The organism is Tateyamaria sp. ANG-S1, from assembly GCF_000814025.1.
Taxonomy (GTDB): Bacteria; Pseudomonadota; Alphaproteobacteria; order Rhodobacterales; family Rhodobacteraceae; genus Tateyamaria.
Genome location: NZ_JWLL01000006.1, coordinates 448133 through 505066 on the forward strand (window position 1 = coordinate 448133; position 56934 = coordinate 505066).

Annotated in this window: 50 protein-coding genes and 1 tRNA gene (2 of these 51 only partly in view); 23 read left to right on the forward strand and 28 right to left on the reverse strand. The window is 61.7% G+C overall.

Annotated elements, in window-relative coordinates; translation table 11 throughout:
- On the reverse strand, positions 1 to 249 hold the 5' portion of the coding sequence (locus RA29_RS13470; RefSeq protein WP_039686744.1) for a hypothetical protein. The gene continues 216 nt to the left of window position 1, outside the view; only the first 249 of its 465 coding nucleotides appear in the window; its start codon is at positions 247 to 249; its stop codon lies off the left edge, out of view.
- Positions 250 to 411: 162 nt separating this feature from the next.
- On the opposite strand from RA29_RS13470, the gene RA29_RS13475 reads away from it, so the two are divergent.
- The 5 genes from RA29_RS13475 to hflX all read left to right on the forward strand — a co-directional run bounded on the left by RA29_RS13475 (position 412) and on the right by hflX (position 5832).
- Positions 412 to 852 (forward strand): hypothetical protein, encoded by a 441-nt coding sequence (locus RA29_RS13475; RefSeq protein ID WP_039686746.1) that lies wholly within the window; start codon positions 412 to 414, stop codon positions 850 to 852.
- Positions 853 to 1268: 416 nt separating this feature from the next.
- On the forward strand, positions 1269 to 2645 hold the full coding sequence (trkA, locus tag RA29_RS13480) for a Trk system potassium transporter TrkA (protein ID WP_039687790.1): 1377 nt from the start codon (positions 1269 to 1271) through the stop codon (positions 2643 to 2645).
- Positions 2645 to 4192, forward strand: a complete 1548-nt coding sequence (locus tag RA29_RS13485) for a potassium transporter TrkG (RefSeq protein WP_039686748.1) — start codon at positions 2645 to 2647, stop codon at positions 4190 to 4192. The genes trkA and RA29_RS13485 overlap by 1 nt, the downstream gene beginning before the upstream one ends.
- Positions 4193 to 4321: 129 nt before the next feature.
- Positions 4322 to 4561, forward strand: coding sequence for an RNA chaperone Hfq (gene hfq, locus RA29_RS13490; RefSeq protein ID WP_007119530.1), 240 nt, complete (start codon positions 4322 to 4324; stop codon positions 4559 to 4561).
- Positions 4561 to 5832, forward strand: a complete 1272-nt coding sequence (hflX, locus tag RA29_RS13495) for a GTPase HflX (RefSeq protein ID WP_039686753.1) — start codon at positions 4561 to 4563, stop codon at positions 5830 to 5832. Before hfq ends, hflX begins: the two co-directional genes overlap by 1 nt.
- Before the next feature lie 55 nt (positions 5833 to 5887).
- Here hflX and RA29_RS13500 read toward each other — a convergent pair whose 3' ends face one another.
- Complete coding sequence (locus tag RA29_RS13500) at positions 5888 to 6430, reverse strand: rRNA large subunit pseudouridine synthase E (protein WP_039686755.1); 543 nt, start codon at positions 6428 to 6430, stop codon at positions 5888 to 5890.
- Positions 6427 to 8892, reverse strand: coding sequence for a penicillin acylase family protein (locus RA29_RS13505; protein ID WP_039686757.1), 2466 nt, complete (start codon positions 8890 to 8892; stop codon positions 6427 to 6429). The genes RA29_RS13500 and RA29_RS13505 overlap by 4 nt, the downstream gene beginning before the upstream one ends.
- 108 nt (positions 8893 to 9000) lie before the next feature.
- On the opposite strand from RA29_RS13505, the gene RA29_RS13510 reads away from it, so the two are divergent.
- Complete coding sequence (locus RA29_RS13510; RefSeq protein ID WP_039686759.1) at positions 9001 to 9873, forward strand: NAD(P)-dependent oxidoreductase; 873 nt, start codon at positions 9001 to 9003, stop codon at positions 9871 to 9873.
- Positions 9874 to 10115: 242 nt separating this feature from the next.
- On the opposite strand, the gene RA29_RS13515 is transcribed toward RA29_RS13510, so the two are convergent.
- The 3 genes from RA29_RS13515 to RA29_RS13525 all read right to left on the reverse strand — a co-directional run bounded on the left by RA29_RS13515 (position 10116) and on the right by RA29_RS13525 (position 12234).
- The gene (locus RA29_RS13515; protein ID WP_039686761.1) at positions 10116 to 10682 is read right to left on the reverse strand and encodes a YSC84-related protein; all 567 of its coding nucleotides are present in this window, start codon (positions 10680 to 10682) and stop codon (positions 10116 to 10118) included.
- A 242-nt stretch (positions 10683 to 10924) separates the two neighbouring features.
- Positions 10925 to 11935, reverse strand: coding sequence for a porphobilinogen synthase (hemB, locus tag RA29_RS13520; protein WP_039686762.1), 1011 nt, complete (start codon positions 11933 to 11935; stop codon positions 10925 to 10927).
- 50 nt (positions 11936 to 11985) lie between these two features.
- Positions 11986 to 12234 carry a hypothetical protein gene (locus RA29_RS13525; RefSeq protein ID WP_039686764.1) on the reverse strand — a complete coding sequence of 83 codons (249 nt, stop codon included), beginning with the start codon at positions 12232 to 12234 and terminating at the stop codon, positions 11986 to 11988.
- Positions 12235 to 12365: 131 nt separating this feature from the next.
- On the opposite strand from RA29_RS13525, the gene RA29_RS13530 reads away from it, so the two are divergent.
- The 3 genes from RA29_RS13530 (at position 12366) to RA29_RS23240 (ending at position 16685) form a co-directional block, all read left to right on the forward strand.
- On the forward strand, positions 12366 to 12893 hold the full coding sequence (locus RA29_RS13530; protein ID WP_039687791.1) for a hypothetical protein: 528 nt from the start codon (positions 12366 to 12368) through the stop codon (positions 12891 to 12893).
- A 57-nt stretch (positions 12894 to 12950) separates the two neighbouring features.
- A complete protein-coding gene (mfd, locus tag RA29_RS13535) occupies positions 12951 to 16403 on the forward strand; it encodes a transcription-repair coupling factor (RefSeq protein WP_039686766.1) in 3453 nt (1150 codons plus the stop codon).
- 117 nt (positions 16404 to 16520) lie between these two features.
- Entirely contained in the window at positions 16521 to 16685 is a 165-nt protein-coding gene (locus tag RA29_RS23240) for a hypothetical protein (RefSeq protein ID WP_193743531.1), read from the forward strand.
- Here RA29_RS23240 and RA29_RS13540 read toward each other — a convergent pair whose 3' ends face one another.
- The 3 genes from RA29_RS13540 to RA29_RS13550 all read right to left on the reverse strand — a co-directional run bounded on the left by RA29_RS13540 (position 16686) and on the right by RA29_RS13550 (position 20194).
- On the reverse strand, positions 16686 to 17900 hold the full coding sequence (locus tag RA29_RS13540) for a multidrug effflux MFS transporter (protein WP_039686768.1): 1215 nt from the start codon (positions 17898 to 17900) through the stop codon (positions 16686 to 16688).
- Positions 17901 to 18026: 126 nt separating this feature from the next.
- Entirely contained in the window at positions 18027 to 18671 is a 645-nt protein-coding gene (locus tag RA29_RS13545; protein WP_039686769.1) for a DsbA family oxidoreductase, read from the reverse strand.
- The gene (locus tag RA29_RS13550; protein WP_039686771.1) at positions 18671 to 20194 is read right to left on the reverse strand and encodes a class I adenylate-forming enzyme family protein; all 1524 of its coding nucleotides are present in this window, start codon (positions 20192 to 20194) and stop codon (positions 18671 to 18673) included. The genes RA29_RS13545 and RA29_RS13550 overlap by 1 nt, the downstream gene beginning before the upstream one ends.
- A gap of 44 nt (positions 20195 to 20238) precedes the next feature.
- Here RA29_RS13550 and RA29_RS13555 point away from each other — a divergent pair, with 44 nt between their 5' ends.
- Positions 20239 to 20862 (forward strand): XRE family transcriptional regulator, encoded by a 624-nt coding sequence (locus RA29_RS13555; protein WP_039686773.1) that lies wholly within the window; start codon positions 20239 to 20241, stop codon positions 20860 to 20862.
- A gap of 11 nt (positions 20863 to 20873) precedes the next feature.
- On the opposite strand, the gene RA29_RS13560 is transcribed toward RA29_RS13555, so the two are convergent.
- The 3 genes from RA29_RS13560 to RA29_RS13570 all read right to left on the reverse strand — a co-directional run bounded on the left by RA29_RS13560 (position 20874) and on the right by RA29_RS13570 (position 23595).
- Positions 20874 to 21092, reverse strand: coding sequence for a hypothetical protein (locus RA29_RS13560; protein ID WP_039686775.1), 219 nt, complete (start codon positions 21090 to 21092; stop codon positions 20874 to 20876).
- Positions 21093 to 21204: 112 nt separating this feature from the next.
- On the reverse strand, positions 21205 to 21861 hold the full coding sequence (locus RA29_RS13565; RefSeq protein ID WP_039686777.1) for an MIP/aquaporin family protein: 657 nt from the start codon (positions 21859 to 21861) through the stop codon (positions 21205 to 21207).
- 18 nt (positions 21862 to 21879) lie between these two features.
- Positions 21880 to 23595, reverse strand: coding sequence for an extracellular solute-binding protein (locus tag RA29_RS13570; RefSeq protein WP_039687792.1), 1716 nt, complete (start codon positions 23593 to 23595; stop codon positions 21880 to 21882).
- 400 nt (positions 23596 to 23995) lie between these two features.
- Here RA29_RS13570 and RA29_RS13575 point away from each other — a divergent pair, with 400 nt between their 5' ends.
- On the forward strand, positions 23996 to 24781 hold the full coding sequence (locus RA29_RS13575; protein WP_039686778.1) for a 3-hydroxybutyrate dehydrogenase: 786 nt from the start codon (positions 23996 to 23998) through the stop codon (positions 24779 to 24781).
- Between the two features lie 73 nt (positions 24782 to 24854).
- Entirely contained in the window at positions 24855 to 25886 is a 1032-nt protein-coding gene (locus RA29_RS13580; RefSeq protein WP_039686780.1) for a patatin-like phospholipase family protein, read from the forward strand.
- A 54-nt stretch (positions 25887 to 25940) separates the two neighbouring features.
- Here RA29_RS13580 and RA29_RS13585 read toward each other — a convergent pair whose 3' ends face one another.
- The 4 genes from RA29_RS13585 to RA29_RS13600 form a co-directional block, all read right to left on the reverse strand.
- Positions 25941 to 26687: a DUF502 domain-containing protein gene (locus RA29_RS13585; protein WP_039686782.1), complete on the reverse strand. Its 747-nt coding sequence runs from the start codon at positions 26685 to 26687 to the stop codon at positions 25941 to 25943.
- 72 nt (positions 26688 to 26759) lie between these two features.
- Complete coding sequence (locus tag RA29_RS13590) at positions 26760 to 27680, reverse strand: pseudouridine-5'-phosphate glycosidase (RefSeq protein WP_039686784.1); 921 nt, start codon at positions 27678 to 27680, stop codon at positions 26760 to 26762.
- Positions 27677 to 28570 carry a PfkB family carbohydrate kinase gene (locus tag RA29_RS13595; protein ID WP_039686786.1) on the reverse strand — a complete coding sequence of 298 codons (894 nt, stop codon included), beginning with the start codon at positions 28568 to 28570 and terminating at the stop codon, positions 27677 to 27679. Before RA29_RS13595 ends, RA29_RS13590 begins: the two co-directional genes overlap by 4 nt.
- A gap of 44 nt (positions 28571 to 28614) precedes the next feature.
- The gene (locus RA29_RS13600) at positions 28615 to 29418 is read right to left on the reverse strand and encodes a DUF4198 domain-containing protein (protein WP_039686788.1); all 804 of its coding nucleotides are present in this window, start codon (positions 29416 to 29418) and stop codon (positions 28615 to 28617) included.
- Here RA29_RS13600 and RA29_RS13605 point away from each other — a divergent pair.
- Positions 29417 to 30610 (forward strand): HupE/UreJ family protein, encoded by a 1194-nt coding sequence (locus tag RA29_RS13605; protein WP_039686790.1) that lies wholly within the window; start codon positions 29417 to 29419, stop codon positions 30608 to 30610. The genes RA29_RS13600 and RA29_RS13605 overlap by 2 nt on opposite strands.
- Here RA29_RS13605 and RA29_RS13610 read toward each other — a convergent pair.
- Positions 30607 to 31221, reverse strand: coding sequence for a thiamine phosphate synthase (locus RA29_RS13610; RefSeq protein WP_039686792.1), 615 nt, complete (start codon positions 31219 to 31221; stop codon positions 30607 to 30609). The two genes, RA29_RS13605 and RA29_RS13610, sit on opposite strands and share 4 nt — an antisense overlap.
- A gap of 138 nt (positions 31222 to 31359) precedes the next feature.
- Here RA29_RS13610 and RA29_RS13615 point away from each other — a divergent pair, with 138 nt between their 5' ends.
- The 3 genes from RA29_RS13615 to RA29_RS13625 are packed head-to-tail and all read left to right on the forward strand — an operon-like array spanning position 31360 to position 34768.
- Entirely contained in the window at positions 31360 to 32088 is a 729-nt protein-coding gene (locus RA29_RS13615) for an RNA methyltransferase (protein WP_039686794.1), read from the forward strand.
- A gap of 59 nt (positions 32089 to 32147) precedes the next feature.
- Positions 32148 to 33293 carry a heme A synthase gene (ctaA, locus tag RA29_RS13620; RefSeq protein ID WP_039686795.1) on the forward strand — a complete coding sequence of 382 codons (1146 nt, stop codon included), beginning with the start codon at positions 32148 to 32150 and terminating at the stop codon, positions 33291 to 33293.
- Complete coding sequence (locus RA29_RS13625; RefSeq protein ID WP_039686797.1) at positions 33293 to 34768, forward strand: carboxypeptidase M32; 1476 nt, start codon at positions 33293 to 33295, stop codon at positions 34766 to 34768. The genes ctaA and RA29_RS13625 overlap by 1 nt, the downstream gene beginning before the upstream one ends.
- 63 nt (positions 34769 to 34831) lie before the next feature.
- Here the strand turns inward: RA29_RS13625 and gyrA are convergent, their stop codons facing one another.
- The gene (gene gyrA, locus RA29_RS13630; RefSeq protein WP_082029538.1) at positions 34832 to 37525 is read right to left on the reverse strand and encodes a DNA gyrase subunit A; all 2694 of its coding nucleotides are present in this window, start codon (positions 37523 to 37525) and stop codon (positions 34832 to 34834) included.
- A 230-nt stretch (positions 37526 to 37755) separates the two neighbouring features.
- Here gyrA and RA29_RS13635 point away from each other — a divergent pair, with 230 nt between their 5' ends.
- Positions 37756 to 38025 carry an usg protein gene (locus RA29_RS13635; protein ID WP_039686801.1) on the forward strand — a complete coding sequence of 90 codons (270 nt, stop codon included), beginning with the start codon at positions 37756 to 37758 and terminating at the stop codon, positions 38023 to 38025.
- Positions 38026 to 38333: 308 nt separating this feature from the next.
- On the opposite strand, the gene RA29_RS13640 is transcribed toward RA29_RS13635, so the two are convergent.
- The 4 genes from RA29_RS13640 to RA29_RS13655 all read right to left on the reverse strand — a co-directional run bounded on the left by RA29_RS13640 (position 38334) and on the right by RA29_RS13655 (position 41223).
- Positions 38334 to 38732: a hypothetical protein gene (locus RA29_RS13640; RefSeq protein ID WP_039686802.1), complete on the reverse strand. Its 399-nt coding sequence runs from the start codon at positions 38730 to 38732 to the stop codon at positions 38334 to 38336.
- An 8-nt stretch (positions 38733 to 38740) separates the two neighbouring features.
- Positions 38741 to 39307: a tetratricopeptide repeat protein gene (locus tag RA29_RS13645; protein WP_052249657.1), complete on the reverse strand. Its 567-nt coding sequence runs from the start codon at positions 39305 to 39307 to the stop codon at positions 38741 to 38743.
- Between the two features lie 101 nt (positions 39308 to 39408).
- Positions 39409 to 40179, reverse strand: coding sequence for a winged helix-turn-helix domain-containing protein (locus tag RA29_RS21980; RefSeq protein ID WP_052249658.1), 771 nt, complete (start codon positions 40177 to 40179; stop codon positions 39409 to 39411).
- 102 nt (positions 40180 to 40281) lie between these two features.
- Positions 40282 to 41223, reverse strand: a complete 942-nt coding sequence (locus tag RA29_RS13655) for a radical SAM protein (protein WP_039686804.1) — start codon at positions 41221 to 41223, stop codon at positions 40282 to 40284.
- A 210-nt stretch (positions 41224 to 41433) separates the two neighbouring features.
- Here RA29_RS13655 and zwf point away from each other — a divergent pair, with 210 nt between their 5' ends.
- The 5 genes from zwf to RA29_RS13680 all read left to right on the forward strand — a co-directional run bounded on the left by zwf (position 41434) and on the right by RA29_RS13680 (position 48685).
- Positions 41434 to 42885, forward strand: coding sequence for a glucose-6-phosphate dehydrogenase (gene zwf, locus RA29_RS13660; RefSeq protein WP_039686806.1), 1452 nt, complete (start codon positions 41434 to 41436; stop codon positions 42883 to 42885).
- Positions 42882 to 43550, forward strand: a complete 669-nt coding sequence (gene pgl / locus RA29_RS13665) for a 6-phosphogluconolactonase (RefSeq protein ID WP_039686808.1) — start codon at positions 42882 to 42884, stop codon at positions 43548 to 43550. Before zwf ends, pgl begins: the two co-directional genes overlap by 4 nt.
- A 4-nt stretch (positions 43551 to 43554) precedes the next feature.
- Positions 43555 to 45132 (forward strand): glucose-6-phosphate isomerase, encoded by a 1578-nt coding sequence (pgi, locus tag RA29_RS13670; RefSeq protein WP_039686810.1) that lies wholly within the window; start codon positions 43555 to 43557, stop codon positions 45130 to 45132.
- A gap of 258 nt (positions 45133 to 45390) precedes the next feature.
- Positions 45391 to 46875: a peroxidase family protein gene (locus tag RA29_RS13675; protein ID WP_039686812.1), complete on the forward strand. Its 1485-nt coding sequence runs from the start codon at positions 45391 to 45393 to the stop codon at positions 46873 to 46875.
- Positions 46876 to 47065: 190 nt separating this feature from the next.
- A complete protein-coding gene (locus RA29_RS13680; protein WP_039686814.1) occupies positions 47066 to 48685 on the forward strand; it encodes a long-chain fatty acid--CoA ligase in 1620 nt (539 codons plus the stop codon).
- Here the strand turns inward: RA29_RS13680 and RA29_RS23770 are convergent, their stop codons facing one another.
- From RA29_RS23770 to speB, 6 genes are all read right to left on the reverse strand, one after another.
- Positions 48686 to 48817, reverse strand: coding sequence for a hypothetical protein (locus RA29_RS23770; protein ID WP_275041507.1), 132 nt, complete (start codon positions 48815 to 48817; stop codon positions 48686 to 48688).
- A 192-nt stretch (positions 48818 to 49009) separates the two neighbouring features.
- Entirely contained in the window at positions 49010 to 51145 is a 2136-nt protein-coding gene (locus RA29_RS13690; RefSeq protein WP_039686818.1) for a hypothetical protein, read from the reverse strand.
- A gap of 283 nt (positions 51146 to 51428) precedes the next feature.
- Positions 51429 to 51502: transfer RNA gene (locus RA29_RS13695), tRNA-Gly, on the reverse strand.
- Between the two features lie 36 nt (positions 51503 to 51538).
- Positions 51539 to 52375: a class I SAM-dependent methyltransferase gene (locus RA29_RS13700; protein WP_039686820.1), complete on the reverse strand. Its 837-nt coding sequence runs from the start codon at positions 52373 to 52375 to the stop codon at positions 51539 to 51541.
- Positions 52372 to 54408, reverse strand: a complete 2037-nt coding sequence (locus tag RA29_RS13705; RefSeq protein WP_052249702.1) for an ASKHA domain-containing protein — start codon at positions 54406 to 54408, stop codon at positions 52372 to 52374. The genes RA29_RS13700 and RA29_RS13705 overlap by 4 nt, the downstream gene beginning before the upstream one ends.
- A 166-nt stretch (positions 54409 to 54574) precedes the next feature.
- Entirely contained in the window at positions 54575 to 55531 is a 957-nt protein-coding gene (gene speB, locus RA29_RS13710; protein WP_039687795.1) for an agmatinase, read from the reverse strand.
- A 114-nt stretch (positions 55532 to 55645) separates the two neighbouring features.
- Here speB and guaB point away from each other — a divergent pair, with 114 nt between their 5' ends.
- Positions 55646 to 56934: the 5' portion of an IMP dehydrogenase gene (gene guaB / locus RA29_RS13715; protein WP_039686824.1), read on the forward strand. It continues 160 nt past the right edge of the window; 1289 of the gene's 1449 nt are visible here — the first part of the coding sequence; the start codon lies at positions 55646 to 55648; its stop codon lies off the right edge, out of view.

The following is a 56934-nucleotide window of genomic DNA, read 5'->3' on the forward strand; positions in this document are numbered from 1 at the left end:
CTCGCCCGGCACCCAGTAGCCGCCGTGGGTGAAGCAGTGGCCATGTGCGTTGCAGACCCGGCGCGGCACGTAGCGCGGCGCACCCTGACGCACCCGGTTTGCCACGGGCGCATCCCGCAGGGCGCGGACGTCGCAATTGGTGTCATCCCGTTCGAACTGCGCAAAGCTGACGCCCTCGGCATAATAGGTCGAGAGCGGCAGGCAGCCGGACAGGGCCACCGGCAGGGCAAGGAGCAAGAGCGCACGCATCGCCGTGACAGTGCCGTAGCTTGGCCGTTTTGGCAATCGGGGTTTGGGGTGCGGATGGGGTGTTGTGCGGGGTCGTGAGCGGAGGTTCGCGTAAGAGGGGATGAGTGGTGGGAGGCCAAAACGAAGATTGAACTTGTCTCCTTGTGAGACCAATCTGACTGCATGTTCAGACCTAAGCGCAACCTTAAGAGCCACCCGGAAAAGCGTTGGCAACAGCGTGACCGCGTGTTCTTCGGGTTTGGTGCCTGTCACATTCTGGCCGGAGTATTTCTGGAAGAGATGTCAGTGGAGGGGTTCTATGGAGAGTGGATTGAGCCTGGTGATGGTTTCCGCGGCACCCACGTCTATGCGACCAATGGTGTGCTCGCATTTGATTTTCATGGCTATTCTTATCGCGACAATCTGCTCTCACGATATTGGAAATGGCATCAAGAGCAATTCTATGGGTGGACAGCGACTGTGATAGCGGTGGACTTCTGCCTGCTTGATACGTCCGAATTGAACAAGCGGCAGCACCGGGGTCCCGATCAATACTTCGGTGACCCGATCCCCAGAGCAAGAAAATTCATAAATTCGCACAGGATGCCATGTGAGCGCATCTAGAACTGCCACCGACGACAGGTTTGCCAGCAAACCCGCCGCCAAGCCGGTCCAATACAAGCCCGTGGGCTGGTGTAACGCCGGACGTTCGGCAGCGCTTTATGGCAGCCAAGCACATCTCACAGAAATTCGGTTTACTACAGTATCCAAAACACCAGCCCGTCGGGACGGGCCCCATGTTGGACCGGCGCCTTCGGCTTGATTCCGGTCCGGTCAGCGCTCTGAACACACGGCTGTTGTGTTCGCATACTTACTTCCAGATCAATCCTATGTCGCCGTCCGGTTTCATGTCGTCCGGATGCGGCGCCCACATCACGCTGCGGCGTGGATGCCGGGCCAAGCGTTGACCGCTTGCCCCCTGTCTGTCATGCAAAGGGGCCGAGTGTGCTGCGATGCGGCGCGTCATCACGGGGACATGGATGAAGGTCATCATCTGCGGGGCAGGCCAGGTGGGTTGGCAGATTGCCCGCCACCTTTCGGGCGAGCGCAATGACGTGACGGTGGTCGACAATGACCCCGATCTGGTGCGGCGCGCGACCGATACCTTGGATGTTCAGGGGGTTGCGGGCTTTGCCAGCTACCCCGATGTGCTCGACCGTGCAGGTGCGCGGGATGCCGACATGGTCATTGCTGCGACCTATTCAGACGAGGTGAATATGGTCACCTGTCAGGTGGCCCACTCCGTTTTTGGCGTGAACCGCAAGATCGCGCGGCTGCGCAGCCAGTCTTATCTGACGGCGATCTATTCTGACCTTTATCGCCGGGATCACATGCCTATTGATGTGGTGATCTCGCCCGAGAAGGAGGTGGCGGCGGCCGCTTTGCAGCGGTTGAGTGCGCCTGCGTCCTTTGACACCGAGATGTTCATGGACGGGCAGGCGCAGCTTTTGGGCATTTCGCTGGATGCGGATTGCCCGGTGCTCAATACCCCGTTGCGCCAGTTGACCGACCTGTTTTCGACCTTGCGCGTGGTTGTCGTTGGCGTGCGTCGTGAGGGGACGCTGTTTGCGCCTGAAGCCTCGGACCAGCTGTTTGAGGGCGATGATGCGTATGTCTTTGCCCATGTGGATGACGTGCCCCGCACCATGGAGGTGTTTGGCAAGACCATGCGCAAGCAGGAGCGTGTGGTCTTGGTCGGTGGGGGCAATGTTGGTCTGACCGTGGCCCGCGCGCTGGAGCAGCGTGCCAGCCGGGTGCGCGCCAAGGTAATCGAACGCAACCGCCGTTGTGCTGAGCTTGCCGCTGAGGGGTTGGAGCGCACGATTGTTTTGAACGGCGATGGCCTCGATGTGAACCTGTTGGCTGAGGCGGGGGTGAGCCGCGCCGACGCGATGCTGGCCGTGACCGATGACGACAAGACCAACATGCTGGCGGCCGTGCGGGCCAAGGCCGAGGGGTGTCCCTATGCGATTGCGCTGATCAACGATCCGACGCTGGTGCCGATGATGGGGCCGCTGGGGATTGACGCCTATATCAATCCGCGTGCGACGACCGTGAGTTCGATTTTGCGCCATATCCGGCATGGGCGTGTGCGCTCCGTCTATTCCATTGGGGATGCGGATGCGGAGGTGATCGAGGCGGAGGTGCTGTCGACCTCGCCGCTTGCGGGCAAGAAGATCAACGAGATTGATTTTCCCGAAGGTGTTCTGGTGGGGGCCATCCGCAAGGGGACGGACGTGATCCGTCCCGTGGGCAACACCCGTATCGATGAGGGCGATGTCGTTGCCATCTTTGCCCTGGCCACCGATGTGCCCGAGGTGGAGCGCCTGATGCAGGTGTCCATCGACTTTTTCTGATGCCGGACCGGGCGCATCCCCGTCAGCCGTTTTGGGCGTCTGTTCTGCAGCTTCCGTTGTTTCTGCTGCTGGTGGGCGTTTTTTCGGCGGCGATGCTTGTGCCTGCCATCTATGGCGGCGTCGTGCGCGATCTGGATGCGGCGCGTGCGTTTCTTTATGCGGGCCTGCTGGGGGTGGTGATCTTTGCCCTGATCGGGCTGGCCCATGCGGGCCGTGATCCGAACCTTGGCACGCTTGGGCCGCTGCTATCGCTCTTCAGCGCGTTTACCGTTCTGCCCGTCATCCTGGCGGTGCCGTTCTATGAGGGTCTGGGCACCACCAGTTTTCTGAACGCCTATGTGGAGATGGTGAGCGCCATCACCACCACCGGTGCCACGATGTTTGATGATCCGGCGCGGTTGAACGGCACGCTGCATCTGTGGCGGTCCATGGTGGGCTGGCTGGGGGGCTTGCTGATGTGGATCGCGGCCTCGGCCATCCTCGCACCCCTGAACCTGGGTGGGTTCGAGGTGACGGCCCGGGCAGAGCCCGGTCGCAGCTCAAGCCGGGACATCGGCATGTCGTCGGCAGAGGTGCGCGTGCGCGTGCGGAAGGTGTCGGCGGTTCTGATCCCGATCTATATGGGGCTGACGCTGCTGTTGTGGGTTCTTTTGACGGTCGGGGGCGATGCAAGCCTTGTTGCGGTGTGCCATGCGATGGCGATCATGGCGACGTCGGGCATATCGCCTGTGGGCGGTTTGACCGGTGCCGGGTCGGGCATTGCGGGTGAGGCGGTCATGCTGCTGTTCATGCTTTTCGCGCTGTCGCGGCTGACGTTCTCCACCGACACGACGACGGCCGAGTCGGGCGGGTTGTGGCAAGACCCGGAATTTCGCATTGGCGCAATTGTGGTGGTCGCCGTGCCCGTCTTTCTGTTTCTGCGCCATTTCCTGGGCGCTTATGACGTGGCCGCGGAAAGCGATCTGATGGGGGCTGCGCGGGCGCTTTGGGGCAGTGCCTTTACCGTCCTGTCATTCTTGACGACGACGGGGTTTGCGTCGGCCCATTGGGTGGATGCGCAGGCCTGGTCGGGGCTGCAGACGCCGGGACTGCTGCTGATGGGGCTCGCCCTGATCGGAGGGGGGGTGGCCACAACGGCGGGCGGGGTCAAGCTGCTGCGGGTTTTTGCGCTTTACCGCAATGGCGTGCGCGAGATGGAGCGGCTGGTGCATCCGTCGTCCGTGAGTAGTGCGGGGCCGCGGGCGCGGCGGTTGCAGAAGGACGGGGCCTTTATCGCGTGGATATTCTTCATGCTGTTTGCGCTGAGCCTGGCGGTGATCACGGTGCTGCTGGCCTTGACGGGGTTGTCTTTTGACACAGCGCTTGTCCTTGCAGTGTCGGGCCTGTCCACCACCGGGCCGCTGCTGGATGTGGCCAAGGACGCGCCAATTACGCTGACCGAGTTGAACACTGGGGCCAAGGCCATCTTTGCGGCTGCCATGGTGCTGGGGCGGCTTGAGACGCTGGCCATCATTGCCCTTTTCACCCCTGATTTGTGGCGCGGGTAGGCGAGGCTTTGCGGTAGGTCCGTAACGGACTGATTTTTGGGGTGGAATCTTTCTAAACCGCGCGACATACTCCGTCCGGAGGGACGGTCTGATCCGCAGGCCTAAGCAAGAAAAAAAGGGTTAACCGACATGGCTTCGGACCGACAGAATTTACAAGATGCATTCCTAAACCACGTGCGCAAGACCAAGGTGCCCGTGACGATTTTCCTGATCAACGGCGTGAAACTGCAGGGGGTTATCACGTGGTTTGACAACTTCTGCGTGCTGCTGCGCCGCGATGGGCAGAGCCAATTGGTCTACAAGCACGCGATCTCGACCATCATGCCGAGCCAGCCGATCAGCCTGTATGAGGGCGAAGACGCCTCTTGATGGGTGAGATGCCGGAGTTCACCCGCGCTTGGGTGCTCCATCCTGATATCAAATCTGACCCGGACCGGCGCGAGGCGAGCTTTGCGCTGGCCGAAGCCGTGTCGCTGGCCCATGCCTTGCCCGAGTTGGAGGTTGTGGGCAGTGAGATCGTGCCGTTGCCGCGCCCGCAGGCGGGCCTGCTGTTTGGGTCCGGCAAGATTGAAGAGTTGGCCGAGCGCTTGCACGATGCCGAGGTTGAGCTGGTTCTGATCGATGGACCTGTCACGCCCGTGCAGCAGCGCAATCTGGAAAAAGCCTGGAAGGTCAAATTGCTGGACCGGACCGGGCTGATCCTTGAGATTTTCAGCGACCGGGCGGCAACCCGCGAAGGCGTGTTGCAGGTCGAGATGGCAGCACTCAGCTACCAGCGGACGCGATTGGTGCGCGCCTGGACCCACCTGGAACGACAGCGCGGTGGTTTGGGATTTGTCGGCGGTCCCGGTGAGACGCAGATCGAGGCGGACAGGCGCGCCATCGACACGCAGCTTGTGCGCTTGCGCCGGCAGTTGGACAAGGTGGTCAAGACACGGACGTTGCACCGCGCGGCACGGGCCAAGGTGCCCTATCCCATCGTGGCGCTTGTGGGCTACACGAACGCGGGCAAGTCGACGTTGTTCAATCGGTTGACCGGTGCGGATGTGATGGCCAAAGACATGCTCTTTGCCACGCTCGACCCGACCATGCGCCGGGTGGAATTGGAGAACGGGCCAGAGGTGATCCTGTCGGACACGGTTGGTTTTATCTCGGCCCTGCCGACGGAGTTGGTGGCGGCGTTCCGGGCGACTCTGGAAGAGGTGCTGGCGGCTGACGTCATCCTGCATGTGCGCGACATTTCGCACCCCGAGACGGAGGCGCAAGCCGAGGACGTCCGCACCATCCTGAGCGATCTGGGCGTGGGCGAGGGCCGCGAGATGGTCGAGGTCTGGAACAAGATTGACCTGCTGCCCGAAGAGGAGGCCGATGCGGCCCGCGCGCGGGCAGAGCGGGATGAAGGTGTGTTCGCGATGTCGGCCATCACGGGCGAGGGGATTGACGCGCTGCTGGCCGATGTGGCCGCGACCTTGCAGGGCAGCGTGAGCGAGGAGACGCTGCTGTTGCCCTATGCCGAGGGGCGCAAGCGGGCGTGGCTGTTTGAACAGGACGTCGTGCAGGCCGAGCGGCAGGGTGAGGACGGGTTCGAGTTCGATGTGCGCTGGACGGCGATCCAGAAGGCGCGGTTCGACGGCCTCTGAACGGCGTCGGAAATTTACAAAATTTCCGGTCCGTTTTCTTTGAAAGAAAACGGTGTCACGTCGAACGCCAGTCTCCCGGCTGCAAATTGTCCAGTGTCCAGTGTCCGATCTGGACCCGGATCAGGCGCAGGGTTGGGAAGCCCACATGTGCTGTCATGCGCCGGACCTGTCGGTTGCGTCCTTCGGTGAGCGTCAGTTCCAGCCAGCTGTCGGGGACGGATTTGCGGACCCGGATGGGTGGGTCGCGGTCCCAGATGTCGGGGGGTGCGATGGCCCGTGCCTTGGCCGGTTTGGTGGGCCCGTCCTTTAGCGTGATGCCGGTGCGGAGGTGTGTGAGGGCGTCTTCTGTGATCGTGCCTTCGACCTGTGCGAGGTAGGTTTTGGGCGCTTTGTACTTTGGGTGCGCGATCTTGGCCTGGAGCCGGCCGTCGCTGGTCAGGACCATCAGCCCTTCGCTGTCGCGGTCGAGGCGGCCTGCGGCGTAGACGCCGGGTATGTCGATGTAGTTTGAGAGCGTCGGGCGCGGGGAGCCTTCGGTCCCCTTGTCCGTGAACTGCGAGAGCACGCCGTAGGGTTTGTTGAAGAGGATCGTCGTCACTGGAGCGGTTCGAGCCGTGTGATCCCGACTGCGGCGGCCCGTGCGAGCCCTTCGTCGAGCGACATGGGGATGTATTCCCCGCGTCGCCAGAGTTGCGCCAGATCGTCGTAGTGTCGCGATAGGAAGTGCCCCGATTGTCCGGTTGAGATGACGAAGACCGAGGAGTTGGGGTCGGCGAAGTCATAGACGCCGCGGTAGCCTGCGCCGTGGACATTGTGGAACGGGTCGGGGCCGGTGCCGCGGGTGAGGCCGCGCAGAAGGGTATTGTCGCCGCCGGATGTGCTTTGCCGGATGTTGACGAAGTAGCGCAGGATCGGCACGTCGCCCAGCACCTGGTGGTCGTGGGTGGCCTGGTGTGCGTCGCCCCAGCGGAGGCTTTCCAGTTGGCTGCCCCATGTTTCGTTGATGTCGAGGAGCGCGTCATCGAGGGCGAGCCGGGCCATGTCGGCGCAGGTTTCGACCGGGGCCGATTGGCGGACGTCGCACCAGATCGCGGCGCCGTCGACATTGCGGAACACACGTTCGATGAAGAGCGGTTCGGGGTGGGTGAGCGTGTCGGCCATGGGACCCAGTTCATCCCGGATGAGCCGGTCCTGCAGCTTGCGCAGCCAGGCGGCGTAGATCAGCGGTTCGGGCCAGTGCTCGTTCATCTCGCCGTTCCATTCGGCGAGTAGGGCGAGGGCGCGTTGGCGTTGCCGCTCCGGCGTGCCTGCGGGGGCGGCTTCGCCGGTGAACCACAGCTCAGCCCCGATCAGGGGCAGGAGCGAGCGGGCGGTGAAGCTGACCGTGTCGAGTTGCGCCTCGATGAAGCTGTCGCGTGTGTGGACCTCTCGTGCCTGCATCAGCCTGCGCCAGCGTTGCACCCGTTGTGTATCGCCCCAGGTGAAGCTGATGTGGTTGGGGAAGGGGCGGTCCACCGTCTTGTTGTTGGTGTTGCCGAGGATGCCGCCCACCGGTGACACAAAGCCGGGGTTTGAGGTGTAGGGCATGCGGCCCTGCCAGCGGTTTTCGGGCCGCCAGCCCAGCGACGGCATGCGCCCCTGGCTTTGATGTGCGGCGTTGCGGTTGGGCACTGCGCCGATGGTTTTCATGGCAATCGAACTGCGGTCCACCAGGGTGATGTTCTGGGCCGGGGCGATGTAGCGTTCGCCTGCGGTGATCGCCTCGGCCACGTTTTGGGCTTTCATGATCCCGAGGGCCGCGCTGAGCGAGGTGTCGTTGGGGCTGAGCACGGTCCAGCTGAGTGCGGCGACGTGGCCGGGCGGTGTGACCGTGCCGAGATTGCGGACGCTGCCCGGCAGGACGGGGCCATTGTCCGTCCAGCGCAGGGTGAGCGTGACCGGGTCCTGATCCGCGATTTCGAGGATGGAATCGCGGGTCTCAAAATCTTTCCAGCCCGTTGGCGTGCGGTACTGGCCGATATTTTCGGGGTTCAGTTCCTCGATGAACACGTCCTGATCATCGACATAGGCCGTCGTCAGCCCCCAGCCGAGCAGGTCGGAGCGGCCTGTCAGCACCACTGGCATGCCGGGGATCGTGCCGCCGATGACGCCGCCGGTTTGCAGTTCGAGCCGGGCGAGATACCAGATGGCGGGGGCGGAAAAGCCCAGATGCGGGTCATTGGCCAGAAGCGTGCCGCCCGAGGCCGAGCGGGCGGCGGCCGCGGCCCAGGCGTTGGAGGCCCCGGCAAACCCGCGGGGGCGGAAGGGCGAGAGCGGGTGCGGTTCGGGCTCAACAGCGGCAAAGTCAGTCTCAACGCCCGGTACCAGAGATGCGTATTCGGGCAGGCTGGCGATGCCTTCGCCCGGTACATCCGGTAGGATGTCCGCGAGCCGTGCGGGATCGTCGAGTGCGAGCGACATGCGGGCGCGCAGCACCTCTTCGCTCAGATGGCCGGAGAGTTGCAGGCCCATGAGTTTGGCCACCGCGATGCTGTCAGCAGGGCGCCAGGGCGCGAGGGGCGTGTTGAAGAGGAACATTTCAGGCGCGCCGCGCCCCAGCGCCTCGGCGTTGATCTGGTCGAGGCGGGCGTTCACCCCGGAGGCGTAAGCCTCGAGCGCGGCGCGTGTTTCTGCATCTTGCGCGTCGACCGATTGAACCGACAGGCGGTAGATGTCGAGGCGGCGGATAAAGCTGTCGGTGTCCACCGTGGTGGTGCCGAACAGCTCGCTCAGGCGGCCTTGGGCGGTGCGCCGCAGCATCATCATTTGCCAAAGCCGGTCTTGGGCGTGGGCAAAGCCGAGGCCGTGGAACACATCGGTGTCCGTTTGCCCAAAGATGTGGGGGACGTTGGCATTGTCGCGCACGATCTCGACCGGGGCGGAGATGGCGGGCACGCGCACGCGGGCGTCATAGTTGGGCAGCGAGCGGGAGGCGAGGTAATAGACCATGCCGACCGCCAGAACCGCGAGCACGATCAGTGCTGCCGTCAGCCGTACCAGCCATTGAAAGACCACTGCCATGCCGTGTCGCCCTTATCGTCGCGCGTTGACCCTTGGGCCACGACTGTTAGGTAGGCGGGGACGGAAGCGCAAGCCAGAGGCGGCGCAAAACACGAGGAGCGATCACGGATGGCAAAGCTGGCATTTCTGGGGATGGGTGTGATGGGCGCGCCCATGGCGGGGCATCTGGTGAAGGCGGGCCACGAGGTAACGGTGTACAACCGCACAGCGGCCAAGGCGCAGGACTGGGTCAATGACCATGGTGGGGCGATGGTCCGCACGCCGCGTGCGGCCGCCGAAGGTGCCGATTTCGTGATGGCCTGCGTGGGCAATGACGATGATTTGAGGTCCGTCTGTCTGGGTGAGAATGGCGCTTTTGCCGGGATGGCCAGCGGCACTGTCTTTGTCGATCACACCACGGTGTCGGCCAAGGTCACGGCCGAGCTTTATGCGGCGGCGGATGCGGCACAGATTAGCTTTGTCGATGCGCCGATTTCAGGCGGGCAGGCGGGGGCCGAGAACGGCCAGTTGTCGATCATGTGTGGTGGGGATCAGGGCGCGTATGCCCGCGCCGAGCCGATCATGCAGGCCTATGCCAAGCTGTGCCGTCGCATTGGCGAGAGCGGTGCGGGGCAGATGACCAAGATGTGCAACCAGATTGCCATTGCGGGTGTTGTTCAGGGCTTGGCCGAGGCGCTGCATTTTGCCGAGAAGGCGGGGCTGGACGGGCGTGCGGTGGTCGAGGTGATCAGCCAGGGTGCGGCCGGGTCGTGGCAGATGTCGAACCGGTATGAGACGATGCTGGATGATCATTTCGATCACGGCTTTGCCACGGACTGGATGCGCAAGGATCTGGGGATTTGTCTGGATACTGCTGATGAGAATGGCGCCAGCCTGCCGGTGACGGCGCTGGTCGATCAGTTTTACAAGGATGTGCAGAAGATGGGCGGCGGGCGCTGGGATACGTCGAGCCTGTTCAAGCGGTTGCGGACGATTGGGTAGGGTTTTGTCGGTGGGCGGCTCTGTTTGCTGCGCAAAGGCGCCCGCCCACCGACCCGTTTGGGGCTGCGCCTAGATGCTTTAGGTGTGGCTGGCAGCTTTTGCGGGAAATGGCTGTCTTTCTGCGGCGCCCCTAAATGCGCAGCCGTTCTCGTGCTGCGCCCAGGTGCTCCACGGTGTGGCTGGCAGCTTTTTCTTTGAAAAAGCTACCCTTGCCACTTAGTGCGTCTGCCTGCGCAGCCGCACTAGGGGATGATGCGGGTGTACTTCGTCCCTTCGAGCGTTGCGCCGATGCGCAAGCCCGCGCGGGCGAAAACCGCTGCCAAGACTGGCGACAGGGCCGTTGTGGTGTCCGCGGCAACGCTGTCGCCTTCGCCCGACACGACATATTCCAGGTCTGCCCCTGCGGCCCAACCGGGGCCGCGGCGGAACTCGCTCAGCGCCTCTTCGGTCATGAAGAACAGGACGTGCGCTGATTGCTGGGCTCCGATTTGCAGCCCGCCGGAGCCCTTGACCACCGAATAGTAGTCAACCGTGACGTTGTTGACCCGAAGGGCACCGCGCCCGTAGGAGCCGCCGAAGACGAACCCGGCTTCGGTCACCAGCGGCATGATGAGCATGCCATTTGCCTTTTCGGCGAGTTGCACCGTGTTGGGGTAGCTGCGAAACATCTCGTCCAGCGTGGCGTCGACGCGCGCGTCGATCACGGACCCGCCGCTGCTGCCCACGCCATTCCCACATGCCGCCAGCAGCCCCGTGCCAGCAAGCGCCCCTGCGGCGAAGGCACGCCGCGAGATTCCGTTCGATTTCATTTTGAACCGCCTGTGTTGCTCTTGTTTGTGCCCGGTTTCTCCGGACCTCGTGCGCAGATATACGCCGATTGGGGCGATCTGTCACTATGGAGGATGGGCTGCGCGGGTTTCTGCCTTGGTATTTGGGGGCTTTGCCCCCGGCTGCGCCTCCCCCGGGATTTTTTTGAAACAGGGAATTCGCAGGCTTCCCGGAAACGCCGTGGGGCGGCGTTTCGCCTGCGAATGGGCGGAGCCCTCGGCGTTTAGGCGGACGTGTCCCCGTTCAGCAACCTCGCCGCCGCTGGCGCAAAGTATGTCAGGATCCCGTCACACCCCGCCCGTTTGAACGCCATCAGGCTTTCCATCATCACCCGGTCGTGGTCGACCCAGCCGTTGGCGCTGGCCGCTTCGATCATCGCGTATTCACCCGACACCTGGTAGGCGAAGGTGGGGGCGCCGAAGCTGTCTTTCACCCGGCGGCAGATGTCGAGATAGGGCAGGCCGGGTTTGACCATGACCATGTCGGCGCCTTCGGTCAGGTCCCGTTCGATCAGTCGCAGCGCTTCGTCTGAGTTGGCGGGGTCCATCTGGTAGGTTTTCTTGTCGCCCGTCAGTGCGCCCGATGCGCCCACCGCGTCGCGGAAGGGGCCGTAGAAGGCTGAGGCGTATTTCGCGGCGTAGCTGAGGATCATGACGTTCTGGTGGCCTGCGCTTTCCAGTGCTTGCCGGATCGCACCGATGCGGCCGTCCATCATGTCGGAGGGGCCGATGATGTCGGCGCCTGCCTCGGCCTGGCTGAGCGCCATTTTGACCAATGCCTCGACCGAGCGGTCATTCACGATCTCGCCATTTTCGACAAAGCCGTCGTGGCCGTTGATGTTGTAGGTGTCGAGGGCGACGTCGGTCATGATCGCGATCTCGGGCACGGCCTGTTTGATGGCGCGGATGGCACGGTTGGCGTGGTTTTCGGGGTCCCAGGCGCCCGCGCAGTCTTCGGTCCGGTCCTCAAGCCCTGTATAGGGGAAGATGCAGATGGCGGGGATGCCCAGATCGGCGGCTTCGCGCGCGGCCTCGACCACCTTGTCGACCGAGCGGCGGACGACGCCGGGCATGGAGGGGATGGGCTCTTCGATCCCTTCGCCGCTGCGGACGAAGACGGGCCAGATGAAGTCATCGACTGTCAGCGTGTTCTGCCGGACCATGCCGCGGATTGCGGGGCTTTGGCGGGTGCGGCGCAGGCGGGTGGCGGGGAAGGGAGCTTGGGTCGGGCGCATGGCAGGTGTCCAGTTTGAGTGACAGTGCATGGGTGGCATGAACCTTGCGGTCAGGCAAGGTCCCGTTCGGCCAGATCGACGAGAGCGGCTGCGAGTGCGAGCGCCTCCTCTCGCCTCAAAGGGTGGTATTGCGGACCGGCAGTGGACGCCAATTTCAGCGTGATGGGCAAGTCTTTGTCACCGCTGTGGATCAGATCGACACTGGCCGATACCCGGTACATTGATCTTATGCCGGATCGCAGATGGCCAATCTTCTCAAAGAAACCCGGTGAAATCTCTTTCATGGTCGTCGGTTCCATCGTGTTTTGCGTGCTGCACATGTTGACGCATATTTTTTTCGGTAGGAGGTGTCTAGGCACTGCGATGTGCGCGCGCTAAGAGGGGCGCCAACCGAGGTTAGATGGCCCTGAACGCGGGCAACAGGACAGGCGTGGACTGGTACGACACGATTTTCGAGCTCATCGACATGCGCTCTTTCTCGAACCTGTGGTTCTGGATTGCGCTGGCGGTGATGTGGTCCACGGCAAGCCATTGGGTGCTGGGTGTGCCCTATGACATGGTGGCGCGGGCGCGGCGGCATGGCGGGCAGGCGGCGGAGGACCTTGAGGATCTGATCCGCATCAACACGAACCGGTTGCTGTTTATCGGCTCTGTCTCGGGGCTGTGGCTGTTGGGGATCGCCTGTTTTCTGATGACGGGGCTGGTGCTGCTGGGCTTTCTCTATGATGTGGAGTTTGCGCAGGCCGTGTTCCTGTTGGCCTTTCCCATGAGCATTGTGGGGGCTTTGAACCTTTCCACCGCACGGCTGATCCAGGACGAGGGGGCGACGGGCGAGGCGCTGTGGCGACGTTTGACCCGGCACCGGACCATCGTGCAGGCCATCGGTATGGTGTCGATCTTTGTCACCGCGCTGTGGGGGATGTACCAAAACCTGTCTGTTGGGCCGCTCGCCGGTTGACAGCGGCGTCCAAAACGCCAAGTTACGCCCTCTTGGTTTCCCAACATCTGCTGATCCATGTCCAACGCCCAACACATCACCGTTTCCGGCGCGCCCGAAGGGTTTGACGCACGACTGATCCTTGACGAAGTGGCCAAGGGCGGCGCTGTTTGCCATGTGGCCCGCGACGACAAGCGGTTGGCAGCCATGCAGGCTGCCCTGCGGTTTTTTGCGCCCGACATGCCCGTGCTGGTGTTTCCGGGCTGGGATTGCCTGCCCTATGACCGGGTGTCGCCGAACGCCGACATTTCCGCCCAGCGGATGGCGACGCTGGCGGCATTGGTCCATGGGATGCCCGAGCAGTTCGTGCTGCTGACCACGCTGAATGCAGCGACGCAGCGCGTGCCTGCGCGGGACTTGCTGCGTGAGGCGGCATTTTCAGCCACGGTGGGCAATCGTGTGGACGAAGCGGCCTTGCGCAATTTCCTGGTCCGTATGGGGTTTGTGCAGAGCCCGACGGTTATGGAGCCCGGGGACTACGCCATTCGCGGTGGGATCATCGATATTTATCCGCCGGGCGACCTTGGGCCCGTGCGGTTGGACCTGTTTGGCGATGTGCTGGATGGCGCGCGGCGCTTTGATCCGGCGACCCAGCGGACGACCGAGAAGCTGGATGTGATCGAACTGGCCCCGGTGTCCGAGGTCATTCTGGACGAGGCGGCGATCACGCGGTTTCGGCAGAATTACCGGTTGGAGTTTGGCGCGGCGGGCACGGACGATCCGCTCTATGAGGCGGTCAGTGCCGGGCGCAAGCATCAGGGTGCCGAGCATTGGTTACCGTTGTTCCATGATGGTTTGGACACGCTTTTTGACTACCTGCCCGGTGCCACGATCACGTTGGACGATCAGGTCACACCTGCGCGGCTGGCGCGGTGGGAGAGCATTGAGGACCAGTATGAAACTCGGCGGCTTGCCATGGAAAACCGGTCCAAGATGGACACGGTGTACAAGCCGGCGAAGCCCGAGGGGCTGTATCTGGACGATGCCGCGTGGGAGGCCGCTGTGGCCGGTTTCCGTGTGCTGTCCTTTGCCCAGTTGCCGCAGGCGACCGGGCCGGGTGTCACCGATGCGGGTGGGCGGATCGGGCGCAATTTCTCGCCCGAGCGCCAGCAGGAATCCATAAGCCTTTTCGGGGCTTTGGCATCGCATGTTAAAGGGAAGATGGCGAGTGGGCCGGTTGTCATCGCTAGTTATTCCGAAGGTGCGCGGGAACGCTTGACCGGGCTGATTGAGGATGAGGGGCTGGCGGAGGTCATTCCGATCCCGAATGCAACCCGCATCGGGAAACGGGGTTTGCATCTGGCGGTTTGGGCGCTGGAACATGGGTTTGAAGCGCCCGGCCTGACGGTGATTTCCGAGCAGGATGTGCTGGGGGATCGGTTGATCCGGCAGCCAAAGAAGAAGCGGCGGGCCGAGAATTTCCTGACCGAGACGCAGTCGCTGTCTCCCGGTGATCTGGTGGTGCATGTGGATCACGGGATTGGCCGGTATCAGGGCATGGAAGTGGTTACTGCTGCTGGTGCGGCCCACGAGTGCCTGCTGCTGGAATATGCGGAGCGGTCGAAGCTGTATCTGCCGGTCGAGAATATCGAACTGCTGTCGAAATACGGCCATGAAGAGGGCTTGCTCGACCGTCTGGGCGGTGGGGCGTGGCAGGCCAAGAAGGCCAAGCTGAAAGAGCGCATTCGCGAGATGGCGGATCGGTTGATCCGGCTTGCGGCGGAGCGTGCCTTGCGCAAGGCGCCCATCCTGGAGCCGCCGCCGGGGATGTGGGACGCCTTTGCCGCGCGGTTCCCGTATCAGGAGACGGATGATCAGTTGAACGCCATTGCTGCGGTGATGGACGATCTGACCGCGGGCCAGCCGATGGACCGGCTGATCTGTGGCGATGTGGGCTTTGGCAAGACCGAGGTGGCGATGCGCGCGGCCTTTGTCGCGGCGATGTCGGGTGTGCAGGTGGCGGTGATTGCGCCCACGACCTTGCTGGCGCGGCAACACTACAAGAGCTTTGCCGAGCGGTTCCGGGGTTTTCCTATAGAGGTGCGGCAACTGAGCCGTTTTGTGAGCGCGAAAGAGGCGGCGTCTGCGCGCGATGGCATGGCGAAGGGGACGGCGGATATTGTCGTGGGCACCCACGCGCTGCTGGCGAAGGGCGTGCGGTTCAACAACCTTGGCCTGCTTGTCATTGATGAGGAACAGAAATTTGGGGTCGGGCACAAGGAGCGGCTGAAGCAGATGCGCTCGGACGTGCACGTGCTGACGCTGACGGCGACGCCCATTCCGCGCACATTGCAGCTGTCGCTGACGGGCGTGCGTGATCTGTCGATCATCGGCACGCCGCCCGTGGACCGGTTGGCGATCCGGACATATGTCTCTGAATTCGACGCGGTGACCATACGAGAGGCGCTGTTGCGGGAGCATTATCGTGGGGGTCAGTCCTTTTACGTCGTGCCGCGCATCAGCGATTTGCCTGAGATCGAGGAGTTCCTGAAGGAGCAGTTGCCGGAACTGACGTACGTCGTGGCCCACGGGCAGATGGCGGCGGGTGAACTCGATGACCGGATGAACGCCTTTTATGATGGAAAGTTCGATGTGCTGTTGGCGACGACGATTGTGGAAAGCGGTCTGGATATTCCGACGGCGAACACGATGGTGGTGCACCGGGCGGATATGTTTGGTCTGGCGCAGCTCTACCAGATACGGGGCCGTGTGGGGCGGTCGAAGACGCGGGCGTATGCCTATCTGACGACGAAGCCGCGCGCCAAGCTGACGGCTACGGCTGAGAAGCGGCTGCGTGTTTTGGGGTCGTTGGATACGCTGGGAGCTGGGTTCACGCTGGCGTCGCAGGATCTGGACATTCGCGGGGCAGGGAACCTGCTGGGCGAAGAACAGTCGGGCCAGATGCGGGATGTGGGCTTTGAACTCTACCAATCGATGCTCGAAGAGGCGATTGGCAAGATCAAGGCGGGTGAGATGGAGGCGCTGACCGACGATGACGGGCAGTGGGCGCCGCAGATCAATCTGGGTGTGCCGGTATTGATCCCCGAGGACTATGTGCCTGATCTGGACGTGCGGTTGGGGCTGTATCGGCGTCTGTCGGAGCTGAGTACGAAGGTGGAGCTTGAGGGCTTTGCCGCCGAGTTGATCGACCGGTTTGGGAAGTTGCCGAAGGAAGTGAACACGCTGATGCTGGTCGTGCGGATCAAGGCGATGTGCAAGCGGGCCGGGATCGCGAAGCTGGATGGTGGGCCCAAAGGGGCGACGCTGCAGTTCCACAACGACAAGTTCGCCTCGCCCCAGGGGCTTGTCGAGTTCATTCAGGATCAGCGCGGCATGGCCAAGGTCAAGGACAACAAGATTGTTGTGCGCCGCGACTGGGCCAAGGACAGCGACAAGATCAAGGGCGCTTTTGCGATTGCACGGGATCTGGCGGAGAAGGTTGTGGCGGAGAAGAAGAAGGCGAAGGCGTAACGCCATATGGGTGTTTGCAACTTTGCAACCACCACATGCTGTGATTAAGAATTCCTGATTCGTCGGCATCCATTCACTAAAGTATGTCAGGATCAGCTGCACATTGGAGTTGATGCGATGACGGACAACACTGATCCTTACGCCGTGCACATCGTCGTTCCGGGAGTAACCATCAAAGTAAAAAATGAAAAGTGTCTGATCTGGTTGTGTGCAACCATGCTCTCGGCGCTTTCGCTTGTCGTCGTGATAGCGCTTGTATTGAAAACACCGGGACGGGCCTGATTAGGCCACAGCCTCTTCCGCGCGGCGCATTTGCTGCATGAGGATGGAAGCTACGATACAGGCCATCAGCACGGTCGCGATGAGCGGCATGGGCGTTCCGTCGAACATCAGCCCGACGGGTGATGCAAACGCCGCGCCCAGCACTGTGGACACGGCACCGATGACCGAGGCTGCCATGCCTGCGATATGTCCCATCGGCTCCATCGCGATGGCGTTGAGGTTGGCGACCGTGAGCCCACCCTGGAACATTACGCCCCACTGCCAGAAGATGTAGAACCAGAACAGGCCCGGCATGTCGGCGATCATCCACATCACGAAGACGGTGGAGACAACGACCTGCGCGGTCAACGCCCATGTCACCATTCTGCGCATACCGAAGCGTCCAACGATGGCGGCGTTGAGGAGGCTCGATACGCCTGATGCCAAGGCGATGGCGCCGAACCACAGCGGGAACGTGTCGGCCCGGTCGAACGAGACTTCGAAGATCGGCTGCACCATCGTCAGGACAGAAAATAGGATCATCAGCATCAGGGTCTGCACGTAGATCGACAGACGTACGGTGCGGTTTGCAAACATCTGGCCCACGGCGTCGATCATCAACGGCCAACGCAACGGGCGACGGTTTTCGCGTGGCAAGGTTTCGGACACGCGGGTGCCGAACCACAGGAGCAGGATCAGGGCAAAGATCAGGAACGCAGGGAAGATGGCGCGCCATCCGGCGGCGTCCATGATGATCTTGCCCAGAAGGGGGGCGATGGCGGGCACGAGCAGAAACACCATCATCGTCAGCGACAGGATGCTGGCCATCGCGCGCCCGGCATAGAGATCGCGGATGATGGCCGCTGACACCACGCGGGGGCCCGCTGCGCCTAGCCCCTGAAGGACCCGTGCGGCGAGCATCAGTTCGAGTGTGGGTGCCACCCAACTTAGCACCGCGCCGAGTGCGTAGATTGCGAGCCCCAGATAGACTACCGGTTTGCGCCCAATGGCGTCAGACAATGGACCGGTAAAGAAAGTGCCAGCACCCATACCGATCACAAAGAAGGTCATCACCAGTGCGGCCTGTGCCACACCGCCTTCGGGTGCGATGTCGTTGGCGATTGCGGGCAGGGCTGGCAGCATCGCGTCGATGGAGAACGCAATGGTCGCGAACATCATCGCCATCAGGGCGATGAATTCGGCTTTGCCCAGTCTTTGTCCCTCGGGTTCAGTCACGATTTGAATGGTGTGTCCGGCTGAAAATGACGCTAGTGCGCGCCACCTTGACGATACCAATGCGGTTTGGCAACGACTTAAGGTTGAAAAGCAACCGAACGATTAAATTGTGATCATCCGTGATGCTCAGGCGGCGCCCTGTTGCAGTTCCGTTATGACCTTCGACCACAGTTCTGGCGGTTGGGCGCCCGGGACCGCGTGCTGATTGGCGACAATGAATGTCGGGACGGACCCGATTCCCATTTGGCGGCTGTGGGCATCGCGTGCGGCGATGTCTTCCCTGTCGGCGTCCGATGCCAGCAGGCGCAGCACCACGCTGGCGTCCATGCCGATCCCGTCGGCAATATCTGCCAGCACCTCGTGATCGCCGATGTCGCGTGTGTCGACGAAATAGGCTTTGAACAGGGCGGATACGGCCGCTGTCTGCTTGCCTTCGATCCCGGCCCAGTGGATCAGCCGGTGGGCGTCCATCGTGTTGGGGGTGCGGCGCATGCCTTCGAAGTCGATCTTGAGCCCTGCCTGTTCGGCATGTTCGACGACGGGGGCGTAGGCGCGTATGGCCCCTTCCTTGCCCCCGAACTTGGTTTCGAGATATTCGCGACGATCCATGCCGCCCGCTGGCATGTCCGGGTTGAGCTGGAAGGGGTGCCATTCGATGACAAAGGGGTGGTCGGGGTTCGCCTCAAGCGCGCGGTCCAGATGTGCCTTGCCGATATAGCACCATGGGCAGATCGGGTCGGACATGATGTCGAGTTTGATCGGATCGGGCATCAGTTTGCTTTCGTCGGTTGGGACCAGAACAGGGGCAGGCGCCGCCGGACCAGCTTGCCATTTGCACCCGCAGGCAGCATCGGCACGTGAATATAGGCGCGCGGTTGCTTGTACCGCGCGAGTTTCGGCTCGACATAGGCGCGTAGGTCGCGTTCGTCCAGTGGCGCAGGGGATGTGTAGAAGGCTGCGATGATGAAGACTCCGGTCTTGGCCTCGACCTGAGTGACCCCCACGCCTGTCACACCCGGCGCGTCGGCAAGGGCGGATTCGACCTCAAGCGGGGAAACGCGGTAGCCCCCGGCGTTCATCATGTCATCGTTGCGGCCCAGATATGTGATCTGCCCGTCCTCATCCATGACACCGATGTCGCCGGTCAGAAACCAGTCGCCCGAAAACCGCGCTGCGGTCTCATTCGGGGCATTCAGGTATGCGCGCATCAGCCCGGGATCCGAGCGATGGACGGCGATGGTGCCGGGCGTGCCGCGCGGGGTCGGTTCGTTATCGCCCAGAATGGCAATGTGTCGGCCTGCTTGCGGTTGACCCAGAGCGCCCAGCTTTGCCGGATGTGCGGGGCTGGAGGAGATGAAGGTGGAGCATTCCGACATGCCGTAAGCTTCGAAAATGTCGGTGCCGGTGGACGCGCGCCATGACGCGAGCGTCGTTTCGGGCAGCTTTTCGCCTGCGCTGAGCCCGTGGCGCAGGGCGGGCAGGCCCGGCATTTCGGCGCGTGAGAGCATCTGGCGATAGACGCCGGGTGCGGCGGCAAAGATCGTCGCGCCATGGGCGCTGAGCAAGCTGCCAAGCGCCTCGGGTGGGGTGCCCGGTGCCGGGATCAGTGCGGTTGCGCCGACGGACCACGGGTCCATCAGGCCGGTGCCCAGCGTGTAGGTCCAGTTGAAGGCTCCTGCGTGCATCAGCACATCGTCGCGGCGCAGCCCGTACCAGCCATCGTGCATCATCTGGCGCGCCCAGATGGCCCGGTGGGCGTGGGCCACGGCCCTGGGTTGCCCCGAGGTTCCCGAGGTGTAGATGATGTATCCCAGCCGTTCGGGATCCCCCATATGCCAGTCGGCGGGCGGGTGGTTGCGCAGTGCGTTCAGCGTTGCGAGCCTGATTTCAGGCGCGCCTGGTGCCGAGGCCACGTGCGGGTCGCGCAGGATCAGGCGCGGGCGCAGCTCAGTCACGATCCGCGCAACCTCGGGCTCTGTCAGGGCGGCGGAGGTTGGGACCGGCACGAGGCCCGCCGCCAGTGCGCCCAGATAGGCAATGGGAAAGTCGATGGTGTTGCCGAGCCGCAGAAGAACGATGTCGCCCGGCACGCAGCCTGCGGCCAGAAGGCCGCCGCCGGTGCCCAGCACTGCCTGTTTTAGCGCGGCATATGTGAGGGTCGTCGCGTCAGTTTGATCCACGACGGATACGGCCACTTTGTCCGGTATCGCATCCGCATGCGCCAGCACGTGGGCCGCCATGTTGAAGGGCGCGGGGCAGGGTGGCGGAGGTGTGCCGCGGAAAACGCTTAGCACAGGCGGCGTTGCATGGGCGAACCGTGCATCCTATAGAGGTCGCCATGCAAGGCAAAGACCCCAAAACACTGATCCAGATCGCCCGCTCGACCGGCCGGGACGAAACCGCGGAACCGCTTGACCTGGGGGCGCGTGTGCGCGAGTTGCGCAAGGCGCGCGATTGGACGCTGGAACAGGCGGCCAATCAGGCTGGGCTGGCCCGCTCGACCCTGTCTAAGATCGAGAACGGGCAGATGTCGCCGACCTACGAGGCGCTGAAGAAGCTGGCCGTGGGGCTGGAAATCAGCGTGCCGCAGCTGTTCACGCCGCCGGAAAAGGGGCAGATCAACGGGCGCATGGTTGTCACGCAATCGGGACAAGGCAATGCGCAGGCCACGGTGACCTATGAGCACGAGCTTCTGGCAGAAACGCTGACCAAGAAGCAGATGCTGCCCTACCGTGCGCGTGTGCGGGCGCGGTCGATGGAAGAATTTGACGGCTGGGTGCGGCACGACGGCGAAGAGTTCCTGTATGTGCTGACGGGGGTTATTCGCCTGTATACCGAGTTTTACGAGCCGGTCGATATGCGTCGGGGCGACAGCGCCTATTACGACGCGACCATGGGTCATAACGTGGTGTCTGTCAGTGACGAGGATGCGCTGATCCTCTGGGTGACGTCGCTGGCCTGAGCCTGGCGCGGTCAGGCGGTCTGGCGCGTTTCGGCGTGCTGCGACAGGAAGGCGTCAAAGGCGTCCTGCGCTTCTTTCAGCGACATGTCGTGCGTTGCGGCCAGATAGCTTTCGAAGCGATCCTGGTCTGCCTTGAGAAACGGCATGGCACTGGGTTCAAGCTTTGGAAACTCTTTGCGAAGCGCGCGATAGTTGTCCGCCCAGTTGCGGGTCAGGTCATTCCAGTTCATGCGTACCCCCGGGGTTTTGCTTCAACAAGTGCTGAACGCATGTCCTCGTCCGCCTCCCACAGCGGGTCAGACATCCACCACGGCCCGGACCATATTACATTTCCGTGACAGATCAACTGTTGACCGCAAACAGTCGACGGAGTGTCGCATGTGCGACACCTACAGCCACAAGTTGAATTGCGATGAAGGCGGGGATGTGGCCGGGATAAATCCCTGAAAAGGTGTCAGAAAACCCGCGCGCGATGGTCACGGCTGGGTTGGCAAAACTGGTCGAGGCGGTGAACCAGTACGCACCGGTGATGTAGAGCGCGACGAGTGTCGGCACAGCGTCCGGCCTGCTGCGCAAGCCACCGAAAATGACAAAGAGCAGGCCAAAGGTCGCGATGCCTTCGGACCACCACTGGGCCAGCCCGGTGCGGTGCATCGTGGTCGACGTTTGCAGCAGGGGAAGGTCGAACATGCCGTGCGTTGCCCAGACCCCGACAATGCCGCCGCAGACCTGTGTCGCAACATAGAGCAGCGCAAGGCGCGTGCCGATCTCTCCGCGCAGCCAAAAGGCGAGCGTGACGGCGGGATTGAAATGCGCACCCGAGATCGGACCAAGCACCGTGATGATCACGTAGAGCATGCAGCCTGTCGCAATGGCATTGGCAAGGAGCGCAATGGCCACGTTTCCACCCGCCAGCGCCTCGCCCATGATGCCGGAGCCGACGACAGAGACGAGGAGCAAGGCGGTGCCCAACCCCTCGGCCCAGAGTTTTTGTATCATCTTACGTTCCGAATTCCGTCAGTTTTCGTCCCACCACCAGAATTGCGGCATCCAGTCCGGCCCGTCACCATAAAGCGGGATCACCTCGGGGTGCTTCATCTCGGATACATGGGCGATACGGCCCGTCGTGAACTGCCAGAAGGGCACGACATACCTGCCTGCGGTCAGCAGACGGTCAAGGGCGCGGGTCGCCGCAAGGCTGTCCTCGCGCGTGGTGGCTGTCAGCATGGCGGTGATCATGGCGTCTATGGCCGGGTCCTGCACGCCCATCAGGTTGCCGGAGCCTTCTTCCTCTGCCGCGGTGGAGCCCCAATAGAACCATTGCTCATTGCCGGGGCTCAGCGACAAGGCACGGCGAATATAGGCCATGTCGAAATCGAATGCGTCCTCGCGCGCCGTAAACTGGGCGCCGTCCACAAGGTCGATGCGCACGTCGATGCCAAGCTGTTCCAGCGCCTGAATATACAGGTTTGCGATGGCGCGATCTTCGGTCCGTTGCTGATCGAGCAGGATGGTAAAGGCCATTGCCTGCCCATCCGCATTGCGCAGCTTGCCGTCCTGCGTGGTCCATCCGGCCTCTTCCAGCAGACCGATGGCACGGCGCAGCCCCCTGCGGTTGCGCAGCGATCCGTCGCTTTCGGGCAGGGTATAGCCTTCCATCACGCCCGGCAGCAGCTTGCCATTGAACGGCGCCAGCAGTTCGGCCACGCGCCCCTTGGCGGCCCCCGGTTCCATCGCCAGCGGTGAGTTCGAAAAGTAGGAGGTGATGCGCGGTTGTGCCCCGCCAGTCAGCGTGTCGTTGATGTATTCGAAATTGAAGGCGGTGATCAGCGCCTCGCGCACGCGCCAGTCGTCAAAGGGCACGCGGCGGGTGTTCATGACAAAGCCTGTGATGCCAGACGGTTTCTGGTGCTCGATTTCTGTCTTGATGACATCACCCGATTGCACGCGGGGAAAGTCGTATTCGCTGTTCCATGTCTCGGCATTGAACTCGCGCCAGGCCGAGATTTCACCGGCCTTGAACGCTTCCAGCACCACGTCGCCATCGCCGTAGAAGTCGATGGTGATCTCATCAAAGTTGAAGGTGCCACGGCGGAAATTCAGGTCATTGCCCCAGTAATCCGGATTGCGCGTCAGGGTGACGTAGCGCGCGCCTTCGTAGTTGCTGACAACATAAGGGCCAGAGCCGATGGGCACGTCGTTGATCGTGGCGGCGGCAAAATCCTTGCCCTCCCACTGGGCTTTTTGCAGGACCGGACGCATACCGGCCAGCAGGGCCAGTTCGCGGTTTTCGGAATTGAACGTGAACTTGATGCTGCGCGGCCCGGTTTGCTCCATGGTCTCGATCTGCGCCCACAGGCTGCGGTAGCGCCCGTGCCCCTGGGTGCCGAGGGTTTCGTAGGACCACATCACGTCTTCGATCGTTACCGGGCTGCCGTCGGAGAATGTCGCCTCTTCGCGCAGGGTGAATTCGACCCATGTGCGGTCGGCATCCGTCTCAATCGATTCGGCGAGCAGGCCGTAGAGGGCGAAAGGTTCGTTGCGGCTGCGGCCCATCAGGCTTTCATGGGTCAGGAACCGCAGCTGCCAGGGCACGTTGCCCTTCTGGATGTAGGGGTTCAGCGAATCAAAGCTGCCCGTGCTGGCCAAGGTGATGGCACCACCTTTGGGTGCATCTGGATTCGCGTGCGGAAGAGACACAAAATCCGGTGGCAGGGCAGGGTCACCGTACATAGCTATGCCATGTTGTGGCTCTGCTTGTGCCATTGCGGCAAGGCCAACAAGGCCCGCAAGAATCACCGAAGCGCTGCGTTTTTTGCTGAGTCGCGTTTGGAAAAAATGCCTGCTCATTTTGTAAACAATCCTTGATCGCCCTTGTTTTGTTAACAATAGCGGCCAACAGACATTTACGCATTATCAAACTTTTAGCTTGGACTCTTCGGGCGGGTTTGCGTATAACAAGGGCACTGCTCGATAGGTTTCTTGCCTGTATGAAACCTGCCTCAATAACTTAACGCCAGCTTCGTGCTGGCGTTTTTTTTGGCGTATGTGAAACCCATTGGGGTGCAGAACCATTCCTTTCGCAGGTGCAGCATGACAGGATGCGCACAACTTTGGCGAAAGGATCCCCGCAATGGCTTTTGAAATCTCTCTCAGCGGCAAGACGGCTGTCATCACCGGTTCCAACTCGGGCATCGGGCTGGGCATGGCGTGGGAACTCGCGCGGGCTGGGGCCGATGTGGTGCTGAACTCGTTCACGGACAACGACGAAGATCACGCCATCGCCAAGGAGATCGCTGATGAGACCGGCACAAATGCGCGGTACATTCGGGCTGATATGTCCAAGGGCGATGAATGCCGCGCGCTGGTCGAAAAAGCGGGGGCCTGCGATATCCTTATCAACAACGCGGGCATCCAGCATGTGGCGGGCATCCCTGAATTCCCGGTCGAGAAATGGGACGCCATCATCGCGATCAACCTGAGTTCCGCCTTTCACACCACAGCCGCGGCATTGCCCATGATGCGGGATGCAGGTTGGGGCCGGGTGATCAACGTGGCCTCCGCCCACGGCCTGACCGCTTCACCGTACAAATCGGCGTATATCGCGGCCAAACACGGCATCGTTGGCCTGACCAAGACAACAGCACTGGAAACGGCCGAAGAGCCTATCACCGCCAACGCCATCTGCCCGGGCTACGTGCTGACCCCGCTGGTCGAAAGCCAGATCCCTGACACGATGAAAGAGTATGACATGGGCCGCGAAGAGGTGATCAAGAACGTCATGCTCAAGCGCCAGCCATCCAAGGAATTCGCGACGACGGAACAGATGGGCGGCACCGCCGTCTTCCTCTGCTCATCCGCCGCGGACCAGATCACCGGCACAACAATCAGCGTAGACGGCGGTTGGACGGCGCTCTGATCCGTCCTTCATCTTGCCAGAAAAACTCCCGCCGGAGGCTCCCGCACTCTCCGTCCAGACCAGAGGTCCAACCATGACGCGCAAGAAGATCAACGTGGCCCTGCAAGGGGGCGGAGCACATGGCGCGTTCACCTGGGGTGCGCTTGACGTCCTTCTTGCTGACGACCGGATCGAGATCGCGGGCGTTTCGGGCACATCGGCGGGCGCGCTGAACGGGGCGGCGATCAAGGCGGGGCTCGCGCAAGGCGGCGAAGATGCGGCGCGCGAGAACCTCGATTGGCTCTGGGCACAGGTGGCCGGGGTGCAGGACATGCGGATGGCGACGTGGATGGCCCCTTTTGGGCCTGCGCAGATCTCGCAGGCGCTGGAATACTCGCTGCCCTATGCCATCGGGGACGCGGTCGGCCGCATGGTGTCGCCCTATACCTACGGTCCCTTCTACCGCAATCCGCTGACCGACATCGTGTCGAAGTTCAACATGGACAAAGTGTGCTGCGATGACGGCCCGCAGCTGTTCATCAATGCTACCCGCGTGCGCAACGGCAAGCTGCGTGTGTTTCGTCAGGCAGAGGTGACGCCGGACGTGATCATGGCGTCCGCCTGCCTGCCGACACTGTTTCAGGCGGTCGTGATCCACGATACCGAAACAGGGCAGGAGGAAGAGTTCTGGGATGGCGGCTATACCGGCAATCCCGCGCTTTTTCCTTTGTTCGACGCCTCGCTGCCAGACGACATCGTGGTCATCAACATCAACCCGCTGGAACGCGATCACCTGCCGCGCACGCCGCAGCAGATCCAGAACCGGATCAACGAGATCAGTTTCAACTCCTCGCTTCTGCGCGAGATGCGGGCGATTTCATTTGTGAAGCGCCTGATCGACGAGGGCACGATCGAGAAGGGCCAGATGCGCCGCGTCAACATGCACATGATTGCGGATGACGCGCTGATGAATGATCTGAGCGTGGCGACGAAACTGGTGCCGAACAGTTTCGTGATGGGCAAGTTGCGAGAGGCCGGGGCACGGGCTGCGCAGACCTTCCTCGACACGCATTTCGATCAGATCGGCACCGGCGACAGCGTCAACATGCGCGAGATGTTTTCGTAGCTCAAAAATCCGACACGGATTTTTGACAAGATTTTTTGTAAAAATCTTGCCCCGTCAGGACGGTGGCATGGTCGGATCCTTGCCATTGGGGTACACAAGGCCCGCAGAGATCACCAGCTTCGCCGCGTCCTCGACCGACATATCCAGCTCGATCACGTCCTCGGCCGGGAAAAACAGCAGAAAGCCCGATGTCGGGTTCGGCGTCGTGGGCACAAAGATACTCAGCAATGCCCCTGTATTGCCCGCCCGGTCGCTCACCTCGCCCTTCGCGGTGGTCGAGATGAAGCCAATGGCCCAGATGCCCTTGCGCGGATACTCGATCAGGCACGCCTTCTCAAAAGACCGTTCGGACTGGGCAAAGATCGTCTCAGAAATCTGCTTGATGCCGGAATAGATGGAGCGCACCACAGGTGTCCGCTCAACGAGGCTTTCGGCATAGCGGATAAGCGACCGGCCAATGAAACCCTTGGCGATCCAGCCCACAAGGATCGTGAACAGCAAAAAGACGATGACGCCCACGCCGCGCACGTTCACCCTGATCCAGTCGGGGTTCGGCACCCGCACGCCGTTTTCATCGATGAACCGCGGGTTGTTCAGAAAGTAGTTTACAAGGGAGTCGGGCTGCCATGCCGTAGGCACGAGCGGCCAGACAAAGCCATCAACCCAGCCGATGACGGTCCAGATCAGCCAAACAGTCAGACCAACTGGCGCAATGACAACAATGCCGGTCAGAAAGGACGCGCGCAGTCGCGAGAAAATACCGGGGCGCCGGGGTTCTTCTGGATCAAAAGGGGTGTTCATCGTGGTCCCGGCACATCTTCACAGGTTACGTAAGGCAACGCTTTCGGCACTACAATGGTTTGTGCCTTTTGTTCAGGCATCCGTGGCGCGCGTGCCCAATTCGGCGGCGATCTGCGCGGCCAGACGCGCATTATTGCGGACAAGCGCGATGTTCGCCGTCAATGACCGGCCATCGGTCAATTCAAAAATGCGTTGCAACAAGTAGGGCGTCACGCCCTTGCCGCTGATCCCGTGCGTCTCGGCGTCTTGCGTGGCTTGCGCGATGATCGGGGCGAGGGTCGCGCGGTCGATCTCGTCCGCTTCGGGAAGCGGGTTGACCACCAGCTGGCCGCCGGGCAGGCCCAGAGCCGCGCGCTGAAGATGCGCTGCGGCGATGTCAGCGGCATGGTCCATCCGCAGTGGCGCCGTCATGCCCGCACTGCGCGACCAGAAGGCAGGCATGTCATCCTGGCCGTAGGCGATGACCGGCACGCCTTGCGTTTCCAGCACTTCGAGCGTCTTGGGAATGTCGAGGATCGCCTTGGCCCCTGCCGCCACAACAGTGACCGGCGTTTGCGCCAGTTCCAGCAGGTCTGCCGAGATGTCAAAGCTGTGCTCGGCCCCTTTGTGCACGCCGCCAATGCCACCCGTGGCAAAGACGGAAATGCCTGCAATCCGCGCGGCGATCATCGTGGCGGCGACGGTGGTGGCCCCGGTGCCGCCTGTGGCCATGCAGACGGCCATGTCGGCGCGGCTGAGCTTTGCCACTTTTTTTGATTGCGCGAGAGCCTCTAGCTGCGCGTCGGTCAGGCCGACATGCAGGACCCCGTCGATCACGGCCATGGTGGCGGGGACGGCACCGCCCTTGCGAATGTCACCTTCAACCTGTCGCGCGACCTCAAGGTTTTGGGGGTAGGGCATCCCGTGGGTGATGATCGTGCTTTCCAGCGCGACCACGGGCGTGCCGTTTTCCAGTGCGCCTGCGACTTCGGGGGAGGTGGTGAAAAGCGTCATGTGGGCGTCTTTCCTGAAACATAGATGGCCGCAGCCTCAAGCGCGGCGTGCAAAGCGTCCGAGCGGTTGGCGCCGCGCAGTTCGGCGGCCATGTGGGCTGCCATGAATGTGTCACCGGCGCCCGTGATTCGCGTGACCAGCACCTGCGGGGGTGTTTCGCTGACGAGACCTTCGGCAGAGCCCTCGGTTGCGGTCTTGCCGCCGTCGGTGACCAGAACGCGCGATGCGCCGCGTTGCAAAAGCCCGTCTGCCGCCTCGACCGAGTTGTCGAACCCGCGCTGACAAAGCAGCCCAGCTTCTTCAAGGTTTACGTAGAGCGTTCCGCGGCTGTGGGTGAGAAAGGGACCGAGCCGCTCGGCCTTGCCCGGTGAGGCGGGGGCCACGCGCAGGTCAGCGCGGGCCAGGACCGGGCTGGTGGCAATCTCGTTGAGCAGATCAAGTGTGAGGTTGCCGTCAAGGGCCGCGAGCCCTGCAAACGGTGCTTCTGCCGTGGCGAGCGTGCCGTCCGTCAACGGGCGCAGGATTTTGGCACCCGCGCTTTCCAGCGAATGCGCGTCTGCAATCGCTGCGATCAGGCCGTTGGCCCCTTCAACCGCCATGTACTGGTCAGTCGGCAGATCTTCGGAGCGGTACACGGTGTCGGTGATCATGCCGCGCGCCTTGCAGGCAGCGATCAGCTCGTCGCCCTCGGCATCACGCCCTATGGCTGTCAGCAGGGCAGGCGTCAGCCCGAAACGGGCAAGCGTCATGGCGATGTTCATGGCGACGCCACCGGGCAGCCGCGTGATCCGGCCCGGCACGTCCGATCCCTGACGCATCGCGAGCGGCGCGCGCCCGATCACGTCCCACAGCACCGACCCGATGCACAGAATGTCAGGTGTTCGTATCATGCGCGTCTTGTGACGTTGCGTGAGGCAAGAGGCAAGAGCGCGCGTTACTCCGGCACCGCAAAGGTCAGTGCCGCCCAGTACGTGTCCCAGACGGCATCCGTGTCTGCGTCCGGTGTGGGCGCGATGGCGACTGCATCGAACAGGTAGTCATGGCCGGGCGTGACAGGGATGGCAGCGATGCCGCTTTCATCTGTGCGGTGCAGCGTGATTGTGACGCTGTTATCGGGTGCGCGGTCGAATACCTCGACCTGTGCATCGGCGCGCACCTCGCCATCCAGGGTGACCTGCACCTGCATGATGCCATCGAAATCCGGCGCATAGGGGTTTGTCAGCGCGATGAATTCGGTTTTCAGACCCAGCGCGCGGTCCGTGCCAATGGCGTCTCCCACGGCGATCAGAGACTTGGCGTGGCGTGTATAGCGTTCCTTGAATGGCGGTTCGGGAAATCGGTTGTCGGCGTGGCGTGCGGCGATGTTCGGGAAATCCTTGTGATCGGCGAACTTCTGGAACTTGGCCCATTCCCGGTAGGTCAGAAGCGATGGTGTCGTTTCGTGCACCACGATCACGAGCCCTTCGACCGGCCCCGGCACATCGAGCGCCGGATTGTCGCCCATACGTGCCTCAACCGGGCGGATGGTGTCGCCCACGACGACGTCAAAGCGTGCGATGCGCCGTTCGAAATAGGACAGGTTCACCCCTTCGAATTCTTCGCCGTTCTTGAGCCGCGCCACGATCTGTGCCGACGGGGGCACTTGATAACGTTCCGGTTCGATCCAGAACTCATGGGCGGTTGCGCTTGTGGCACAGATGGCGCACCAAAGCGGAACGATCAAACGGATGAAAATCATGCAAGCTGCCTTCTCTAGCGTATCCCGAAAGCTGCCGCTTTGGGCTTTGTTGTCAACTCTTTGGTTTGGCCTGTGCGCCAGTATGGCCGCCGCGCATGAGGTCGTGCCGACGATTGCTGACCTGACAGTGACAGACGGGACCGTCCGGGTGGAAATGCGCGTGAATGTCGAGGCGCAGATGTCCGGCATCGACCTGGATCTGGTTGAGGATACCGACAACGCCGAGAATGCCGCAGATTATGACGCGCTGCGCGCCCTGAGTGACAGCGAGGTGGAGGCGCTGGTGCCGTCGCTTGTCGAGACCCTGAATGCGCTGCCACTGGTGAGCATGGGTGGCGAGGCTGTGAGCTTTGCACTTGATACCGCGGCTGTTCCGCAGGTGGAGAATGAAGAACTGGCGCGCATCACGGATGTCGTTCTGACCGGAGTTGTCCCCGCGGGGACAGATACGATTGAGGTGGCCTGGCCTGCCGGTGCCGGAGATCTGGTTTTGCGGCAGCAGGGGGTCGACTCGCCTTATACCGGTCTGATTTCGGGCGGTGACAGCAGTGGTCCGATTGCTGTTGCGGGGGGAGGTGCTGCCTCTGGCTGGCAGACCTTTGGCGCATACGTGCCCGTAGGCTTTGATCACATTCTGCCCAAGGGGCTTGATCATATCTTGTTCGTGCTGGGGCTGTTTTTCCTGTCCACGCGGCTGGGCCCGCTTCTGTGGCAGGTCACGGCCTTTACCATTGCCCATACGGTCACGCTGGCGCTTGGCGCACTGGGGATTGTCAACCTGCCGGGCAGCATCGTGGAGCCGCTGATTGCGGCGTCGATTGTCTATGTGGCCATCGAAAACATCTTTGCCCGTGGGCTGAACCCATGGCGGCCTGCGATCATCTTTGGCTTTGGGTTGCTGCACGGGCTTGGCTTTGCCTCGGTCCTTGGCGAATTCGGCTTGCCCGAGGGGCAGTTCATCCCGGCGCTGATCGGCTTCAATGTCGGGGTCGAGATTGGCCAGCTGACGGTCATCGCGCTGTCGGCAATACTGCTTTGGTTGGGCGTGCGCGCGGCGCGGATGTCCGACCTTGAGGGGCAGGAAGAGACGATCACCGACTACAACGTGATGTTCCGGGCCTGGTCACTGACCGGTTCGTTGCTGATTGCGGTGATTGCGATCTACTGGGTGATCGAGCGGACGCTGCTTTAACCGATCGGGTCTATCAGGCGGGCGAGGGCGGCGGCTGGATCATCGTCGCCCCAGATTTCTTCGCCAACACCGAAAAAGTCAGTGATAGGGGCAAGGCGCTTGACTGTGTCGAGCGTCAGGCCGCCCTCGGCCACCACGGGCACTTCGATCATCTCGGACCACCAGGCAAAAAGGTCGTCCTCGGCTGTCGCCTCCTCCGCCACACCGGCGAGAGGACCAAAGGCGATGTAGTCGGCACCGGCTTCACCCGCTGTCATGCCATCATGGCGCGAGGTGCCGCAGAAGCTGCCGATGATGGCATCGGGCCCCAGCGCCTTGCGCGCGTCGCGGACGGATTTGGCGGCATCGCTCAGGTGCACGCCGTCGAGGCCAAGACGCTCGGCCAGGCTCACATGGTTGTTCAATACGATGGCAACGTCGTGGGCATGCGCGACTTCCCGGCAGGCATCGGCGGCTCGGGAAATGCGGTCCTCATCCTGTGTGGCAAGGGCGAGGCGGATGCAGGCCACGTCATGCGCCTCAAGCACGGCGTTCAATTGCCCCGGAAAGACGGACAGCTCGAAGACAGGCGGGGTCAGGAGGTAGATCTGCGGCTGCTCGGGGGCACTCATGGGCGTTGTCCTTCTGCTCTTGCGTGCCGCTCTAGCCGGAAAAGGCAGGGCTTGAAAAGATTTATGCCTCCGGCGGGGATTTTTTTGAAACAGGGAAGGGGATTGTCGGGCGTTCTGTGTCGCGGTAGACGGCGCGCCATGACACCGACATTTGTGCTGACGCGCCCTCAGATGGGCGAGAACATCGGGGCGGCTGCCCGCGCGATGCTGAACTTTGGCGTGGACCGGATGCGCATCGTGGATCCCCGCGACGGCTGGCCCAATCCTGCGGCAGTGGCGATGGCGAGCGGCGCGGGGCGGGTGCTGGATGCCGCAACGGTGCATCCGGATGTGGCGGGCAGCGTCACTGACTGCACCTATGTCTATGCCACGACGGCCCGGATGCGGGACATGACCAAGGACGTGCTGAGCCCCGAGGCCGCCATGCAGGACGCCGCACGTCGCATCGCAGAAGGCCAGCACGTGGCCGTGATGTTTGGGCCGGAGCGGGCTGGGCTGGAGAACGAGGATCTGGCGCAGGCCAATGCGCTGATCACGGTGCCTGTGAACCCTGAATTTCCATCTTTGAATCTTGCCCAATGCGTTTTGCTGGTGGGCTACGAGTGGCGGCGTGCCAGTGCGGAGATTGAGCATCGCGTGACCGAGATGGCGGGCACCGAATGGGCCGACGGGAACGAAATCGACCATCTTGCACGCCATTTCGAGGAGCGGTTGGACGAGGCCGGGTTCTTTTTCCCCGAACACAAGGCCCCCAGCATGAAGATGAACCTGCGCAATCTGTGGAGCCGGATGCCGCTGACCCGTGCCGATGTGCAGACCCTGCACGGCATGCTGCGTCAGATGGTCCGGTGGGCGAACCGCCCCTGACGCTGGACGACCCCGCACGGCGGACTTAGGTTGCGCGGTGAGCAAGAACCGGAGCCAAGATGGCAAAGAACCGTAGTATTTTCGAAGAGGTCGGGACCACCGAAAAGCAGTTGGTCGAAACGGGGGTGATCGACAAGGGCAGGGGCGGCGCGCGCGGTGCGATCCGCGTCTGGCTGATGATGCTCTTTGCCCTCGTGGTCGTGATGATTGCTGTGGGTGGACTGACCCGTCTGACCGACAGTGGGCTGTCGATCACCGAATGGCGGCCCTTTACCGGGGCCATTCCGCCGCTGAGCCAGGCGGATTGGGAGGCGGAATTCGCATTGTACCAGCAGATCGACGAGTTTCGGCTGCAGAACGCCTGGATGACCATGGCCGACTTCAAGGTCATCTACTGGTGGGAATGGGGGCACCGGCAGCTTGGCCGGGTAATCGGCCTTGTCTGGGCCATTGGTTTCTTCTGGTTTCTGATCCGCCGCCAGATCCCGACGGGTTGGACACCGCGTCTGCTGGGCCTGGGCGTGCTTGGCGGGCTGCAAGGTGCGATCGGTTGGTGGATGGTTGCGAGCGGTGTAACGCAGGGCGAGGGGATGCTTGATGTGGCCAGCTACCGGCTGGCGACCCATCTGGGCCTTGCTTTTGTCATTCTGGGCTTCATTGCCTGGTATACTTACTTGCTGGGCCGTCCTGAGCGGGAGTTGATGCAGGCGCGCCGCGACAAGGAAGCCAAGCTGTTTTCGATGTCCACCGGGCTGATGCACTTTGCCTTTCTGCAAATTCTGATCGGCGCGCTGGTTGCGGGCATTGATGCTGGGCGCACGTACACCGACTGGCCACTCATGGGCGGGCAGGTGTTCCCCGCGACGGCCTTTGTGTTTGAGCCATGGTGGCGGAATTTCTTTGAAAGCCCCGGCCTTGTGCAATTTATCCACCGGATCACGGGCTATCTGCTTTTTGTCTTTGCCGTCGTCGTCTGGCTGCGCGGGCGCAAATCGGCGCATGAACGGACGCGCTTTACCTTCAACGCGGTCTTTGCCGCCATGAGCCTGCAGATCGTGCTGGGCATTGTCACTGTCCTTTATGGCGCGCCGTGGCAGGTGGCGATCCTGCACCAGTTCCTGGCCGTGGTCCTGTGGGCATTGATCCTGCGCGGGCGTTTCCTCGCCGCATATCCGATTGCAACATCCATCCGGGGGACATCCTGATGAGTGCGTTTGACGACCTGCTTGCCCATGACCACACCACGCAGGCTCTGGGACAGGTGGCAGGTCGCCTTGGCTGGGATCAGGAGACGATGATGCCGCGCGGTGCTGCTGCGCAACGGGGCGAAGAGATGGCTGCGATGGAAAGCGTGCTGCATGCGCGCCGGACAGATCCAAAGGTCGGTGATTGGTTGGCCGCGATTGACGCGGGTGGGTTGAGTGCCGTCGATGCGGCCAAGCTGCGCGAGATCAAGCGTGGCTATGACCGCGCCTCAAAGGTACCGGCGGATCTGGCGGCACAGATCGCGCGTGTGACGTCCACGGCGCAAGGCAAATGGGCCGAGGCGCGCGAGGCGGATGACTACGCGGCCTTTGCCCCCGTGCTGGCCGAGGTTATTGCCCTGAAGCGCGAAGAAGGTGCGGCGCTCGCAAATGGCGGCGACATTTATGACGCCATGTTGGAGGATTACGAACCCGGCACGACGGGTGCGGATCTGGAGGAGATGTTCGGCGCGTTGCGTCCGGCCTTGACCGAGCTGCGGGCTGCAATCCTCGACAAACCTGCGCCTGCACAGGTGCAAGGGCCGTTCGACGAAATGGCGCAGCTGCAGATCAGCACCCTGCTGGCCAAGACCTTTGGCTACGATCTGGGACATGGGCGCATCGACAAGGCGGTGCATCCGTTCTCTTCCGGCTCGGGCAATGACGTACGGATCACCACGCGCACGAACCCGGACGACCCGTTCAACTGTTTCTACTCGACGATCCACGAGGTCGGGCACGCCTGCTATGAGCAGAACATCGACGATGCCTACCTGCTCAGCCCGCTGGGGCGCGGTGTGTCGATGGGGGTGCATGAAAGCCAGAGCCGCATCTATGAGAACCAGCTGGCGCGCAGCCGCGCGTTTACCGGTTGGCTTTACGGTCAGATGCGCGATGCGTTTGGTGATTTCGGGATCGCGGACGAAGAGGCGTTCTATGCTGCCGTGAACCGTGTCTCGAATGGCTATATCCGGACCGAAGCCGACGAGGTGCAGTATAACCTGCATGTCCTTTTACGCTTTGATCTGGAGCGGGCCCTGATGTCCGGTGACCTGGATGTTTCGGACCTGGAGGCCGCTTGGAACGACCGGTTCAAGGCTGACTTTGGCTATGCCGTCGACAAGCCGTCAAACGGTGTTTTGCAGGATGTGCATTGGTCTGTTGGACTGTTTGGATACTTCCCAACCTATTCGTTGGGCAATGTCTATGCCGGGTGCCTGCACGAGGCGTTGCGGGCGGCTGTTCCGGATCTTGATGCGCAACTGGCGCAAGGTGAAACGTCAGCGGCGACAGGCTGGTTGCGCGACAATTTGCAGGTGCATGGCAGTTTGTACGAGCCGCGTGAGATGATCGAACGAGCCAGTGGCCGCGCGCCGGGGCCGGAGCCGCTTCTGGCGTATCTCAAAGACAAATTCAGCGGTATTTACGGGTTTTAGAAGCGCTGTGCCCATCGGGCGCACCCTACGCATATTGGTAGGGTGCGCATTTAATGCGCACCGCTATTCTGCGTCTTCCTCATCAGCCTGATCCGCAATCCAGGCGACACTGACCACTTCCTCGCCCTTGCCCGTGTTGAACACGCGCACGCCGCCCGCGCTGCGCGAGCGGAAGCTGATGCCTTCGACGGGCACACGGATCGATTGGCCCTTGGACGTCGCCAGCATGATCTGGTCGTCCATCTCAACTGGGAAGGAGGCGACGATGTCGCCGCCGCGCATTGCCTTGTCCATGGCCGCAACACCCAAGCCACCGCGACCGCGCACGGGGTAGTCGTGGCTGCTGCTGAGCTTGCCGGAACCGGTCGCAGTGATCGTCAGGATCAGGTTCTCGGCCGCGGACATTTCGGCATAGCGTTCGGGGGACAGGTTGCCGGGTGCGACATCATCCTCATCGCCTTCCGGCTCTTCGGTGACACCAGCCATCAGGCGGCGTTGCTTGAGGTAAGCCGCGCGTTCTTCGGCATCTGCGTCGAAATGGCGGATGATCGACATGGACACGACGCGATCCGATCCGTTCAGCTTGACCCCGCGCACGCCCACAGACGAGCGGCTGTTGAACACGCGCACGTCGGTGGCCGGGAACCGGATGGCGCGGCCCGAGTTTGTCACCAGCATCACGTCGTCATCGTTGGACGCGATGCGGGCGTTGATAAGGGTCGTGTCGGCGTGTTCATCCTCGAATTTCATGGCAATCTTGCCGTTCGCCTTCACATTGGTGAAGTCGCTCAGCTTGTTGCGACGCACGGTGCCGGCAGAGGTGGCGAAGACGACCTGCAGGTCATCCCATTCCTTCTCATCGCGATCCACAGGCATGATGGCCGCGATGCTAACCCCTTGCGGTATCGGCAGAATATTGACAATCGCCTTGCCCTTCGACGTGCGGCCACCTTGCGGCAGGCGCCAGGTCTTGAGCTTGTAGACCATGCCATCGGTGGTGAAGAACAAGAGCTGCGTGTGCGTGTTCGCGACGAAGAGGGTGGTGATCACGTCCTCTTCCTTGGTCTGCATGCCGCTGACACCCTTGCCGCCGCGCTTCTGACTGCGGAAGTTGGCGAGCGGGGTGCGCTTGATGTAACCGCCAGAGGTCACGGTGACGACCATGTCCTCACGCTCGATCAGGTCTTCGTCTTCCATGTCGCCGGACCAGTCGACGATTTCGGTGCGACGGGGCACGGCGAACTGGTCTTTCACCTCGGTCAATTCGTCCGAAATGATACCCATGATCCGTTCGCGCGAACCCAGAATTTCCAAGTATTCCTTGATCTTTGCAGCGAGTTCTTCAAGTTCGTCCGTGACTTCCTTGACCCCGATCTGGGTCAGGCGTTGCAGGCGCAGATCAAGGATGGCGCGCGCCTGAATTTCCGTCAGGTTGTAGGTGCCATCGTCGTGCATTTTGGACAGCGGATCGTCGATGAGGCGCAGGTAGCCTTCAATCTCGGCGGCGGGCCAGCGGCGTTCCATCAGTTTGGCGCGTGCCTCTGCCGCGTCGGCGGAGGAGCGGATGGTGGCGACCACTTCGTCTACATTTGAGACCGCAACGGCGAGGCCACACAAGATGTGGCTGCGATCACGTGCTTTGCGCAGGTCGAATGCGGTGCGGCGGATGACGACTTCTTCGCGGAAATCGAGGAACGAGGTGAGGAACCGGCGCAGGGTCAGTTGCTCGGGTCGGCCGCCGTTCAGTGCCAGCATGTTGCAGCCGAAAGAGGTTTGCATCGGGGTGAACCGGAAGAGCTGGTTTAGGACAACTTCCGCGGTCGCGTCGCGCTTCAATTCGATGACCACGCGGACGCCGTTGCGGTCGGATTCGTCCTGGACGTGGCTGATCCCTTCGATGCGCTTTTCACGTGCGGCCTCGGCGATGCGTTCGATCATCGTGGCCTTGTTCACCTGATAAGGAATCTCATCAATAACAATGGCGTAGCGGTCTTTCCTCAACTCCTCGACGCGGGTTTTGGAGCGGACAATGACGCTGCCGCGTCCTTCGAGGTAGGCTTTGCGCGCGCCGGAGCGGCCCAGCATGATGCCGCCTGTTGGGAAGTCAGGGCCGGGCACGTAGTCGATGAGCGCTTCGGAGGACAGGTCCGGGTCTTCGATCAGGGCGAGGCAGGCGTCGACCACTTCGCCCAGGTTGTGGGGCGGGATGTTTGTGGCCATGCCAACGGCGATGCCACCTGCGCCGTTGACCAGCATGTTGGGGAAGCGGGCGGGCAGGACTGTGGGTTCGCGGTCTTTGCCGTCGTAATTGTCCTGGAAATCGACCGTGTCCTTGTCGATATCGGCGAGGACGAAGGCCGCCGGTTTGTCCATGCGGACTTCGGTATAGCGCATGGCAGCGGGGTTGTCGCCGTCCATGGAGCCGAAGTTGCCTTGCCCGTCAAGTAGCGGTAAAGACATGGAAAAATCCTGCGCCATGCGCACGAGCGCATCGTAGATCGCGCTGTCGCCGTGAGGGTGGTACTTACCCATGACGTCGCCGACAGGACGGGCGGATTTGCGGTAGGATTTGTCGTGTGTGTTCCCGGTTTCGTGCATTGCATAAAGGATGCGCCGGTGCACAGGTTTTAGGCCGTCGCGCAGGTCGGGAATGGCGCGGGAGACGATGACCGACATGGCGTAGTCCAGATAGGACGTGCGCATTTCGGCTTCGATGGAGACCGAAGGGCCATCGTATTCCGGCCGCTCTGGCCGCATTTCATCATCATTTTCAGGGGGTTGTGGCGTGTCGTTCACGTGGCTCTGCCCGTTCTGTCGCGTGCTCTATATCTTGGGTCTGGTTCTATCAGAAACCGCATATAGGGTGCAATGCTTGAGGTGCGGCGTTGTTAGCACTCTGCCCGGATCGGTGATAGGCTGTTGTTTTCATTGAAAATTAATCGGTGATCGGCTCTGCTGAGCATAGAGCAGAAATAAAGAGGTGCGATATGGCCGAGAGCGAGACCGAGTTGATGCTGAAGGGATATGGGCTGACCACGGCGGAGATGTTCTATCATATGCCGGACTATGTGCATGTTTTGAATACATTTATCTGGCAGGACTACGATCTGGCACCGGACCATCCGCGGCTGTTCAAGTTTATCGACTTCTGGCGGGCGGAGATTGAGGGGGCGCTGCATTCTGTGCGCTTTACTCACCGCAAGATGATTGGGCCGGGCGAGTGGCAGAACGTGACGGGCGAGTTCACGCTGCAGTGAAAGTTAGTGGAGCGCGCGGTGGGGCGAGACGGGTGGCTAACACCCGAAACTGCATATTTTCAGCTTCAAACTGCGCATTTTTGACGGTCGCGTTTGGCCGGTTTTCCACGTCATTTGGCAAAACTGCACATTTTGGCCGTAAAACTGCGTGTTTTGGGTGCGCAGCAGCGATTAACCTGTTGGTAAGATGTGCGTCGGCGTTAACCTTTGTTGTCCGGCCCGGCAGGTGCGCTCTTTGCTGCGCAAATTCACCCACCCGCCGGGCCCATTGAAGTATCGCCGCTTGCGGTTGTCAGTGATGTGCCCAACTACGCGCTTGGCAGAAAGCACAGGTTCAGGCCGATCAGTGCAGCCCAGAATCCCGTCTCAAGGGTTTCGGTGATGGGTTGGGACCCCTCAAGCCAACCCCAGACATGGACGACGACCATGAAGACGCAGAACAAGGTGAAGTATTCGAGCAAGAGTTGAAGACCCGATCCATCGAGTGCGGCACGGAGAAAAAAGACGTTGGTGACAATCGCAAAGGACCCCAGGCAACGGGCGAAGTACCAAGCGAGATCTGTGTCGTCGGGGAGCCGCCAAAGCAGCATCCGGGCCCACACGCGCGGCGCCAGAAAAATCGGCAGGGAAAATGCGAAGAAGGTCACGCAGGTCAGAACCAGCATGTAGGTTTGGGCGTGATTGGCCCATATTCCGATGAACTGCATGTCGGACCTCAGAACAGTCGTTTTTCGTATTTCCAAGCGTCCGCATCGGGCGTGACGGAATCGAGGTCGAAGTCATTGTCGATCAGGTGCTGGGCGGTCTCACTGCCCATCTCGGCCGCCTTGCGGATGATCTGTTCTCCCAGGTCCTGATCATAGGGCACGCCGCGTCCTCGCAGCACGTCCAGCCCATAATTGAATGCGCCGATTTCCGAGCCAAGTTCCATCGCGCGGCGGTCCAGCTCTGCCGCAGCTTCGGGGTTTTCCGGGCCGGCAAGGCCGTTGTCTTCCATCCATGATAGCCATGTCAGGCCCTGTACATTGTCCCGACGGGCGCTTTCCGAGAAGATTTCGCGCGCCTCTTCATGCATGCCAGCCTTGGCGGCACCATACCCGATGGCGCCGGTCATCGGGTGCCATTCCCCATGCCGCATGCGGTCCAGGGCACCTCGCATGGAAAGCTCTTCGGGGTTCTTTGTTCCAAATTCATCCGAAACATGGCTGTCCCGGTCCTCGGCCATGGCATGAGATGCGAAGGCTGCGCATGCAAGGATGCATGTGGTGCGTTTGATGTTCATATCGGTCTCCAATCCTAGACGTTGCATCGACAGACTGGAGTGTTCGGCGCAGCGGAGTGCCAGAAACGTGTGAGACTTCTGCAAAAAATGCGCAAAAAACGCTATTTTACTAACTTGTAGCCAACGCCGCGCACCGTCTCGATGACGGGTGAGCGGCTTTTGTCCGGATCGAGTTTCTTGCGGAGGTTGATGATGTGCTGATCGAGTGCGCGCGAGTTCGGCATGAAATCACGCCCCCATCCTGCGTCGTAAAGCTCATCCTTGGTGACAACGGCTCCGTGCTTTTCCTGGAGGAATTCAAGCAAGCGAAAGTCGCGTGGTGTCAGCGCAACCTGAAGCGTGCCGTGCCGTGCGCTGTGTTGGTCGGGCAGGAGGACGAGTTGGTCGTCGGATGGCTGTGCTGCCCTATGCCGCCAAGCCACAAGCAGGCTGAGCGACCCCAGCAACGTCAACGCCCATGTCACGCCCTTGGTCCATCCATGCAGGGCGGTTTGAAAGCCGTTCTGCAATTCGGCATGAGCGTAGATCAGGCACATCCGTGGGCTTGTCTGGCAATAAAGACGCTCGTGCCCGTCTCTGTCATAGGGAGACCAGTTGCCTGCCAGGGGCTTTGACGTGAGGCGGGTGAGTTCGCTGATCTCTTCCGGCGACAGATCGAACCGTGTCGGCACGTAGGCGTGCGGCCCGGGATACAGAAGTGACCCGTTCGGGGACCACATGACGGCTTTCAAAAGGCTTGTGTCTTTTGCCAGGTAAAAGCTGATGCGGTCCGGCTGGTTTTGGATGTGGTTGAGCGCCTGTGCGTCTGCTGCGCCTTTGCGGGACGCCGATTGCCACGGATCAGCTGTCACCCAGAGGGAGCTGGCTGCCATGAGGCAGATACATCCGATCAACATGAACAAACGTTGCATTGCGGTGGCAGAATGCACCGGCTTGCCGTGTCGTTAAATGAGACTTTCGTCAGGGCCGCCCGTCTAGGCCGAGCAGGAGGCGCCGCCCAGAACGCAGAACTTGGCGCAGTGGGGGTGGTTGAGCGACACGTCGGCTTCGGCCTGTTCCAGCGTCGTGCCCAGTTCGAATTGCGGGTCGTAGGGCAGGAGCGTGCAGGCGAGGACGGCGGGGGCTGAGGCCCCTTTGCGTTTGACCACCATGCGGGAGGAAGAGCACATGACCGCGTCGGGGTGTTTGTTCAGGATGCCCCAGCAGGCGGTGGTGATTTCGGGCACTTCGACCGTGTCGTCCATTTCGGGGAAGAGGACGGTCATGCCGGGATTTTGCGCGTCGATGTCCCAGCCGTGTTTGGCGTAGAGAGCCGCGTAGCCGTCGCGGGCCTCAGCCTCGCTTTCCGCCATTTCGATGCGGCCCGCGACCGCGAGCCGTGCGCCGATGGAGGCGAGCCAGTCGATGCCGCGGAGCGTCTTGGCGAAGGTGCCGACGCCGCGTTCGGTGTCGTGGACGGATGCGGCGTGGTGGTCGAGCGAGATGCGGAAGGTGAGCTTGTCGCCATATGTCTCGACCAGCGGGATGATGGCCGCCTTGATCTTGGGCCGCATCATTGGGGCCATGGCATTCGTCAGGATCAGCACGTCATAGCCGCGGGCCAGCGACCGTTCGACCATATCGAGGAAGGCGGGGTTCATGAAAGGCTCGCCCCCGGTGAAGCCAATCTCGCGCACGTTCCATTGCCGGTCTTCGAGCTGGTCAAGGTAGTTCGTGACCTCGTCCGCTGTCATGTATTCTAGCGCGTCGTTGGTGGGCGAGCTTTCGATATAGCAGTTGGCGCAGGCGATGTTGCAGAGCGTGCCGGTGTTGAACCAGAGCGTTTCGGGATGGGTCAGCGAGACCTTGGCGCGCGGCTCGCCCTTGGCGGTGACATCGGGGTCCTGAAACTTGCCGAGGTTTGCCAGATCTTTCATGCGCGGTGGTCCAATTCTGCTTATGCCGTCGGAGGTTAGACCTATGCCCTGCGATCACAAGGGAAAAGCGCACTGTGGCCCCCTGACGGCTTTGTGATAAAAAGGTGCCGGTTCGTGCTGCACATGCAGCATCGGGCGTTGAGTATCTGTTTGAATCTGCTAGTGGTAGCGCAAACATTTCGCAGGCACGGAAAAGAGGGAGCCCTTGCCATGGTATCGCGCGTCATTCCGGTGGACCCCTTTGATCTGGTGATTTTCGGGGGCACGGGCGATCTGGCCCGGCGCAAGATCCTGCCCGGTCTGTTTCGCCGCTTTTGTGCAGGGCAGATGCCCAACGGGTCGCGTGTGATCGGGGCCGCGCGGGGTGAGATGGACAGTGCTGCGTACCGCGCCTTTGTTGCCGAGGCGATTGCCGAGTTTGGTGGCGGGCGTGCCTGTGAGGATGGCACGCTGGACGGTTTCCTGGAGCGGATGGAGTTCGTCACCATTGATGCGCGCGGCGAGAACGGGTGGTCCGATCTGGTCGCGTTGATGCGCGATGATGTGGTGCGTGCGTTCTATTTCTCGGTCGGCCCGAGCCTGTTTGGGGATCTTGCTGAGCGGTTGACCAAGCATGGGCTGACCGATGCGGACAGCCGGATCGTGGTCGAAAAGCCCTTTGGCCGTGATCTGGAGACGGCGAAGGCGTTGAACCGCGATCTGGCCAAGCATTTTGACGAGCGGCAGATTTACCGGATCGACCACTATCTGGGCAAGGAGACGGTGCAGAACCTGATGGCCGTTCGCTTTGGCAACATGCTGTTTGAGCCGTTGTGGAACAGTCAATATGTCGATCACATCCAGATCACCGTGGCCGAGACCGTCGGCGTGGGTGGCCGGGGTGAATACTATGACAAGTCGGGTGCGATGCGCGACATGGTGCAGAACCACCTGATGCAGCTTCTGTGCCTGATCGCTATGGAGCCGCCGTCCAAGTTCGACCCGGATGCGGTGCGTGATGAGAAGCTAAAGGTGATCCGGGCGCTGGATCCGATGGTGCCGCATCATATCGTGCGCGGTCAGTATGAGCCGGGCGCGGATGCGCCGGGCTATCGTGAGGCGGTGGGTGATCCGCGGTCACGGACCGAGAGCTACATTGCCATGAAGGTTGGGATTTCCAACTGGCGGTGGGCGGGCACGCCGTTTTACCTGCGCACCGGCAAGCGGCTGAAGGCGCGGTCGAGCGAGATTGTGGTCGTGTTCAAGGAGCTGAACCATTCGATCTTTGGTGAGGCGGGGGAGCATCGCAACGAGCTGTCCATTCGGTTGCAGCCGAATGAGGGGATTACGCTGGGCGTGACCATCAAGGAGCCCGGTCCGGGGGGCATGCGGTTGATGAATGTGCCGCTGGACATGTCCTTTGCCGAGGCGTTGGGGCCGGATGGGGCGGATCAGACCGATGCTTATGAGCGGCTGATCATGGATGTCATTCGCGGCAACCAGACCCTGTTCATGCGGGGTGATGAGGTTGAAGCCGCCTGGGCCTGGACCGATCCCATCATCCAGGGCTGGGAGGCGCGCGGAGATGTGCCCAAGACCTATGATGCCGGTAGCGAGGGCCCTGTGGATGCCGTACAGCTTCTGGCACGCGACACCCGCGTGTGGAGGAAAGTGGCCCCATGAGTATCGTCGAGTATCCCGACCGAGATCTGCTGGCCATCGGGTTGGCCGATGCGCTTGCGAGCGAGTTGAAGAACTGTCTGCTGGTCCATCCGTGGGCGTCCTTCGTGGTGCCGGGCGGCACGACGCCGGGGCCGATCTTTGACAACCTGTGCGCTGCGGATGTGGATTGGTCACGCGTGCATGTGATGCTGAGCGATGAGCGGTGGGTGCCCGAGGATCACGAGCGGTCGAATGCGAAACTGCTGAAGGAACACCTGTTTCAGAGCCGTGCGGCGGCGGCCAAGTTCGTGCCGTTTTATATTGAGGGGCAGACACCGGAAGAGGCGGCGCCTGTCCTGTCCGAGCAGTTGGCGGAGGAGATGCCAATCTCCATCCTGCTTTTGGGGATGGGGGCGGATATGCATACGGCCTCGCTGTTTCCGGGCGCTGTCGGGTTGGCCGAGATGCTCGCCGATGATGCGCCACTGGTGGTGCCGGTGTCGGTTGAGGGGCAGGAGCCTCGGATTTCGTTCTCGGGCCCTGCGTTGGCCGGGGCGATGGCGAAGCATTTGGTGATTTATGGGGCTGAGAAGCGGGACGCTTTGGAACGGGCGGAGAGCCTGGATGTCACGCAAGCGCCAATTAAGGCGGTTATGAGCAGCCTCACGGTGCATTGGGCGGAGTGATTTTATGTGGACTGAATTGAAGACGAAGGCCGATGCGGTAGCGGATCGGGCCATTCTGGACCTGTTTGATGATGCGCGTGCGGATGAATTTGCCGTGCAGACGCAGTACATGCGGTTTGATTATTCGAAGACGAATTTGGATGCCGACACCCGTGCGCTTTTGCTGGCGCTGGCGGGCAGTGCCAATGTGGCAGCCCGGCGCGATGCGATGTTTGCGGGCGAGAAGATCAATGAGACCGAGGGGCGGGCCGTGCTGCACACGGCCTTGCGCAACCTTGATGGCGGTCCGGTGCATGTGGATGGCGAAGACGTCATGCCGGGTGTGCTGGAGATACTCGGGCGGATGGAGGCCTATGCCGCAGAGGTGCGCGGGAGTGCCATCACGGATGTGGTGAATATCGGGATTGGCGGATCGGACCTTGGGCCCGCGATGGCTGTGCAGGCGCTGTCGCCTTACCATGATGGGCCGCGTGTGCACTTTGTGTCCAATGTGGACGGGGCGCATATTGCCGACACGTTGCGGGGGCTGGATGCCAAGACGACGCTGGTGATTGTCGCGTCGAAGACCTTTACCACCATTGAAACCATGACCAACGCGCGCACGGCGCGGGCTTGGATGCTGGATCAGGGCGGTGATCCGGCGGCGCAGTTTGCCGCTTTGTCTACGAACCTTGAGAAGACGTCGGAGTTTGGCATTCCGGCCGAGCGCGTCTTTGGCTTCGAGGACTGGGTTGGCGGGCGTTATTCGATGTGGGGGCCGATTGGGCTGTCGCTGATGATGGCCATCGGGCCTGATGGTTTCCGCGCGTTTCTGCGCGGTGGGCAGGAGATGGACCGCCATTTCTGTGCCGCCGAAGGGGCGGACAACATGCCCTTGATGCTGGCGCTGGTGGGCATCTGGCACCGGCAGGTGCTGGGCCATGCGACGCGGGCGGTGCTGCCCTATGACCAGCGGTTGGGGCAGTTGCCGGATTATTTCCAGCAGCTTGAGATGGAATCGAACGGGAAATCCGTGACCATGGATGGTGGCGTGGTGCCGGTCGAGAGTGGCCCTGTGGTCTGGGGCGCGCCGGGCACGAACGGGCAGCATGCGTTTTATCAACTGATCCATCAGGGCACGTCCGTGATCCCCTGTGAGTTCATGGTGGCCTGCGAGGGGCACGAGCCGGAGTTGCGTCATCATCACGATTTGCTGGTGGCGAATTGCCTGGCGCAGTCCGAAGCGCTGTTGCGCGGGCGGACGCTAGATGAGGCGCGCGCCAAGATCGCGGGTAAGTTCGAAGGTGCAGAGCTTGAGCGGCAGGCGGCGCATCGGGTGTTTGCGGGCAACCGGCCGTCGACCACGCTGATCTATCCCAAGCTTGATCCGTTCACCCTGGGCCAGATCGTGGCGCTCTATGAGCATCGCGTGTTTGTCGAGGGTGTGATCCTGGGCATCAATTCCTATGACCAATGGGGTGTGGAATTGGGCAAGGAATTGGCGACGGCGTTGCAGCCTGTTGTCGAAGGGACGGCATCGGCTGAGGGTAAGGACGGATCGACCCGCAGCCTGATCGCCTATCTGCATGCGCATCGGTCATGACTGCTGTTGAACGGCGCGCCTGACGGCGCACGCGATCTATTTTTTGCTGACGAGGGGGCTGTCTGCCCCCTCGAGCTCCCCCGAAAGTATTTTTAGCCAGAAGAAAGGCTGAGGTGTATATGCGCGGTTTTTCGCCGATGCAGGTGCGTTTGGTCGGGAATATCTGACCTGACTTATGGTTGAAAGCGCAACATTGTTGCGTCAGGGCATCCAATATTTTCGCCCTGTTTCTTTCAACATGCACCGGAGGCCAATATTATGGCTGGCACACAACACGGGCTGACACGGCTCGATCAACTTTTCAAAACGTGTATTCATGGCAAGGGACCGGCGCGGCCCTTTGCGCAAACCTTGGGGCGGGTGTTGCCCGCGAACCCTGTTCGCATCAAGAACATCACCCATGCGGACGTGATTGCGACGCTGCACGAGCTGGCGAACGCGATGGGCGCGACCGAGAATGAGGACGGGCCTGCGGATGCGGGGATGACCTTCCTTGGGCAGTTCGTGGATCATGATATCACGCTGGATGCGACCTCGGCCCTCGGGACGCGCATTGACCCCTCGACCATTCCGAATGTGCGGACGCCGAGCCTCGATCTCGACTGCGTTTATGGCGCAGGGCCGGAGGCGTCGCCGCATCTCTATGGTGCGGGCGAGGCGGAGCAGTTCCTGGTTCATGGTCGCAAGGACAACCCGCGGGATCTGGCGCGGACCTGTGCGGGCAAGGCGCTGATTGGCGATCCGCGCAATGACGAGAACATTCTGGTCGCGCAGGTGCAGTCGGTGTTCATCGAGTTGCACAACATCCTGATGAGCAAGCGGGTCGAGGGCGGCGATGACGCCAAGGACATCAGCGCCTGCGCCCATGAGGGGCTGCCCAAGCATGTCTGGCATGATCATGTGAGCCCGAAGCTGGCGAACTTTGAAGAAGTGCGCCGGTTCATTCGTCTGCATTACCAGTGGATTGTGTGGTGTGAGTTGCTGCCCGCCTTTGTGCAGCAGGAGTGCCTGGACTGGGCGTTGCAGAATGATCCCTTTGGCTGGGATGCGCCGGTGATGCCGGTGGAGTTCACCGGTGCTGGCTATCGCTTTGGACATGCGACCACGCAGTTTGAATATGCGCTGACGGATGGGGCTGACCCCAAGGGTCTGTTTGCCACGCTTGGTTTCGGACGCAGGCCAACAAGCGGGAACATCGATTATGCCATGTTCTTTGGCATGAATGGGGATGTTACCTCGCAAAAGGCGCGGCCTGTGGCGCCGAAGTTGGGCATGCCGCTGTTGAACCTGCCCTTTGTCCATGCACCGATTGAGTTGGCGGAGATCGGGGAGACGTTGACGCAGCCGCAATCTGCCAACCTGGCCCTGCGCAACATGGTGCGCGACCGCTATACCTATCAACTGGCGAGCGGGCAGCAACTGGCGGCGCATCTGGGCACGCATCCCATTGATCCGCCTGCGATCCTGAAGGCCAAGGGCATCACCAAGACGCCGCTGTGGTTCTACTGCCTGCAGGAAGCGGAACAGAAGGGTCATGGCAAGTTGACCGGGGCGGGGGGTCGTCTGGTGGCGTCCGTCTTTGCCAACCTGCTGAAGCGTGATCCCACGACCTTCCTGCATGTGCCGCACTTCAAGCCGTGGCACGGGTTTACGGGCCAGCCGAGCGTGATGGCAGGGCTGATCGCCTATGTCGAGGCGCATCGGGGGCATATTGCCCATGCCGAGGATTTGCAGTGCGGCTGAGCCGATTGCAGTGAATGAGAGAGGGCCGGCCATGATGTGGTCGGCCCTTTTCTTTGCGTCAGCCGCGTGACGCCGTGCTTGCAAGGTGCGCCGCCCCTTGGCAGGGTTGGACCAAGGGAGGAACGCGCGCGCACCGGGGAGGGTGCGTGCGGGCAAGGCGTTGCTCTGACAGGAAAAACGGGAGGCGCCGATGCTTGGCCAAATGATGAACTATCCCCTGACCATTGGATCGCTGGTCGACCATGCGGCGCGGTATCATGCCGAGACGGTGATCACGTCCGTGAATACCGGCGGCGGCGTCGAGGAGACCACTTGGGGGCAGGTGGGCGCCAACAGTCGGCGGTTGGGCGATGCGCTGTTGAAGCTGGGGCTGGAGCCGCAGGCGCGCTGTGCCACCATTGCGTGGAACAACCGGCGGCATCTGGAGATTTACTTTGGCGTGTCCGGGGCGGGGCTGGTGTGCCACACGATCAACCCGCGCCTGTTTCCGGAACAGCTGATCTACATCATCAACCATGCAGAGGATCGGGTGCTGTTTATTGACCGCACGTTCATTCCGCTGGTGAAGGCAATCCGGGACAAGATCCCCGGTGTGGAGCATGTCGTGTTAATGGAAGGGCGCGACGAGGTGGCGGCGGCCGAGATCGACGGGCTGGAGTTCTATGATGAGTTGGTGGCCACTGGCGTGCCAGATTTCGCGTGGCCGGAGTTCGATGAAAACACCGCCTCGTCGCTGTGCTATACGTCCGGGACGACGGGTAACCCGAAAGGTGTGCTCTATTCACACCGCTCGACTGTTTTGCATGCGTTTGCGTCGAACACGCCGGACTGCATCGGGTTTTCGGCCCGTGATGTGGTGCTGCCTGTCGTGCCGATGTTCCATGTGAATGCCTGGGGCACGCCCTATGCCTGTGCGCAGGTGGGTGCGCGGATGGTGTTGCCGGGGCCGGGTCTGGATGGGCCGTCGCTGGTGAAGCTGATTGACGGGTGCAAGGTGTCGATTGCGCTTGGTGTGCCGACGATCTGGTTGGGCCTGCTGGGTGAGGCGGAGGCGTCGGGGTCGCAGCTTGCATCCTTGAAGCGGACGGTTGTGGGTGGGTCGGCCTGTCCGCCGTCGATGATTGCGGCCTTCCGCGAGACATACGATGTGGAGTTGATCCATGCCTGGGGCATGACCGAGATGTCACCTTTGGGCTCGTCCAATCAGCCGCTGGCCAAGCACGCCGATCTGCCGATCGAGGCGCAGCACAAGCTGCGCGAGAACCAGGGGCGTCCGCCCTGGGGGGTCGAGTTGGAGATCATGGATGATGAGGGCAATCCGTTGCCCCATGATGGGGAGGCGCAAGGGGCGCTGATGGTGCGGGGGCATTGGATCCTGGACAGCTATTTCCACAAGAGCGTGGACGAGACGCTGACGAATGGGTGGTTTGATACCGGCGATGTGGCGACGCTGGACCCTGACGGGTACCTGTCGATCAAGGATCGGTCGAAGGACATCATCAAGTCGGGGGGCGAGTGGATTTCGTCCGTGGACCTGGAGAACATCGCCATCGCGCATCCGGCGCTGGCCGATGCCGCCGTGATTGGCGCGCGGCATGAGAAATGGGATGAGCGGCCCGTGCTGGTGGCCGTGGCGGCCGACGGGCAGAGCCCGTCGGAGGCGGAGGTGCTGGAGGTGTTCGACGGCAAGATCGCCAAGTGGCAGGTGCCGGACAAGGTGGTGTTTACCGATGTGCTGCCCCGCAACGCGACGGGCAAGGTGCTGAAGCGGAACCTGCGCGATGAGTTTGGCGAGGTGCTGGTGGGCTGATCAGCGATTGCGGCGCGTCCAGCCGGTCTTGGTCACCGCGCCGTTTTCGAAACTCTGGTAGTCACGGTCGATGGCGACCCCGTACTGGTCGACGCTTTGCGTGCCCTTTTCGAACAGGGTGTTCGGGGACACTTTGTCCTTATGTTTGGTGTGGTGCCAGATGCCGTTTTTGATTGTGACGGTCGATATGACATTGCGGGTGCCGTAGCGCGAGTGGGATTCGGTGTAGCGGCAGGTGCCGGGGGGCTGCTGCAGTCGTGCGGAGAGAGCAGATCGACCGCTGCGAAATGCTCTCTGCTGCACTGATCCGCCATGTGTTGGCGGTCAGCTCTCCGCCCACCATGAGAATTGCAGGTTGTTCGTCCCTGTTGGTGGCGCGGTCGTATAAGTTATCTGCACATCCGTTGCTGTAGCTGACACATAGTGATTGCCCGCCGCATCCGCTGAGGCTGGACGCACGTCGAATGTCGTTGGTGCGGCGCTCAGACCGTGGGGGATCGAGAAGGCCGTCACGATGCCATTACCAGACCGTGTTGCGGTGTCGCTGTTGGAGTAAACGCCATTCGCAACAAAGGGTCGGAATTCTGCAACCACCCAACCTTCACGTCCGCCAACGTATTGAACAGGCAGCTTGAGGCTGTCATCGGTGTAGCCGCGCATCCCGCGCTTCGGCGTCGCGTAGGCGACAAAATCCGCATAGTCCGCTGAACCAAAGAATTCGATTTCAGCGTCGTCACTTCCGTTGATAGCGGTGTTCGTCTTAATGAACTGCGACGGCAGCCGTAAGGACGTGTTCGGCGCAACACCGATGCTGACCGGCAGCGGCTCGCCCACATATTCGATGTCACACTGCGACACGCGGTCCAGAACAAGAGCTTGAGTGGCCCCCCTGTGGCGGGCAGCCACAACCGTGTATTTCGATCTGGTTACATTGGTGAGGCCAATGGGATCGCCAAACGTAACCAGCGGTCCGGTGTCTTGGCTTTCAACGACAATTGTCAGACATGAGCCATTGTCGCGTCTGATCACCGCAGCACTATCCTGTGGTTGGCCCACTCTGACCAAGCCCGTGAGTTGGCCGGTGCTTTTCACGTCCAGCCAAGGACCATTTCGAGGTTGGGCAATGTTAAGGTTATCGAAAATCACACCTGTCTGACGCGCGTCGCTGCCTTGGTCGATTTCGATGCAGCCGCTTTGGGGAACGCGCATAGACCCGGTCAAAGTTGTCGTCCGCACGGCATTGATGCTGACAGGAGCCAGGCCGTAGCCGTTGAGAGATGACTGCGCATCGAAGGACACATTGGATAAAACCGTACCCTCGTTCACATACCATTGACCGCAACTGGCTCCGCGAATGTCGAATGTGTTGTTGTCTGGGCTGCCGCCGCCGACATCGTCAGAGCGTTCGCGCACGATGCAATGCGAGAAAGCACCAGATGCTTTGTAGGGCGTGCGTTCGCAATTGCCAAAAACATCTAAGATATGGTCACAATGGGTTCCCCTGATATCAAATCGCGCCAGTCCCAAGGCAACGCCGCTGACACGCAGCGCTGCTAGATAGGGGCGACGTGTCCAGTTTCCGACGTATGTTGTTGTGCTGGGATTTGCGATATCTGCCCGCACAGTGTCCCCTACGGCAAATACAACTCCATCAACTGTTCCTGCGCCAGTGACTTTGTAACTGTCGTTTTGCGAAGCCCCAGAAGGAAATGCGCCAGAGGAAGCATCCCAAGTTCCTGCCGCCCGTCCAATGTAGTCAATGAAATTGAAGTTGAGAGAGACATTTGCGCGACCGCCATCCACAAAGTTTCTCTGGCCGTAGGAGATGACATAGTTGTTGGTGCCAGGATTGAAATTTTCAGCTAGAGAAATGGTCCCAAGAGCCACCAGATCTTGGCAATTGAGAACAACGGGCGCGTTCAGCGCAATATCGTCAATGAGATGCCTGCGCCCATTGTCGCGTGCAAACCTGTCAGCCGCCGCCATCGCCTGTGACGTTGTTCTGGCAGTCGAATTAAAGTGGCCCCACCTCACGTCACCCAAAGGCGACCAGCTGACAGAACCATTTGTCACCAGAGCGTCGCCCCCACCATCGCGAATAAATTCCAAACGCCGCCCGTTGTCAAAATAGGCAATCTGCAGAATTTCTGTCGGAATGATCGCCGCCTCGGCGGTCTCTCGATCTGGGTATACGAACTGAGCTGCGCTAAGGGGGTCAAAGAACAGCTCACTTTCCAGAAGCTGGACGATCGGGCCAGAACGGAATTCGATGTCATAGACACCATTGGGCGCTGAAAAACCTGCAAGGCCCCCGTCATTTGTTTTCAACTCACTGATCGGCGTGCCATCTTTTGAGAATGCTGTCTGTTCTTTGGCTGTGCCTTGGAAGAAAACACGAACCGTTGCATCGCGCAGCGCCTCACCGGCTTCGGTCTGAACTGTGTAATTCTTGAATTCCATAGTGCTTTATCCTCGTTTATGCGCGTCAAATCCGTCGTCAGGCACGGAGAACCTATGACCGCATGGACATTCGACGTGGATGCAAATTCCGCCTGACATATGTTCCGCGTGCGTTCCCCATGTGCATCATGGGAAGGCTTTGTTATGTTGTGCGGAGGCTTCGGGAGAAACTGTGGGACTCGTTCACCCTAAGGCTCCTAAACGTTCCCGTTTTTTCCTCAGTCAGCATACACTGCCAGAGTGTAACAAAAGGGAAGATACAGCAAAAATAATGTTTTACACATGGAGCGGGTAACGGGAATCGAACCCGTAACTAAAGCTTGGGAAGCTGCCGTGATACCTTTTCACCATACCCGCGCTCGGAACTTGGGATAGGCGTGGGGGCGGCTGGCGTCAAGCGGGTTTGCGAGCGCTATAGATGTGGATGCAGGCGGGGATGCGCAAGCCGAGGTCGGTGTCGAATTGCGATATGGCGTTGGCGACGGCCTCCTGCACACGTGCCGTCGCTGCGGCGTCGGCCTCGTGATGCGCGATGGCGCGTTGCGCCGGTCCGATCTTGAGCAGCAGGGCGGCTGTCTCGGTGGCGTCGCCCGGAGGAGTGAGATCGAGGTGGACCGTTTCGACGCCTGGATCGCCCAGCCCGGCTCGGGTCATCATACCTAGAACCCGGTTGCTGTCTTCGAAGGCGAAGGGGCCAGGCAGGGTGCGGTCGACCTTGGGCATCTCGCCCAGCACGCCTATGGCCGCCTTGGCGGGCACCATGAAATAGGGGTTTTGCGGGGCAGGGCCCCAGGCGGCGAAGGTCATCGTGCCGCCGGGTGCGAGGGCTGTGTCGAGGTTGGCCAGGGCGGCGACCGTGTCGTTGAAGAACATGACGCCGAAGCGGGAGATTATGGCGTCGAATGAGGTGTGGAAGCTGTGGTTTTGGGCGTCAGCCTTGAGGAACGATGCGTTTGTCGCTGTTGTCCGTTGTGCCGCCAGGTCGAGCATGGTTTGCGAGATGTCGAGGCCGGTGACATGCCCCTTTGTGCCGACGATGCGGGCAGCAGCAGCTACACTGACGCCGGTTCCGCAGCCGATGTCGAGGACGGTATCGCCTGACTTTAGCGGCGTGCGGTCAAGCAGGAGGTCGAGGACGGGTGCCAGCAGGGCGTCCATGTTTTCCTGCTGAGCCACCCAGTTTGGGCCTGCGTCCGAGGTCCAGAACTCCTCCTGGTCGGCATTGCTCATGCGCGTCTCCGGCGGCGGCGTCCGCCTTCGGCCTCGCCCCCGGTGTTGAAGCTGACGTCGGGCAGGTCAACGATGCCGTTCAGGATCGGGAAGGGATCGGCGGAGTTGGGAATGGCGGAGGCGTTTACGAAATGCTCCTGAAAGCGCGGTTCGATGGCTGTTTCGATCTTGTGGATGCGGCGGACTGTGTCCTCGATCTCGCCCCGTGCGTCGCGGTTTAGCAGTGCGATACGCGCGCCCGTGCCTGCCGCGTTCCCAGCGGACGTGACCTTGTCCAGCGAGGCGTCGGGGATCATGCCCAGCACCATGGCGTGTTTGGATGAGATATGCGCGCCGAAGGCACCCGCCAGCACGACCCGGTCCACGGTATCGACGCCGAACTTGTCCATGAGCAGCCGCGCGCCGGAATAGAGCGCGGCCTTGGCCATCTGGATGGCGCGGATGTCCGGGTTGGTTATGGTGATGCGCGGCCCGCCGGTGGCAGAGCCGTCGTGCAGCAGATAGGCGTGGGTGCGCCCGTCCGGCACGCAGCGGGCCGTGCCCGTTTGCTCGGCGCTGCCGATCAGGCCCGACGCATCAAGCACGCCAGCAAGCCGCATCTCGGCAATCGCCTCGATGATGCCAGAGCCGCAGATGCCGGTGATGCCGGTGCCTGCGGCGGCCGCCTCGAACCCGTCCTCGTCCGACCACATGTCGACGCCGATGATGCGGAAGCGCGGCTCTTTCGTCTCGGGGTCAATCTCGACCCGTTCGATGGCGCCGGGCGCGGCGCGCTGGCCCGCGCTGATTTGCGCCCCTTCGAAGGCGGGGCCGGTGGGGGAGGAACAGGCAAGCACTTTTTCTTTGTTCCCCAGAAGGATCTCAGCGTTTGTGCCCACATCGACGACCAGCATCAGGTCGTCGGATTTGTCGGGGGCCTCGCTCAGCGCCACGGCGGCGGCATCAGCCCCCACGTGGCCTGCGATGCAGGGCAGCATGTAGATGCGGGCGGAGGGGTGGATGTTTAGGTCGAGGTCGTCGGCGCGCAGGCGCAGAGCGTTCGATGTGGCGAGCGCAAAGGGCGCTTGGCCCAGCTCGAACGGATCGATGCCGAGAAGCAGGTGGTGCATGACCGGATTGCAGACGAAGACGGCGTCCACGATCAGCCCTTTATCGATCTCGGCCTCGGTCGCGATCTGGGTGAAGAGGGCGTTCATCCCTTCGCGCACGGCTGCGGTCATCTCTGCCGCGCCGCCCGCATTCATCATGCCGTAGCTGACGCGGCTCATCAGGTCTTCACCAAAGCGGATTTGAGGGTTCATGATACCTGACGACGCGACAACATCGCCGCTGGTCAAGTCGCACAGGTGCGCCGCGATGGTGGTGGAGCCCAGATCGACGGCGAGGCCGTAGACTGCACCCTCGTAGTAGCCGGGCCAGATGTGCATGATGCGCGGGGCGTTTTCATCGTCGCCGAGATGGATGGCGACCGTGACGGTCCAGCCGCCCTTGCGCAGCACCGGTTGCAGGTCCTGCAGGATGTGCAGATCGGCGTGGATGTTGGTGATGCCCCAGTCCGCCTCAATCGCGGCGACAAGTCGTTCCAGATCGCCCGAGGGGTCGTGCATGTCTGGTTCGGCCACCTCGACATAGTAGAGCTTGGTCGAGGGGTTCATGACGATGTCCCGCGCCTCGGCCCGTTTGCGGACGACCTGCTTGTGCACCTGGCTTTCGGGGGGCACGTCGATGACGATGTCGCCCTGCACGGTGGCCTGACAGCCGAGGCGGCGGCCATCGATCAGGCCACGCTTGGACTTGTACCGTTCCTCGACGCTGTTCCACTCTGACAGCGCGTCTTGGGCCACCGTCACCCCATGTTTCGGGAACTCACCATAGCTCGGCGTGATCTGGCATTTGGAGCAGATCCCGCGCCCACCGCAGACGGAATCGAGGTCCACGCCCAACTGCCTTGCGGCAGTGAGGATCGGCGTGCCCACCGGAAAGTGCCCGCGCTTGCCGGAGGGGGTGAAAACGACGAGTGGATCGGTGCTCATGGACGCCTCGGATGACTTGCTTGCGCATACCATAGTGGCCGGGCGGGCAGGGGAAAGGTGTCAAACGACATGAGCCGTTCACATGGCGGCAGATTACCCCTTTCTTCTGGCTTAAAATACCTCGGGGGTGAGGCGCATCGCGCCGAGGGGGCTGGCCCCCTGCACCCTATCCGTCGACGCGGGCGTGGAAGATAAAGCCCAACAGGTTCATCAGCACCTGCGCACCCAGAATGGCGGTTGATCCTGTCGGATCGTAGTCGGGTGCCACCTCGACCAGATCAATGCCCACGACCTCATGCCGCCTGGCCGCCGCTTGAAGCATCTCAAGCACGTCGTAGTAAAGAAACCCGCCGTGGCTGGGCGTGCCTGTGCCGGGCGCAATCGAGGGGCAGAAGGCGTCGATGTCGATGGTGATGTAAAGCCGTGCACCTGCCGGGATGCGGTCGATCACGCCCTGGGGGCCAAGGGCGCGGGCCTGCCGCACCGACAGGATGTCGGAGCCCATGGCGCGGGCGTCGTCGTAGCCTTCCTTGGCCGTGGAGCTGACATTGCGGATGCCGACTTGGGTGAGCCCATTGACGTAACCCAGCTCTGCGGCCCGCCGCATCGGGTTGCCGTGGCCGTGCCGGACGCCGTGCCGTTCGTCGACAAAGTCGAGATGTGCGTCGATTTGCAGGACGTGGATGTCGCCTTGGCTGTCGAAGGCGCGAATGCACGGAATATTCACGGAATGATCGCCACCTATGGTGACGGGCAGGGCACCGGCGGCGAGGGCCGCACGCACGCCCGTTTCGATGTTGGCGTGCGACCCTTCGGTGTCTGTGTGGATGATGTCGGCGTCGCCCATATCGACGATTCGCACGCTTTCCGGCAGGTAGGTGGCGTCATCCTCATGATCGTAAGCGCCTGCGTGGCCAAAGCTGAACAGCGTCGACGCTTCGCGCACCGCGCGCGGCCCGAACCGTGCGCCCGAGCGCCATTGCGTGCCTGCGTCAAAGGGTGCGCCGAGGATGGCGACATCGGCTTCGATGTTGTTCCAATCTTCGACATAGGGCCTCTTGCCAAAGGTCGAGATGCCCACGAAGGGCAGGTTCAGGCGGCCGGTGTCGTAGCTGTTCGTCATGGGCGCACTCTGCGCAGCGCCATCACCACGCGCAAGCCACCCATTTGCCCCTTTCCATTTTTGCGGACCCGTGAAATAGGGAAGCGTCAAACGAACCCTCCCAAGGAGAGACCCATGGAGATTCGCGAGGCGCTCACCTTCGATGATGTTCTTTTGGTTCCGGCCGCGTCCAACGTGCTGCCCACGACCGCCGATACTCGCACGCGGGTGACCCGCAGCATTGCGCTGAACATCCCGCTGCTCAGCTCTGCCATGGACACGGTGACAGAGGGGCGTATGGCGATTGCCATGGCGCAGGCGGGCGGCATGGGCGTCGTGCATCGCAACCTCGATATCGAGGCGCAGGCGCAGGAAGTGCGGCGGGTGAAGCGGTTTGAAAGTGGGATCGTTTACAACCCGATTACCCTCAGCGCCGATCAGACCCTTGCTGATGCGCGTGAACTGTCTGATCTTTATGGCTTTTCCGGCTTCCCGGTGGTCGATGAGAACCGCCGCGTCGTTGGGATCGTGACAAACCGCGACATGCGGTTTGCCGAGAATGACAAGACGCCCGTGTCGGTGATGATGACGACCAAGGACCTCGCGATCCTGCACGAGCCTGCCGACCGCGATGAGGCAATCAGCTTAATGAAGGCGCGCCGGATCGAGAAGCTGCTTGTTACAGATGCCGATGGCAAGTTGACCGGGCTCTTGACGTTGAAGGACACGGAAAAGGCTGTGCTGAACCCTACGGCCTGCAAGGACGATCTGGGCCGTTTGCGTGTTGCGGCGGCCTCGACTGTGGGCGATGCGGGATTTGAGCGGTCGGAGGCGCTGGTGGATGCGGGCGTCGATATGATCGTGATCGACACAGCGCACGGGCATTCCGAAGGCGTGGCCGAGGCCGTCCGCCGGGCCAAGAACCTGTCCAATGAAGTGCAGATCGTGGCGGGCAACGTCGCGACAGGTGAGGCGACGCGAGCGCTGATCGACGCGGGTGCGGATGCTGTGAAGGTGGGTATCGGTCCCGGTTCCATTTGCACCACGCGCATGGTCGCTGGTGTTGGCGTGCCTCAACTCACTGCGATCATGGATTGCGCCGCTGCTGCGGGTGACATTCCGGTGATTGCTGATGGCGGCATCAAGTTTTCCGGCGATTTCGCGAAGGCCATCGCGGCCGGTGCGTCCTGCGCCATGGTCGGCAGTATGATCGCCGGTACCGACGAGTCCCCCGGTGAGGTGATCCTGTACCAAGGGCGCAGCTTCAAATCCTATCGCGGCATGGGCTCGCTTGGTGCCATGGCACGCGGGTCTGCCGACCGCTACTTCCAGAAAGATGCCGCCAGCGACAAACTGGTGCCCGAGGGGATCGAGGGGCAGGTGCCCTACAAAGGCTCCGCCGGGGCGGTCATCCATCAACTGGT

What these genes read in the sequence shown, in the direction of transcription:
- RA29_RS13675 (WP_039686812.1), top strand. Translation starts at nt 45,391, where the DNA reads ATGGCTGGCACACAACACGGGCTGACACGGCTCGATCAACTTTTCAAA.
- RA29_RS13615 (WP_039686794.1), top strand. Translation starts at nt 31,360, where the DNA reads ATGACACCGACATTTGTGCTGACGCGCCCTCAGATGGGCGAGAACATC.
- zwf (WP_039686806.1), top strand. Translation starts at nt 41,434, where the DNA reads ATGGTATCGCGCGTCATTCCGGTGGACCCCTTTGATCTGGTGATTTTC.
- RA29_RS13640 (WP_039686802.1), bottom strand. Translation starts at nt 38,732, where the DNA reads ATGCAGTTCATCGGAATATGGGCCAATCACGCCCAAACCTACATGCTG.
- ctaA (WP_039686795.1), top strand. Translation starts at nt 32,148, where the DNA reads ATGGCAAAGAACCGTAGTATTTTCGAAGAGGTCGGGACCACCGAAAAG.
- speB (WP_039687795.1), bottom strand. Translation starts at nt 55,531, where the DNA reads ATGACGAACAGCTACGACACCGGCCGCCTGAACCTGCCCTTCGTGGGC.
- RA29_RS13655 (WP_039686804.1), bottom strand. Translation starts at nt 41,223, where the DNA reads ATGAAAGATCTGGCAAACCTCGGCAAGTTTCAGGACCCCGATGTCACC.
- RA29_RS13590 (WP_039686784.1), bottom strand. Translation starts at nt 27,680, where the DNA reads ATGACGCTTTTCACCACCTCCCCCGAAGTCGCAGGCGCACTGGAAAAC.
- RA29_RS13565 (WP_039686777.1), bottom strand. Translation starts at nt 21,861, where the DNA reads ATGATACAAAAACTCTGGGCCGAGGGGTTGGGCACCGCCTTGCTCCTC.
- RA29_RS13680 (WP_039686814.1), top strand. Translation starts at nt 47,066, where the DNA reads ATGCTTGGCCAAATGATGAACTATCCCCTGACCATTGGATCGCTGGTC.
- RA29_RS13700 (WP_039686820.1), bottom strand. Translation starts at nt 52,375, where the DNA reads ATGAGCAATGCCGACCAGGAGGAGTTCTGGACCTCGGACGCAGGCCCA.
- trkA (WP_039687790.1), top strand. Translation starts at nt 1,269, where the DNA reads ATGAAGGTCATCATCTGCGGGGCAGGCCAGGTGGGTTGGCAGATTGCC.
- hflX (WP_039686753.1), top strand. Translation starts at nt 4,561, where the DNA reads ATGGGTGAGATGCCGGAGTTCACCCGCGCTTGGGTGCTCCATCCTGAT.
- hfq (WP_007119530.1), top strand. Translation starts at nt 4,322, where the DNA reads ATGGCTTCGGACCGACAGAATTTACAAGATGCATTCCTAAACCACGTG.
- RA29_RS13690 (WP_039686818.1), bottom strand. Translation starts at nt 51,145, where the DNA reads ATGGAATTCAAGAATTACACAGTTCAGACCGAAGCCGGTGAGGCGCTG.
- RA29_RS13525 (WP_039686764.1), bottom strand. Translation starts at nt 12,234, where the DNA reads ATGGAACCGACGACCATGAAAGAGATTTCACCGGGTTTCTTTGAGAAG.
- pgl (WP_039686808.1), top strand. Translation starts at nt 42,882, where the DNA reads ATGAGTATCGTCGAGTATCCCGACCGAGATCTGCTGGCCATCGGGTTG.
- mfd (WP_039686766.1), top strand. Translation starts at nt 12,951, where the DNA reads ATGTCCAACGCCCAACACATCACCGTTTCCGGCGCGCCCGAAGGGTTT.
- RA29_RS13545 (WP_039686769.1), bottom strand. Translation starts at nt 18,671, where the DNA reads ATGCCCGATCCGATCAAACTCGACATCATGTCCGACCCGATCTGCCCA.
- RA29_RS13645 (WP_052249657.1), bottom strand. Translation starts at nt 39,307, where the DNA reads ATGAACATCAAACGCACCACATGCATCCTTGCATGCGCAGCCTTCGCA.
- RA29_RS13515 (WP_039686761.1), bottom strand. Translation starts at nt 10,682, where the DNA reads ATGAAATCGAACGGAATCTCGCGGCGTGCCTTCGCCGCAGGGGCGCTT.
- RA29_RS13625 (WP_039686797.1), top strand. Translation starts at nt 33,293, where the DNA reads ATGAGTGCGTTTGACGACCTGCTTGCCCATGACCACACCACGCAGGCT.
- RA29_RS13560 (WP_039686775.1), bottom strand. Translation starts at nt 21,092, where the DNA reads ATGAACTGGAATGACCTGACCCGCAACTGGGCGGACAACTATCGCGCG.
- RA29_RS13485 (WP_039686748.1), top strand. Translation starts at nt 2,645, where the DNA reads ATGCCGGACCGGGCGCATCCCCGTCAGCCGTTTTGGGCGTCTGTTCTG.
- RA29_RS13600 (WP_039686788.1), bottom strand. Translation starts at nt 29,418, where the DNA reads ATGATTTTCATCCGTTTGATCGTTCCGCTTTGGTGCGCCATCTGTGCC.
- RA29_RS13575 (WP_039686778.1), top strand. Translation starts at nt 23,996, where the DNA reads ATGGCTTTTGAAATCTCTCTCAGCGGCAAGACGGCTGTCATCACCGGT.
- RA29_RS13510 (WP_039686759.1), top strand. Translation starts at nt 9,001, where the DNA reads ATGGCAAAGCTGGCATTTCTGGGGATGGGTGTGATGGGCGCGCCCATG.
- hemB (WP_039686762.1), bottom strand. Translation starts at nt 11,935, where the DNA reads ATGCGCCCGACCCAAGCTCCCTTCCCCGCCACCCGCCTGCGCCGCACC.
- RA29_RS13475 (WP_039686746.1), top strand. Translation starts at nt 412, where the DNA reads ATGTTCAGACCTAAGCGCAACCTTAAGAGCCACCCGGAAAAGCGTTGG.
- RA29_RS13505 (WP_039686757.1), bottom strand. Translation starts at nt 8,892, where the DNA reads ATGGCAGTGGTCTTTCAATGGCTGGTACGGCTGACGGCAGCACTGATC.
- RA29_RS13705 (WP_052249702.1), bottom strand. Translation starts at nt 54,408, where the DNA reads ATGAGCACCGATCCACTCGTCGTTTTCACCCCCTCCGGCAAGCGCGGG.
- RA29_RS13580 (WP_039686780.1), top strand. Translation starts at nt 24,855, where the DNA reads ATGACGCGCAAGAAGATCAACGTGGCCCTGCAAGGGGGCGGAGCACAT.
- RA29_RS13635 (WP_039686801.1), top strand. Translation starts at nt 37,756, where the DNA reads ATGGCCGAGAGCGAGACCGAGTTGATGCTGAAGGGATATGGGCTGACC.
- RA29_RS13610 (WP_039686792.1), bottom strand. Translation starts at nt 31,221, where the DNA reads ATGAGTGCCCCCGAGCAGCCGCAGATCTACCTCCTGACCCCGCCTGTC.
- gyrA (WP_082029538.1), bottom strand. Translation starts at nt 37,525, where the DNA reads ATGCGGCCAGAGCGGCCGGAATACGATGGCCCTTCGGTCTCCATCGAA.
- RA29_RS13570 (WP_039687792.1), bottom strand. Translation starts at nt 23,595, where the DNA reads ATGTACGGTGACCCTGCCCTGCCACCGGATTTTGTGTCTCTTCCGCAC.
- RA29_RS13595 (WP_039686786.1), bottom strand. Translation starts at nt 28,570, where the DNA reads ATGATACGAACACCTGACATTCTGTGCATCGGGTCGGTGCTGTGGGAC.
- pgi (WP_039686810.1), top strand. Translation starts at nt 43,555, where the DNA reads ATGTGGACTGAATTGAAGACGAAGGCCGATGCGGTAGCGGATCGGGCC.
- RA29_RS23240 (WP_193743531.1), top strand. Translation starts at nt 16,521, where the DNA reads ATGACGGACAACACTGATCCTTACGCCGTGCACATCGTCGTTCCGGGA.
- RA29_RS13585 (WP_039686782.1), bottom strand. Translation starts at nt 26,687, where the DNA reads ATGAACACCCCTTTTGATCCAGAAGAACCCCGGCGCCCCGGTATTTTC.
- RA29_RS21980 (WP_052249658.1), bottom strand. Translation starts at nt 40,179, where the DNA reads ATGGCAGCCAGCTCCCTCTGGGTGACAGCTGATCCGTGGCAATCGGCG.
- RA29_RS13555 (WP_039686773.1), top strand. Translation starts at nt 20,239, where the DNA reads ATGCAAGGCAAAGACCCCAAAACACTGATCCAGATCGCCCGCTCGACC.
- RA29_RS13605 (WP_039686790.1), top strand. Translation starts at nt 29,417, where the DNA reads ATGCAAGCTGCCTTCTCTAGCGTATCCCGAAAGCTGCCGCTTTGGGCT.